This window comes from Salinisphaera sp. Q1T1-3 (genome assembly GCF_003602005.1).
Taxonomy (GTDB): domain Bacteria; phylum Pseudomonadota; class Gammaproteobacteria; order Nevskiales; family Salinisphaeraceae; genus Salinisphaera.
In genome coordinates this window covers 57,202-114,148 of the sequence record NZ_QZWD01000009.1, presented here as the reverse complement: position 1 = coordinate 114,148, position 56,947 = coordinate 57,202, and the positions used below count along the sequence as shown (strand labels likewise).

Here is a 56,947-nt window from a genome sequence, read left to right as displayed (position 1 = left end):
GCCGCCGGCATCCGGTAGCCGCCACCTTCGACGTAGTCGGCGAACACCGGCACGATATAGAAACGCCCGCCCACCTCGACGACCGAACGATCTTCACTGTCCGCCAGGATCTCGTCGACGGCGGACTCGAGCCAGAGCGTACTGAAGTGCAGCTCACGGAAATCCTTGTGAGCAATGATCTTTTCGATGGCCGGGATGGTCGTCGGCACACCTTCGATCTTCAGCCGGCCCAGGCCGTCGAGCAACCGATCGATCGCCGTGTCCCGATCGGGCCCGTAGGCGATGAGCTTGCCGATGAGGCTGTCGTAGAACGGCTGGATGGTGTCACCGGCAACATAGCCCGTGTCATAACGCAGCCCTTCGCCCTCCGGCGCCTCGAGCGAGTCGACGGGCCCGGGCGCCGGGATGAACTGGCCGTCCGAGACGTCTTCGGCATTGATGCGTGCCTCGATCGCCGCGCCTTTGGGCGCGAGGTTGTCACCGATGGACAAGGGCTCGCCGGCCGCCACCCGGATCTGTTCCGCGACGAGATCAACCCCGTGCACCAGCTCCGTGACGGGATGCTCGACCTGGATACGGGTATTCATTTCCAGGAAATAGAACGCATCGCCTTCCTGCAGGAATTCGACAGTCCCGGCCCCGACATAGCCGACTTCTTCGGCCAGCCGCACGGCCGCCTCGCCCATCGCCCGGCGCAAATCATCGGACAGTCCCGGCGCGGGTGATTCCTCGACGAGCTTCTGATGGCGACGTTGTACCGAACAGTCGCGATCGCCGATGTAGACAGTGCGGCCGTGGGTATCGGCGAACACCTGCACTTCCACGTGGCGCGCGTGTGTCAGGTATCGCTCGAGATAGACTTCACCGTTGCTGAACGCCGATTTCGCTTCCTGAACCGCCGACCGGAACGCCTCCGCGGCCTCTGCGGCATCGTTGACCCGTCGCATGCCGCGGCCGCCGCCGCCGGCCGATGCCTTGATCAGCAAGGGATAGCCGTGTGCCGCGCCAAAGGCCTCGACTTCTTCGGCGCCGGCGACCGCGCCGTCGGAGCCCGGGGCGAGTGGCACATCGGCGGCGATTGCCCGCTCACGCGCGGCGACCTTGCCGCCCATCTGCGTGATCGCATAGGCCGAAGGCCCGATGAACGTCAGCCCGGCCTCGGCAATCGCCGAGGCGAAGTCCGGATTTTCGGACAGAAAACCGTAGCCCGGATGGATCGCTTCGGCGCCGACTTCCTTCGCCGCCGCCACGATCTTTTCGATATTCAGATAGTTTTCGCTCGCCGGCCCGTCACCGAGATCGATGGCGGTATCGGCTTCGCGAACATGGAGCGACGACGCATCGACCGCCGAATGCACCGCCACGGATTCGATCCCCAGCGACCGACAGCTGCGAATGATGCGGACGGCAATCTCACCCCGGTTAGCGACAAGAATCTTGGAAAACATGGGTCCTCTTATCTCTTGTGCGTCGCCGTTTTAGCGCGCGGAACAAAGGTTGTGACAGGCGCCGATGCCGGCGATGCGCGTGGTGACCGTGCGACCCTCGGACAAAAATTCCTGGGGATCGCGCCCGGCGCCGACGCCCCCCGGCGTGCCGGTGAGAATGACGTCCCCCGGGCGCAGCGTGGTGATCGCCGAGATGTAGCGCACGAGCGCGGTGGGCGGAAACACCAGGTCGTTGGTGCGGGCCTGCTGCTTGAGCACGTCATCGACCCGGCATTCCAGAGACAGATCCGGATCCAGCCCGGTCTCATCGACGGTCACAAGGGTCGGCCCGAGCGGCGTGGTCTGGTCAAAGGTCTTGCCCTGCAACCATTGCAGCGTGTACTTCTGGAAATCGCGCGCGGAAATATCGTTGGCCACGGTAAAACCGGCGATCGCCTCGCCGGCCTGTTGTTCAGTGGCACGCGAGACGGTCTCGCCGATGACCAGCGCCAGCTCGGCTTCCCAGTCCACCGCCGATGAGCCGGGGGGCAACACGATGTCGTCGTTGGCGCCGATCAGCGCATCGGCGAATTTCGCGAACAACGTGGGATGCGTGGGCAGCTCGCGATTCATCTCGCGAATATGGGTCCGATAATTGAGCCCGACACAGATGATCTTGCCGGGCGCGGTCACCAGCGGTGCGAAATCGGCCTCGTCGACCGGGATGCCGTCGGCGGCCATCTGTTTTTCGATCTTGGCCGGCCCGGTCCGCAGCAGGGCGCCGACATCGTCGAAGGGCAGGGTTCGGAAAGTCCCGTCCCGCTCGACGGCGGCCGTCGTGCCCTGCCCGGTACGCAACGTCGCGAGTTTCATCCGTTCCACCCCATATCAGTCTTGAGCTGAGACTTGACCAGCTTGCCTGCGGCCGAGCGCGGCAACTGGTCGGCTTCGACGAACACGATCTTTTTCGGAATCTTGTATCCAGCCAGATGCTCGCGCAGGAACGTCGACAGATCCGAGACCTCACAGTGCATGTCGCGGCGCAGCACGACAGCCGCTCGGACTTCCTCGTCCCAGACCGGGTCGGGCGCCCCCACCACGGCGGCTTCGAGCACGGCCGGATGCAGATGCAGGGCCTGTTCGACTTCGACGGAATACACGTTTTCGCCGCCGGTCTTGATCATTTCCTTGAGCCGGTCGCGGAAATAATAGAAACCGCGTTCGTCCACGGTCGCCAGGTCCCCGGTGTGCAGCCAGCCGCCGCGAAACGCCTCGGCCGTCGCCTCCGGGTTCTTGTAATAGCCGTCCATGAGCGACGGCCCGCGAACACAGATCTCGCCGGACTCGCCCGGACCCATCACGTTGCCGTCGGCATCCTGGAGCTGCACCTCGGCCAGCAGATATTCGGACCCGATCGAGCCGTCGGCCTCGGGATCCAGCATGTATTGCGGTTGCAGGCGCGTGACCATCGGCCCGGCCTCGGTCAGGCCATACCGAAAATAAAGCTCGGTCTCGGGCAACAACGCGGTGAAGCGTTCCTTGTCGGGCATGCGCAATAGACCAGCGCCGGTATGCACGGCCTTGAGATGGCGCTGCACCGCGGGATCGGCGAAGACGCCGTTCTGCATGAGCCGGCGCATCATGTTCGGGATCAGGAAGGTATTGGTGATCCGCTCGCGCGCGACCCAGTCCAGCACCGTCTCGTCGTTGAACTTGTCGGCAATGACGCTCGTGGCACCGGCGATGAAATGCGGAACCAACCAGCACAGCAGCGCGGCCGAGTGAAAGAGCGGCGTGAGGATCAGGCCGCGCTCGTCGGGCCGCCGACCGAACCCGCAGTCATACATCTCGTTGAACGCGTTGGCCGCAGCCGCACGATGCGAGATCATCACACCCTTGGGCGTGCCCGTACTGCCGCCGGTATAGATGATGCACAGCGGACTGTCCGGCGTCGCGATATCCTCGAGAACGCCGCTGCCGGTACGCAGTCTGTCCACCACTGTGCCTTCGACGATCAGCGTGGGCTGCTTGTCGCCACTGGCCTCGAGGATCGCCAGCGCCTGCTCGGCGTTGTCGAGCATCCGCTCTTCCAGCAGGATCACATCGACCTCGGCGGTCTTGATCCCGACCGCCAGCTCCTGGGCCGACCAGCGCCAATTGAAGGCGACATAGGTGCCGCCGGCCGCGGCAATCCCGAACAGGCATTCGGCATTGAAGACGGTGTTCCCGGCCAGCACGCCGACATTGTCGTGCGTGGCCACGCCGGCCGTCCGTAGACCGCGGGCGAGCTGCCAGGCGCGCTCGGCCGTTTCGGCGAACGTCAGTCGGCATCGCGCATCGACCAGCGCTTCGCGTGCCGGATACCGACGATGATTCAGACGCAACCATTCGTTGATTGTTCGCAACGTTTTCTCCTCCTTCGCGGCGCCTGACGTGACATCGGCAGAATGCGATTACCGATTAACGAACAAGCGCTAGTTTTAAAGCTAGCACGACGCTATTCGCGTGTCGAGACATGCGCACGACGGTGCGCGAGCCGGCCGATGATGGCGCAAAAAAAACCCGTCCGGGCAAGCCCTGGACGGGTCGATTTAAAGCCGCGGTGTGCGGCGGATCAGGCGGTTTCCTCGAGCCCGGCGTTGTTCTGGTCGAACACGCGATCGGCGCGATACGAACTGCGCACCAGCGGGCCGGAGACGACCTCGAGGAAGCCGCGCGCCAGACCCCACTGGCGGTATTTCTTGAAGTCGTCCGGCGGCACGTAGCGATCGATCGGCAAGTGATTGACGGTCGGGCGCAGGTACTGGCCAAAGGTCACGATATCCACGCCGGCGGCCTTGAGGTCGTCCAAGGTAGCGGCAATCTCGTCTTCGGTCTCGCCCAGCCCCAGCATGACCGAGGTCTTGGTCAGCACCTCAGGATTATGCTTTTTCGAGTGCGCCAGAACGTCCAGCGTCTGCCGGTAACCGGCGCGCGCGTCGCGCACCACATGCGTCAGGCGCTCGACGGTCTCGACGTTCTGGGCGAAGACCTCCAAGCCGGAGTCGACCACGGTCTCGACGTGGCGCATGTCGCCGGAGAAATCCGGCGCCAGCGCTTCCACACGGACCTGTGGCGTGCGGCGCTTGATCGCGGCCACGCAGTCGGCATAGTGCTGCGCTCCGCCGTCGGACAGATCATCCCGGTCGACCGAGGTCAGCACGATGTAGTTCAGCCCCATGATCTCGACGGAGTCCGCGCAATGCTCGGGCTCATCGGCATCCAGCCAGCCGTGCGGATTACCGGTATCGACCGCACAGAAGCGACAGGCCCGCGTGCAGGTATCGCCCATGATCATGATGGTCGCCGTGCCATGGCTCCAGCACTCGCCGATGTTCGGACACATCGACTCCTCGCACACCGTGGCGAGCTTGTGCTCGCGCACATTGGCCTTGACTTCGCCATAGACGCCGCCCGAGGGCAGCTTCGCACGCAGCCAGTCCGGCTTGCGGCCGATCGGTACAGCCGCTGCCTTCTTGGAGGCTTTCATGCCGTTCTTGATAGCCCGCGTGCCGTTGGGCTTTTGCACCTTCGTCCCGGTGATGACCGGAATACCCTTGAATTCGCTCATGGATGGCCTCGATCCGTCGGACGGTGAGAATGACCGAACATGCTAACACCGCCACGTGTTCTATCCTACGTGAGGGCGTCGCAGGCCGGTTGCAAACGCGTTACTGAATCAGGCGGCAGTCAGCCTGGTGATTGCTATGATCGCGCCTCCCCACGCCGGATCGGAGACTGCGTGTCCAGACAAGCCGATATCGATGCGGCCCCGACCCCGGGCGGCCGGACCGAGCGTCTGATCGCTTATTGCACCAACAGCCGCCTCGGCCGGGTCGCGCTGCGTTATCGCCGTCTGCTGCCGGTCTTTTCGTTCGTACTCGGTGTAGGCAGCTATTTCCTCGTCCAGCGCCAGAATGTCCTCGCCCAGTGGCTGACCGTGCTGATGCTCGTCGGCTGGCTGGCACTTCTGTTCGAAGGGCTGCTGCATCGTTGCCTGGCCCGGATCATGGGCCAGCGCCTGCCACAGATCGTGGTGCGCTATGCAGCACAGGCGCTACATCAGGAAACCCTGTTCTTCGTGCTGCCTTTCTTCCTGGCCAGCACCACCTGGGCCTCACCGCAGTGCGTGTTCACGCTGTTACTCATCGGCGCGGCCACGGCCTCGGCGATCGATCCACTCTATTACGACGTGATCGCCGAACGCCGTTGGCTGTTTCTGGGGTATCACGCCTTCACGCTGTTCGCGGCCCTGCTCGCTGCCGGGCCGATCATCGGTTCGATGAACACCGGCACCTCGATCGCCCTGGCGTCCATCGTGATGGCGATCTGTGCCCTACCGAGCTTCAACGATGTGGTGCGCACACGACACTGGTGGCGCTGGTTCGTCCTCGGGGCGTTGTCGCTGGCGCTCGGCGCGAGTGCCTGGGGCGCGCGTTTCTGGATCCCGCCGGCCACGCTCAGCGCCAAGCAGATGGCGATCACCACCCAACTGGATGTGGACAACCGCGTGCCCGGCGCCGATCGCAATCATTTCTCGCTGGCGGAGCTGCAGAACAACGGGCTGTACGCGTTCTCGGCCATCAAGGCGCCGCGCGGACTTCACCAGGGGGTCTTTCATGTCTGGTCCCACGATGGCCGCGTGGTCAGCCGGATCGCTTTGCAGATCAACGGCCAGGACCAGGATCAGGGCTTTCGCACCTGGAGCCACAAACTCACGTTCGGCCCCGAGCCGAGTGGGCACTGGCGTGTCGCCGTGATCACCGATGACGGCCAGCTCATCGGCGCCGAGAGTTTCACGATCGGCCAGCCGAGTTCACGTCTGTGGGATAGTTTCGTCGATCGTATTTCGAGCCTGCTCGACCACTAGGGCGTGTTAACACTTCGCGCGTGACCGCGTTGCCGCCCATAAACCGGCCAGGCAAGGCGCATGGCGCCGACTTTAGCCATTCTAAGGTCAAGCCGTGCAACGCCGCATGGCCGTTTTTTGGACGCACGCGCGAAGTGTTATTAACCCGGCATAAAAATAGATGATTTTTCGGGTTGATGACGCGCATGTGCGACAGCACGCGCGCCACGGCCAACGGCCGTGAAGCCAGTGAAAATAAAAAGACGGACAAGGGCCGGCGTTTCTTTCGATGGCGTTGAAAACAGCTGACGTCGTCAGCTGTTTTGGTGCCGGATTAATAACAGGCCCCGAGACGTCGTCGAAACACGTGCTACCGAACCGGCATACGCCGCAGTGGCCGCATCATCGACGCACCACATCAGCCATGTGAGTGCCGCGATGACGCGCGGGTGCCGGCGTCGTCTGTCTCAGGGTTTATCGATTCCGTGGCGTCGCAGGGCCGCCGAGACAAGCCTTGCATACAGCTGCTCTCGCCAGCCTTTGGGCTCGGCCAGCCCCATGCGTTCGAGATACGGCATCAGCTCGGTGTCGGGCGCTCGCCCGTGGCGCGCCAATGCACCGACGGCTGCCAGACGCGACTCGCCGGCCAGGTTTTTCAGAGCGCCGGCGAGCGTATCCTCGACGGCCGTAAGATCGCTGCCGTAGGGATAGCGCGGGAAGGCCGCCGCGGGCGGCCCGGCAAAAACACGCTTGATGCGGTCCGGCGTATTGTCACGCGCCGCTGCCGGAATCCGGTAGTCGGTCGGCAGCTTGCCGGCGGCGACCGCTGTCGCCCGCAGTTCGTCCTGGAAACGGGCATCGGCGATTTCGATGAGGGCCGCAGCAATCTCGGCATCGGTCGCACCACGCAGATCCGCCACGCCGTATTCAGTGACCACGATATCGCGTAGATGACGCGGGATCGTGTTGTAGCCGTAGGCGGCCACGATATTGGACTCCGGCCCGTCGCTGCCCTGCCGGGTCGCTCGGACACAGATGATCGCGCGGGCATCGGCGAGTTCATGGGCCTGGGCGACGAAGTTGTACTGACCGCCCACACCCGACAGCACGCGCCCGTTTTCCAGGCCGTCAGCAGCCACGGCGCCATCGAGACTGACCTTGATGGCCGTGTTGACGAAGCGCGCCCGGCGCCGCTGGGCACGCTTGGCCGCCTCGTCGCCGTACAGATGATTGATCTGGCCGACGCTGGTCATGTGAAAGAGTTCGCGTTCGGCCGGATCGAGATCGCGCAGGCGCTGATAGAACGCGTTCGGGCCGAGGAAGAAACCGCCGTGTACCAGCGTCGGCCCGGCCAGCGTCTGGCCGAGACATCGCTTGGCCATGGCCCGGGCCGTGGCACTGCGGGTCGGGTCATCGCCCAGCACGGCCCCACCGTCGCCGGGGTCGATGCCGCCGTCGCGATACGTCACTGCCGATCGAAAGACCCCGATACGCTTGAGATACTCGACATCGACGGCCTGCAGCGGTGTACGCACCGCGCCGATACGTATCAGCGCCTGGAGTGTCTCGGGCGTGACCTCGGCCTGGATCGCCGCCTCGTTGATCAGGCGCTGCACGCTGGCATCGTCGTAGACGCGTCGGGTGATCACGCCGTCGCGATAGAGATGGATATAGGCATCCACCAGCATCTCGGTACAGCCGTAGAGCCCCTCGGCGAACGTCGAACGGCCGTCGTAGCGCGCGATCAATGCCCGCTCTGTGTCGCCGGGCTTCAGCGCATCGAGCAACGCACCGAACACGGCGTTGCGTTTCTGGCGCAGACCACAGCACCAGGCGATCGCATCCGACAGGCTGCCGATACCGATCTGCAGCGTGCCGCCGTCGGCGATCAGGCCGGTCACGCGGGCCGCGATCGCGTAATCAACGCGCGAGACCGCCTCGGCCGGTGCGCCGAACGGCTTGAAGTCGGCGGCTTCCCCGGCGAACAGGGCATCGGCCTCGGCCGCCGGTACGAGTGCGCTGCGCGTCATCGTCGGCAGCCGACGATTGAGCTGGCCGACGATCAAGGGCGCCTGGCCACGCTCGCGCATGGCCCGCACGACCGGTATCAGATCGAGCGTGACGTCCGTGTTGCAGGACAGGCTCAGCTCGTCGTCATGCGTGCCCGGTGCGACCATCTGCATGAGCACGTTGACCCCGGCATCGAGCAGATCCCGCGCCGCATGGGTGTAGTTCACCGAGCGATAGTGCTGCTGGGCGTAGTCATTCGACAGCATCGCCCCCGGCTGGAAGAAGAATTCCGAGACCGTGACGTTGGCCGGCAGCTGGCCCTGCCGGACGTCGCGCAGATAATCCAGTCCCGGGTAGTCCTCGAACACCCGCTCGATGATCGGGTTCATCAGCCGGGCCTCGAGATCCGAACGGGCCGCGGGCACGTTGAGCGACAGCGCGGTGATGATCGTCAGCTCGATCGTCGGATCGGCCTTGGCCCGCGCATAGAGTGCGTTCATCAGGGTCGCGGGCTTGCCAAGGCCGAGCGGCGCGCCGACGCGGATCCGTCGTCCCACGCGAGCGATCAGCCAATCGATGCAGGCCTCGGCCGCCTCGAAACGCCTGGGCCGCGGCGCGCCATTCATTCGACGCGGTCCCCGACAGACATCGGCCGGATACGTTCGGACCGGCCATAGGTATCGACATAGGATTGCGGCACCTTGACCGTGAGCGCCCGGGGCAGCACACGGAACGAGGCCGGTGTCTCGGTCAGGATCTCGCCGTCGGTATTGATCGCCATGGGTCGGTCGGTCTCGATATCGAAAGCCTGGCCTTCGAACAGCTGGACACCCTGGACTGACTTGTCCGGCCCGCGTATGAACGCCGGCATCATGCGGATCAGCGAGCCGGCCCGCTGGGGCTTGAGACTGTAGAGATCCAGCGTGCCGTCATCGAGGGCGGCATCGCTGGCCACCGCGAGGCCGCCGCCGAAATAGCGCCCGTTGCCGATGGCGATCTGTATGGAGTGCAGCCGGTGGGTCTGACCATCGAAATGCACCTGCGCCCCGAACGGCTTGGTGTCGCGAAACGCCGAATACACGTTGGCCGCGTAGCCAAGCGAGCCAAGCCAGCGTTTGGCGGCACTCGAGCGATATTCACAGGCACGCACGGCCAGGCCGATGCTGGCCACGTTGACGAAATGGATATCGTTGCACTGCCCGAGATCCACGCCGTAATTCACGCCCTGGACGACGTTGCGACAGGCCGTGGCCAGATCCTGTGGAATCATGAGCGTGCGCGCGAAGTCGTTGGCTGTGCCCAACGGCAGGACCGCCATCGGCACGTCGACCTCGCGCATCGCACCGGCGGCGAGATTGAGCGTCCCGTCGCCGCCGCCCAGAACCACCACATCAAAACCGCGGGCCCGGCGCCGGATCTCGGTGACCAGCCCGTCCGGCTCGTCGAAATCGCCCCGGGTGACTTCCACCCCAAGCGCTTCGAGATGCGCGACGGCGCTGTCCGCGTTGGCCTCGCCCTGACGAGAATGCTGATTGACTAGCAGTAACGCGCGCAGCGTTGTCACCGGAATGCGGATATCAATGATGCAAGCCTAAGTCGCGACGCGCAGCGGCGCAATGCACGAAAACCCGGCGGGGCCCCGGTGGCCGCGAGCGCCCGATTGCGTCATTCTGGGGCCAAAGCATCGACAATATCCGAATCTCATGAATCGTTTCGTCAATCGCATGATCGGGGCTGCTCGTCTCGATGTTTCCGTCTACGAAGAGGTCGAACACGATCGCAGCGCGACCGCCCAGGCGGCCGGTGTGGTGGTACTGGCCTCGCTGGCGGCCGGCATCGGCGTGCTCGGCCATGCCGGCATCGGCGGGCTGTTCGCCGTGACACTGGCCGCACTGGTGAGCTGGGTGATTTCGGCGGCCATCATCTGGTTCGTCGGCACCAAGCTCCTGGCACAGGCCCAGACCGAGGCCGATATCGGCCAGCTGCTGCGCACCATGGGTTTCGCCATGGCCCCGGGGCTGTTGCGCATCTTCGAGATCATTCCGGTGCTCGGCGCCATCGTGGCCTTCGTGGTCTGGATCTGGCTGCTCGTCACGCTCGTGGTGGCCGTGCGTCAGGCCCTGGATTTCAATAACACGCCACGCGCCATCGCGGTCTGTGTGATCGGCTGGATCATCCAGCTGGTGCTGAGCGGCCTGCTCGGCGGCCTGCTGCTCAGCGGCAGCACCCCGGCACCGGCCGGCGGCGCGATCTGATCGGAGGCACGAACCGGGCCGGCCACCAACGGCCGGCCCGGCCTCCTGCCCGCCTATTCCAGCGGCTCGTCCTCGTAGCGGGCATCCAGCATCACGGTGCCAGCCACGGCGATCAGGATGATCATCACCGTGCCGAGCACCCAGGCCAGATACCAGGCGCCCCGTTCGCCCAGCACGATCGCCAGAAACAGCGCGACGAAGGCGACGAAGATCCAGAAGATGAATTGCAGAAATGCTTTCATCGATGACAGCTCCTAGTAGGCGTGATCGTCGTTGGCGATCGATTCCGGCGTGACCTTGCCGCGCATCACATGGAAGGCCCAACTCGTGTAGATCAGGATGATCGGCACGAAGATCACGGCAAAGACCAGCATCCAGCCGAGTGTGCCGGCACTGGACGAGGCATCCCAGACCGTCAGGCTCTGGCTCGGCGCGCTCGACGAGGGCATGAGGAACGGGAACATCGCCGCTCCGACCGTGCCGATGGTCGCCGCCCAGGCGAGCGCTCCCGCCCACCAGGCCACGATGCCCATTCCGCGACGCGCGACGAGCACGCCGCCGATCAACGTCAGATAGACCATCGCCGGTATCGCCCACAGCCACGGCACGGCGCGATAATTGGCCAGCCATGCACCACCTTCGCGGACCACAGTCTTGTTCAGCGGCAACGCCGGCCCGGCCGGATCGAGCCCGCCGGTCACGACATAGCCGTGCATCTGACTCACCCAGATTCCGCCGATCGAGAACAGCACCAGGGCCGCTGCCCCGCTGACCGTGGCCAGACGTATGGCGCGCGCCCGGATCACCCCGGTGCCGCGGCCCATGATCATCGTGGCGCCCTGATACAGCGCGAGCGCCAGCGACATCAGGCCGCAGAGCACGGCAAACGGATTGAACAGTGTGATGAAGCTGCCCGTGTAGTACGAGACCATGTCCCACGAGTAATGGAACGGCACGCCTTCGAGCATGTTGCCCATGGCCGCACCGAACACGATCATCGGGACCGCCCCGGAGACGAACAGCATCCAGTCCCAGGCATTACGCCAGAACGTACCCGGCATCTTGCTGCGATACTCGAAACCGAGCGGGCGCACGATCATGGCCCAGAGCAGCAACAGCATCACCACGTACAGCCCGGAAAACGCCGTGGCATAGATCGTGGGCCAGGCCGCGAAGATCGCCCCGCCCCCGAGAATGAACCAGACCTGGTTGCCGTCCCAGTGCGGCGCGATCATGTTGATCGCGGCGCGTCGCTCGCCATCGTTGCGTCCAAGATAGCGCAGTGCGGCACCGACGCCCATGTCCATGCCCACCATCACGGCCAGGCCGATCAGCAGCACCCCGAGCAGGGCCCACCAGATCAGTTTGAGTCCAACGTAGAGTTCCATCTTATGCCTCGCTCCACTGCGATACGCGATTGCCCTGGCCTGCCGGTGTGCCCTGTCCATGGCCCGGGTGCGGGTCATCCGGACCCAGCCGGATGTACTTCACCATCAAGAACATCTCGATCACGATGAAGATCGTGTAGAGCAGCACGAAGCCGGTCAGCGAAAAGATCATGTAGCCCACTGAATGGGTCGAGGCCGAGACCCAGGTCGGCAGCTGGTCGTAGACCGTCCAGGGCTGGCGGCCCAGTTCAGCCACCACCCAGCCGGCCTCGTTGGCGATGAACGGTACCGGGATCATCCAGGGCGCCACTTTCAAGAACCAGCGCTTGTCGGTGATCGTGCCGCGTAGCGAATAGGTGACCGCCAGGATCAAAAAGGCCAGCATCACGAAGGCCGCCCCGACCATGACCCGGAAGCTCCAGAACACGGGGAAGACCGGCGGAATCGTATCGGCCGCTGCCTTGGCGATCTGCGCATCGGTGGCCTGCGTGACGTCCGGCGCATAGCGCTGAACCAGCCGCGCATAGCCGATATCGGCCTTGTGCGCTTCATATTGCGCCCGGGCGGCGGCATCGTTCGGATGCTCGCGCAGGTGCTGCAGGGCGGCCAGACCGGGAATACCGCTGCGGATGCGTTGTGCCGCCGTCTTTTCCAGATCGTCGACGCCCGGGATCGGCGTGTCGAAGCTATGGGTGACCAGCGGTGTGAGCAGATAGGGAATCTGCAGCTCGAAGTCGTTTTTCTGCTCGTCCTGGTTCGGCCAGGCGATGACGTTGAAGCCGGCCGGCGGTTCGGCAGTTTCCCAGAGCCCTTCCATCGCAGCCAGTTTGGTCGGCTGATCCTCGCCGTTGATGAAACCCAGCGCATCCCCGAGACAGATCACCGCAATGCTCGCGAAGATGCCGAACAGCGCGGCCACGCGAAACGAGCGTTTGGCCAGCTCCACGTGGCGCTGGCGCAGCATGTAGAAGGCACTGATGCCGATCACGAACATCGCGGCCGTCAGATAACCCGCGATGCTGGTATGCACGAACTTGGCCTGGGCTTCGGGGTTGAAGATCAGATCCGTGAAGCTGGTCAGCTCGACGCGCATCGTCTCTGGATTGAAGACCGAGCCCACCGGTGCCTGCATGTAACCGTTGGCGATCAGAATCCACAACGCCGACAGGTTCGAGCCGAGCGCGACCATGTAGGTCACCAGCAGATGCTTGCCCCGCGAGAGCTTGTCCCAGCCGAACAGCATCAGCCCGACCATGGTCGATTCGAGGAAAAAGGCCATCAGGCCCTCGATGGCCAGGGGCGCGCCGAAGATATCCCCGACGAAGTGCGAGTAGGTCGACCAGTTGGTGCCGAACTCGAACTCCATCGTCAGTCCGGTGGCCACGCCGAGCGCGAAGTTGATCGCGAACAGCTTGCCCCAGAACTGGGTCATCTGGCGGTAGATCGCGCGGCCGGTGATGACGTAGATGGTTTCCATCGCCGCCAGCAGCATGGTCAGCCCGAGCGTGAGCGGCACGAACAGAAAATGGTAGAGCGCGGTCGCGGCGAACTGCGCCCGCGAAAGCTCGACGACGGTATCCAGGGCATGCATCGGTACGTTCTCCGATCGAAAAATCTCGGCCAGCCGGGGCGGCCGGTCAGGACAAGGTTAGACAGGCTGCCCGGGCGGGCTTTTGATCTGGATCAAGTCGCCCGCCGGGCCGGGTCAGACGACGATATTCAGCACAGGTCTCGGCCAGCGTTTCCGGCGGGCCGTCGCCGACCACGCGCCCGCGATCGAGCACGATCACGCGCTCGCAGTGGGCTACCCATTCCGGCTGATGCGAGACGACCAGCAACGTACGGCCGGCCAGATACGAGCCGGCCGCCTGCCAGAAGCGCTCGGCCGTTGCCCGGTCAAGCCCTTCGCCCGGCTCGTCCATGACGACGATCGGGGCGCGGCGCAGCAGGGCACGGGCAATGCCGATACGCCGGATCTGGCCGCCGGACAACCGCATGCCCTGCTCGCCGACCAGCGTGTCGTAGCCCTCGGGCAAGGCCATGATGTCGTCGTGGATGGCGGCCGCCCGGGCCGCTGCCACGAGTGCGCCCTCGTCGGCCGCCGGGTCGCCGACTGCGATGTTGTCGGCGACCGAGGCATGGAACAGATGGATATGTTGCGGCACGACGGCGAGGGCAGCGCGCAAATCGTGGCTGTCGTAGGCCGCCACCGGCGCCCCGCCCCAGCGCACCATGCCGCGTTCGGCCAGAGTCATGCGCGTCAGCAGATGCACCAACGTGCTCTTGCCGGCGCCGCTGGCCCCGATGATCGCCACGTGTTCACCGGGCGCGATCGAGAACGTCGCCTCGGCCAGCGCCCAGGGCGCATCGGGCGTATGCCGGGCGCATACCCGATCGAAGACCAGCGTGTGACGACGCGGCGCCGGCAGCGGCGTCTCCGGCTCGATGATCGCCGGGCGCAATGCCTCGAAGGCCCGCAACCGCCGTGTGGCTGCCCGAAACTGGCCCAGCGCCTGCCATGCCGTCGGCATCTGGGCCACCGCCTCGGCGCTGGCCAGCACCAGCAGCGTGACGACGGCGAAGTCCACCGGCGCGATAGCACCGGCACGAATCACCGGCACGATCAGTAGCACCGTAGCCACGAGCGCGGCATTGACCGCGACCAGCACGCCGGCCTGACCGAGCCCGGTCAGGCGCGACAGGCGGGCCTGATGATCCAGATGGGCCTCGGTCAGAGCCGCGACTTCATCTGCCCGGCGCTCGAAGGCACCGAAAATCTGCAGCTCGCCCAGTCCGGCCACCAGATCCACGGTTTCGCTCTTGAGGCGGGCCGCGACGGCCACCGCGGCCTGTCCGGGCGCCTCGCCCGCGCGCGCCACGGCCCAGGGCAGCACGCCACCGGCTACCACCAGGCAGGCCAGATTCACGACAGCGACCGCGCCGCTGTAGCAGGCCCAGACCGCAGTGGCGCCGAGAATACAGAGCCCCCCGGCGATCGCCGGCACCACGAGCTGTAGATAGACGCCGCTCAGGGTATCGATGTCCGAGCGCACCCGCGCCAGCAGATCACCGCCGCGCAGACGTGACCATTGATGCGCCGACAGCGGTTCGATCTGGTTATAGAACCAGACACGCAGGCCGGTCAGCACTTTCAGCGTGGCATCGTGATTGACCAGCCGCTCGAAGTAGCGTCCGACCGTCCGCGTAATCGCCAAGCCCCGGATGGCGGCTGCCGGCGTGAAGTAGTTCATGTCGAGGCCGGCCAGCCCGGCGGCCGCCATTGCGGCGATGAAACCGCCGGACACCGCCAGCAGTGCCATATTCGAGGCCATCGTCACGATCGACAGCACAAGCCCCAGCGCGAAAGCGCCGCGATACGGTCGCGCCCGCTGCCACCACCAGCGCAGATCGCTCATCGGGGGGCCTCGCCGAGCATGGCGGCATAGGGCCCGCCGGCCGCGCGCAGGCGGTTGTGGGTTCCGATCTCGACGATGCGTCCGGCATCGAGCACCACGATCCGGTCGGCCCGTCGGATCGTGGCCAGGCGATGCGCGATGACCACGAGGCTGCGCCCCGCGCCGAGCTCGGCCAGGGCCGCGGTCAGGGCCACCTCGTTCGGCCGATCGAGATGGGCGCTGGCTTCGTCGACGACGACGAAGGGCGCCTGCGAGACGAGCGCCCGGGCTATCGCCAGGCGCTGGATCTCGCCGCCCGACAACGACAGGCCGCGTTCGCCGATCGCGGTGTCCAGACCGTCGGCAAGCGCGGCCACGAAGTCGCGCGCCTGGGCCCGTTCGAGTGCGTGCCAGAGTGTCGCGTCGTCGGCGGCCGGATCGGCCAGCGCCAGATTGTCGCGCACCGTGCCGTGGAACAGCCGCGGCTGCTGCGGCACCCAGGCACAAAACCGGTGCCAGTATCCTGCATCCAGCTGCGACCGATCGATCCCGTCGACCCACACCTGCCCGGTACTCGGCGCCAGCAGCCCGAGCAGCACGCCGGCAAGCGTGCTCTTGCCGGCCCCCGAGGCCCCCACGATAGCCACCGTTTCGCCCGGCGTGATCGCGAGATCGATCGCACGCAGCGCTGGCGTGCCGTCCGGATAGCACAGCCCGACATCGCGCAGCTCGATATAAGGCGCACGACCGGCGGCGAGCCCGATCTGCTCTGTGCCGGGCATCGCCGTCGCCGGCCCGCTTTCGGCCTCGTCGAGCAGGACCACGATGCCCTCGGCCGCGCCGATCGCCTCCATGCGGGCGTGATACACGCTGCCCATGTTGCGCAGCGGCAGATAGAACTCCGGTGCCAGCAGGAGCACGACGAAGCCGGCGGCGAAACCGAGATCTCCCCAGAGCAGTCGGAACCCGATCAGCACTGCGACCATCGCGATGCTCACCGTGGCCAGAAACTCCAGTACCAACGACGAAACGAACGCCAGGCGCAGCACGCGCAGCGTAGCCAGCCGGTATTCCTCGGAAAAGCGCGCGATCAGACGCGCTTCGCGCCGGCCGAGATTGAAGATCCGCAGCGTACTCAGGCCGGACAGCGCATCGAGGAAATGCCCCGACAACTGTCCCATGCGACGCCACTGGCGCTGATTGAGTTTTTCCGCGCCGCGTCCGATGAAGACCATGAACACCGGAATCAGCGGCGCGGTGATCACCAGAATGAGCGCGGAGAGCCAGTCGATCGGCACGACCACGACCAGAATCGACAACGGGATCAGGGCCGCCAGCGCGCTCTGTGGCAGATAGCGCGCGTAATAGGCCTCCAATGCCTCGACGCCATCGGTCAGCGTGTTGACCACATCCCCGGTCGGCGTGGCCCGCTGCCAGACGATGCCGAGCGTGCCGAGGCGGGCGATCAGACGAGCCCGGATCGCCGTCTTGATACGACGGCCGGCAACGAAGGCGCTCTGCTGGGCGGCATAGACCAGCCCCGCCCTGACCAGCACCAGGGCCGCGATACCGATCAGCCAGGGCGCGATACGCGCCAGACCCGCGTTGTCGAAGATCACGGCATTGGCCAGCAACGCGAACAGGCTGGCCTGGACGATCAACAGCAGACCACCGGCCAGCCCCAGACCGATGGTCGTGGCCACCGGCCCGGACACACGGCTTTTTTGTGAAGCGAGCCAGCCGGGGGCATCGGCCGCGGTCGTGGCACTCATGGGGGAGCGTGCGCGGAAAACCAGTGCAGTCAGCCTAGTGCGAGGCACGCGCGGACTTCTTGATCCAGATCAAATCATGCCCACAAGCAAGCGTTGCGCGATTTCATCGTGCCCGACTCATGAATTTTCAAACCAGCGTAAGCTACGGTGTACCCGTCATTTTTCGACCGGACGCACAAGAACCGGTCGCCGATGTCTCGGATTCAACGATAAGCGCTGTGTCATGCCCGCCACGTCTCGTCGTCTCGAACAAGTCAATCAGGCCTGCGGTCAGTGCTCGCTGGCCCATCTGTGCCTGCCGTACGGCCTGGATACCGATGATGTCGCCCAGCTGGAAACGGAAGTCGAAGTGGCCGTCCCGCTGCCGCGCGGCAAGACACTGTTTCGGCAGGGCGAACCGCTGGCCGCGATCTATGCCGTCAGTGCCGGCGCCCTGAAAACCGCCATGCTCGATGCCGACGGGCTGGAACAGATCATGGGTTTCTATTATCCCGGTGATCTGCTCGGCCTCGACGGCTTCGGCGCCCAGACGCATCAGTGCACTGCCACTGCGCTTGAGGACAGTCGGATCTGTCGAATCGAATTCGAGCGTCTGGACGATCTGATCGACGACATACCGAGCCTGCGACGCCAGATGATGCGTCTGATGGGCCAGGCACTATCCGACGACGAATCGCTGTTGCTGACGCTGGGACGCAAGAACAGCGAAGGGCGTATCGCCACCCTGCTGCTCTGTCTGTCGCGCCGGCGCCAGCAGCGCGGCCTCCCTGCCTCGCCGATCCGGCTGTCCATGAAGCGCGCCGAGCTGGCCAATTTCCTCGGCATGCGCATCGAGACCGTCAGCCGCGTGCTCAGCCGCATGCAGCACAACGGCATCATCACACTCGCCCGCGCCGAAGTCGCGATATGCGATTTCGACGCGCTCGAGACCTGGGCCGGGCACGGTGCCTGGGCCGCGGACCAGTGACCGGCCGACCACCGCATCAGAAACGATAGCCGATGGCGGCGGTATAGACCCACGGGTCGATGTCCAGATCGACATCGGTACGGCCGCCGCCGGCCGTCGCGACCCGCGCATTGGTATCGATCTGCAGATAACGCACGTTGGCATTGACCAACCAGTGATCACCCAGCATGTAGTCGACACCGACCTGGGCCGCCGGCCCGAACGAATTCGACAGATCGAGACCCGTCACGCCAGCGGCGGCCGCGGCATCGTCGACCTGCTCGTCAAAGAACATCGTGTAGTTCACGCCGACGCCGACATAAGGCGTGACCGGCGTCCCGGTATCGAAGTGATAATCCACGCTGAGCGTCGGCGGCAGATGCTTGATCGACCCCAGGCGCGTCCCCGCCAGCGCCCCGCCGCGTAGTGTGGCCTCGTGCTTGAACGGCCAGGCGCCGAGCAGTTCGACGTCGATATGGTCGGTCAGCATGTAGGCGAGCGTGATGCCCGGCTTGACGTCGTTATCGACGGCGACATGCGTGCCGGCCAGCGCCGGCGCAAGCGCGCCGCCAACCTGATGCGTGTCCTCGTCCGGCAGCACGCCGGTCGCCCCGGCGCGCAGAATGACCTGGCCTGCGCTCAACGGGCCGGCCGCGGCGGCCGCGCCCCCGGTGAATAACAGGCCGAGACCGATCACGCCGGCGACCGCTCGTCGAATGTTCATGCCGTTGTCTCCCTTGCGGTGTATCGAGCCGCGGCGTCTTTCCGGCACGCCGCTGGAAGACACTCTGACGCCATCACGCCATTGGGTTATTGATCCAGATCAACCACATGAGAGACGTCGCCCGTCGAGCCAGGCGTAATTGGCCAGGCCCGCTCGTCGACACAGGTTTTCGAACAGACGCCGGGCGAAGTCGGCCGCGACATCGCAGTCGCGACAACAGGCCGGCGGTGCATCGTCTTGGTGGCGACGCCCCGGCTCGTAGCGTCCGATCAGCCGCGCTCCGTGGCGCGCTGCGGCCTCGCTCAGGGCCATGAGCATGATCCGGTCACGACCGATATGGCCGATCGCCACGCTGATTCGGGGGGTGGATACAGACATCGCGGACTCCGCCGTTGCTGACAAAGCCCCGAGCCTGGGCCGGAATACGACCCGGCTCGATGATCCAGATCAAATATCGGCCGCCTGTCTGTCGACGACATTCCCGAGCGCATCGAACAGACGCGCCAGCCGATGACACTGACGTGGCCCACTATCGGCCTGCATCAGATCGAGATACCAGGTCGGATGCAGCGGGTGGCGGTCGGCCAGCCAGCCGATGTGCTTGCGTGCCACACGCACGCCCTGAGCCTCGCCATAGAAATCGTGGATCTGCTCGATCAGCCCGAGCATCAGCTCCCGCTCGTCGGCCAGACTCGGCGCCATCGGTGTCGCGCCTCCGGCCAGACGCTGCCCGATCAGGCCGAACAACCACGGCCGTCGACAGGCCGCCCGCCCGATCATCAGACCATCGGCACCCGTGGCCGCCAGCACCTCGACAGCCTTGTCCGTCGAGTCGACATCGCCATTGGCCCAGACCGGGATCGAGACGGCCGCTTTGACGGCAGCGATCGTCGCGTACTCCGCGATTCCGTTGTAGTGCTGGTCGCGCGTGCGGCCGTGCACGGCCACGGCCGCGATGCCCGCGGCCTCGGCCAGACGCGCGATCGCCACCGCATTGATGCGATCGGCCGAGACACCGGTCCGCATCTTGAGCGTCACCGGCACCGGACTGGCCGCGACCACGGCATCCAGAATGCGCTCCACCTGATCGATATCGGCCATCAGCGCCGAACCTGCCGCCTTGCGATAGACCTTTTTGGCCGGACACCCCATGTTGATATCGATGATGTCGGCACCGGCCTCGGCGTTACAGCGTGCCGCCGCGGCAAGATCGGCGGCATCCCCGCCGGCGATCTGGACGATATGAGGTCGCGGCTCGCCGCTGAAATCCAGACGTTGGCGCGATTTGCGTGTCGTGCGCAGCTCGGCCCGCGCCGACACCATCTCGCCGGTTGTCACCGTCGCGCCCTGGCTGCGACACAGGCTGCGAAAGACACGATCGGTCACGCCCGCCATTGGCGCGAGCGCGAGATTGCCAGCCAACTGGAAGTCGCCGATCCACATGGCGCGCGATTGTACGCCAGCCGTCATCGGGCAGCTCGGGCGTCCCGAGCCTGCCGGATGCAAGAGGATTCGTCGCGGCTCGTCCGGCGTTCATCCTGGATCTGGTAATTTCCTACGCCTGACGCGTGTAACAAGGACAAAAACCATGCATTGCCGTTTCCGAACGACGTTCGCCGCCGGCCTGTTCGCTGCGACGCTCGCGACCGGCTGTTCCCAGTCGCCGCAGGACCAGTACGACGATGCCGTGAATTCGCTCAACGATTCCAAGCAGGAGCTCAACGACGCTCAGAAACGCGTCGAGAACGCGCGTCAGCAGATGCGACAGGCTCAGCAGAGCTTCCAGCAGGCACAACAGGACCTGGACTCGACGCGCCAGGATATGGAGCAGGCTCGCCAGAAGGTTCAGAAGAGTGCGACCGATCAGATCCTGTTCCGTGTACTGCAAAAGGACGTGCTCAACAAGAGTCGCTTCTCGGATGCCGCCATATCGGTCGGCGTCGAGCAGAGCGTGGTGACCCTGACCGGCGCCGTTCCCGACAAGAAGACACGTGACAAGGCCGTCGAACTGGTCAAGAACCAGCCCGGCGTCGCCCATGTCGTCGACAGACTCCAGATCAGCAAATCCGGGGACAGCGCCCCCGACTCGGCCGGCCAGAACAACAAGGGAACGAACCAGAATCAGTAACGTTCGAGACGGCCGGACGGTGTCGGAGGGCATCGTCTGGCCGCCACCTGGATTTTAAGCACGTATTCAGCGCGGGCAGCCTAGTGTCGAATCCAACGAGGTGTTCGATATGTCGTTGTCACACAATACGTCTTGGTGTCCGCTCGACAACGGCCCGGAAACCGACACCGGACGGTTGTCCATGGCATGCGTTCCCCGAGCGGCGCGCCCGATGCAAGCCGCATCCGCCCCGGCACGCAGCCCCAGTCCGGGCGACGCCGATCGGTCCGAGCAAGACGATTCATCCGGAATCGCGCATTCCCTCGTTTCGACTTTCCTGTCGCCGCCGGCGGCACGACCATTCATCGTTGCACCGACGTGCCCGATCCCCCATTGGCGCATCGCGGCTGTCCCGTTTCGGACTGAATCTTCCCATGCGCGCCCCTAGAACAGCGGATCTTGCCAGTCTTCATTCATGGGACGGTCGTCACGCCGCCCAGCTTGCCGTCGGTGGGCTGCTGTTCCTGTTGTCTTCGGCGATCGCCGAAGCCAGTCCGGGTTTCGTGGGGCTCGATCCACGCACCATGCAACAGGTCCAGCACGCCGAACACGACCGGAGCCGCGCGTCGGCCCAGCCGCTGTCTCTTTCGGACACTAAACAGCATGATCAAAACCAGCAGAAGCCGGAGGCGAAAGCGAACACCGGAGCGGCTGTCGGCATCTCCTCGGCCGATGCGGCGCGCATCGCCCGTCAGCGTGCCGGCGGGCGCGTCCTCAACGTCGTACTGGAAGACGGGCCCGGCGGCCCTTACTATCTGGTCAAGATACTCGAACAGGGTCGGGTTCGCGTGGTGCATGTCGATGCGCGGCCCTAGGCAGCCCGGTCCAAAGGAACGAGCGCGATGCGTGCATTGGTCATTGAAGACGACGTCGAACTTCGCGAGCAGGTCTGCGAACGCCTGAGAAGCGAAGGCTATGCCGTGGATGCGACCGGCGAAGGCGATGAGGGATTGTTCTATGCCAAGGAGTATCCGGTCGATGTCGCCATCATCGATCTGGGACTGCCCGGCCCGACCGGTCTGGACATCATCTCGGAGGTGCGTGATGCCGGGCTCGACTATCCGATCCTGATTCTCACCGCCCGCAGCCGCTGGCAGGACAAGGTCGAAGGACTCGAGGCCGGCGCCGACGACTATGTCGTCAAACCCTTCCAACCCGAGGAACTGTCCGCCCGCATCCAGGCGCTGGTGCGCCGCTCGCGTGGCTGGGCCCAGCCACGCCTGGAATCCGGCGATATCGTGCTCGACACATCACGCCAGGAAGTCTTCGTGGGTGAGGAATCGATCGATCTCACCGCGTATGAATACCGTGTCCTGGAATACCTCATGCTCCACGCTGGCGAGGTCATCTCCAAGACCGCACTGACCGAGCACATCTACGAGGAGAACGCCGAGCGCGACTCCAACGTGATCGAGGTCTTCGTGCGCCGTCTGCGGGCCAAGCTCGATCCCGACGGCACCCGCAAGCCGATCGAGACCCTGCGCGGCCGGGGTTATCGGCTGGCCCGCGACGACCGGCCCCGCAGCGCGGCCGCCACCGACTCGTGATCAACTCGCTGCGGGCGCGGCTGCTGGCCGCGACCGCGGTACTCCTGCTGGCCTTCATCGTGCTGACCGGCCTCGCCCTGCAGACCGCAGTGCGCGAGCGCGCCGAACAGGCCGAGCACGACCGCCTTCAGGGCCTGTCCTATGCACTGCTGGGCAGCGCCGACATCACCGACGACGGCAGCTTCAAGCTCGCCCCGCGCGTGCTGCCGGAGTCCGATCTGTCGCGCCCCGATTCCGGGCTCTATGCGATGGTGATCGACGACGATGGAAAGGTGATATGGCATTCGCCGTCCCTGCTCGGCACGATCCAGATGCCCTCGGTGCCGGCCGTCGGACAATGGCAGGAATTGCGCGTGGCCGGGCCCAACGACGCTGACCTGCTGACGCTGTCGTTCGGTTTCCGATGGGTGACGGACAACGGCAACGATTTCCGCTACACGCTGATTGTCGCCGAGAACGCCACGACCTTCGTCAAGCAGATGACGCGTTTTCGCGGCGTACTCTGGACGTTGCTGTCCGCTTCCGCCCTCATATTGCTGGTCGTCGAACTACTGATTCTGCGCTGGGGCCTGGCGCCCCTGCGCCGACTGGCACGCAATCTGGCCAGCCTCGAGTCCGACGGCGACCGCCGACTCGAGGGGGATTATCCCGACGAGATCCAGCCGCTGGTCTCGAATCTGAATACCATGCTGGCCAACGATCAGGCCCGGCTGACCCGCTATCGCAATGCGCTGGGTGATCTCGCGCACAGTCTCAAGACCCCGATGGCCATTCTGCGCGGCCTGGCCGAGGACGATACGCTGCCCGGCAAGCAACGCGGCCCGTTGCGCGCCCAGCTGGCCCGCATGAACGACATCCTGGACTATCAGCTGCAAAAGGCCGCCGCCGCGGGCAAGCGAACGCTGGCCCGCCCGCTGCCCATCGCCCCACCGGCCGAACGGCTGGCCAGAGCGTTGACCAAGGTCTATGCCGGCAACGGGACGCGTTTCGATATCCGAATCGACGACCATCTGCGAGCGCCGATCGATGCCGGCGATCTCACCGAAATGCTCGGCACGCTGATGGACAACGCGGCCAAGTACGGCAAGAACCTCGTGATCGTGGATGCGCGCCGCGAGGACGGCGACCTCGTACTCTGGGTCGACGACAACGGCCCGGGCTTTGCCGACAGCGCGCCACAGCGCCTGCTCGAGCGCGGCGTCCGAGCCGACAGCACTCGCGAGGGTCAGGGTCTTGGTCTGGCCGTCGCGGCCGAGATCGTGCGTTCCTACAACGGCAAGATCGAACTGAGCGCCACCCCGGACGGCGGCGCGCGCGTCATCGTTCGTATTCCCGAAAGCTAGCGCCTGTTAACACTTCCCGCGTGCGCCGCGCCGGTGATCATTCTTTGCAAGACAAGGCATCGTGAGCCTGGCGTGGCCCAGCCGCGTGCGCGCGATAACGCCGGATGGTCGTCGCTTGGCCGCTAGCTCTTCGCGTGGCCCCTGCCGACCGCGCCACGCCGCGTTGCGTGTCCTGCTTGCAGCGCGCCACAATGCCGCCATGCGCGCCTTGGCTGGCCCGATTCGCGCTCGCCAATGTTGGCACGCGTGCCGATTCTCAACAGGCCCTGGCCCACCATCATGACCCAAGGTTCCGATACCCGCCCCGAGGGCGAAACGATCGACCCCAACGCCCTGCCGCCACATGCCTATCACCGGACGGTCGGGCCCGCGTTGCAGGTAGCCGCCGATGTGGCGGCCCGGCGCGGCCACAAGCATCTTTTCGACGACATGCCGGCCATGCTCGGATTGGTCGATCTCGTCACGCGGCTGGCTGACCTGTACATCGCGTACTATCCGGACACCCCGGCCGACCATCGGCTGCTGCTCGATAATGCCGCCACGGCGGCCTGTGTCATGGTCTTCCAGGAAGCACGACTCGATGCCGACACGATCGACCACCTGCTGCGCGCTCTCGAAGCCGCCTATGCCCAGGCACAGACCCAGGCCGTGCTTGAGGGCAGCGAACGCTATGTCGCAATGGCCTTCTCCCATCTCGACGAGATGGATCGCGACCCCGGGCGTCACTGTCTCAAGCAGGCCTGCGAACACGTGGTGGCCGCGATCGAAGTCTGGCGCGGCGAGACCCAATGATGCACTGGCGCACGGCCATGACGGGCGGCCGCTGGCTACTGGCCCTGACGCTCGCGCTGTCGCTAGCCGGCTGTATCACCGTCAACACGCCGCTGTCCGGCGGTGGCGACGATAGCCTGCATGAATCCGTGATTCGCGGCACCGGCGCCGCCAAAATCGTCTGGCTGCCGATCGACGGGTTCATCTCTTCGCATCCGTCATCCCAGGCCTTGGGCCTGGTACAGCGCGAGTCCACGCTCACGCGCATCGAGCGGGCCCTGAACAAGGCCGGCGACGACCCCGACGTCAAGGCCGTCGTGCTGGCCATCGACAGCCCGGGCGGCACTGTGGCCGCCAGCGATGCAATCTATCATCGCATCAAGACCTTCGAGGCCGAGACCGGAATCCCCGTCATCGCCCATCTGGACGGGGTCGCCGCCTCTGGCGGCTATTACGTGGCAATGAGCGCGAATCGCCTGATCGCCGCACCGACCACGATCACCGGCTCCATCGGCGTCATCATCGCCAACGTCAATGCGGCCGGCCTGATGGACAAGATCGGCCTGACCGACACCAGCGTTACCTCCGGAGCCCACAAGGCCATTCTCTCGCCGCTTCGACCACCCGCGCCCGATGACAGGGCCATCGTCCAGCAGGTCGTCGACGGCCTGTACCAGCGCTTCGTTGCCGTCGTGCAGGCCAATCGCCCCAACCTGGATCAAGACCGGCTCGCCACGATCACCGACGGGCGAATATTCACGGCCCGTGCCGCCCAACAGCTCGGCCTCGTCGATACCATCGGCTATCGCGACGATGCAATCGATGCCGCCCGCGCTGCCGCGCAGCTGCCCTCGGCCCGGGTGGTGCGTTATTACCAGGGCGCTACCCCACCGCGCACGCTGTCGGCCCATGCCGGGGCGGCCGGCCTCGGCGGGGCTTCGGCGAGCAGCACGCCTGGCGTCGATGCGCTGAGCGCGCTCCTGGCTGCTCGATCCGGCATGGACGGCACGACGCCGCTCTATCTCTGGCGCGGCGCCGCCCGCTATTGATCGACTCGATCCGCGCGGGCGCCGCAGCGGATCGCCGCCTTAGGGCCTGTCAACATGTCCCGCGTGCGCCGCGCCGGCGCTCATTTTTCTACAAGACAAGGCATCGGGCGCGTACGGCCGTCATTCTGGCGTCGCGAACGACAACGCCGGATTGCGCAAAAAATGACCGGCTTCCCGTCGGATTGCGTCCAAAAACCGGCCATGCGGTGTTGCACGGCTTGACCTTGGACATGACCTAGGCCCACCGGTTTTTGGGCGGCAACGCGGCCACGTGCGAAGTGTTAACAGGCCCTAGCTGCGTCGAACGCGACGTGCGCTCAGCACGGCCGTGGTGATGGCCGAGACGAAGACCACGATCGCCCCGATGAAGGTCAACGCGTGCGAGGCATTCAGATCGACAAGAAAACCGATCGCCATGAGTGTGAACCCGACACCGGTGGCCAGACGCGGCCATTTGAGGGCGTCACCGCGTCGATGGCAGATAAGAGCCGCGCCGAAGTAGAAAACGGCAGCGGCGACAAACAGCAGCGTGAAGATCAGATGCGACACGGCGTGACAGCCCTCGTACAGATATGGGGCCAAACCATGTCACAGCCGGCGCCGGGCGTCGATCTCGTCGTACCGCGCCCGTCTTCGCTCAACCCAAGGTCTCGCCTGGCTCGGCATCGTCCAGACGCGGCATGGAGGTCAGATGCGCGATGGTCTGGCGGATATCCGAACCCAGCAGGCGCAGTGCGTGATCGGCCAGGTGTCGTAGCCCGTCGTCGATGTGGAGCTTGTTGCCTTCCCGTCGGAGCAGCCCGACCCGTACCAGGGTTTCCACGTGATTGCGGAACAGGCGCGCATCGAAGAATTCCGGGCTGTTGCGCCCGGTCAACAGGGCCATCCGCTCGGCCATGAGCTGACACTGGCGTTCGAAGCGACCTCGCTCGACCACTCCACTCTCCCGATTGTGCGACAGGAGCGTAGCGGTCATCGCATAGCGTTCCAGCGATTCGCGCATGATGCGCGCCAGGCTCATCAGGGCCGCGAACTCCTGACTGCCGGCCTGCGGCCGCCGCAGCGCGCCCTTGTCCGTGCGCGACAACAGGCCGCATTCGATCAGGCCGTTGACCGAATCGACGAGTGCCTCGCGACAGTCCTCGATGGACCAGCGCAGGAACAGCTCCGAGGCCAGCAGCGGGTACAACTCGACGGCATCGCCCAACAGGGCCTTTTCGTTGCGCTGCTCGAAGTGCGCAAAGAAATTGGCGATCAGCGACGGCAACGCGAACAGATGCATCACGTTGTTGCGGGTGTAGGTCAGCAGCACCGCCTGACGCGAATCCACCGTCAGGATATCGCCCCAGGCATGCGGCGCCCGGATCAATCGCATGGTCGGCTCGGCTTCGGCCAGCAACGCAGTGCCGTCGGGCTCCGGCGCACTGGCATCCGGCGAATACGGACAGGCATGGGCCACTCGGGCCAGCGTGGCCAGGGTGTGGACCATTTCGTCTTCGGCCACCGATTTCTGCGGCGCGCCCAGCAGGACCAGCGAGGCCAGCCCGGTCGCATTCAGGGTCGCGGTCGCGTTGATGCCGCGCATGACCGACGTGGCCAGATCGTCGGTGAACGTCTGCAGCCATTTCGGTCGGGCATCGAGCGAGAGCTCGCTCATGCGGTCACGCCAGTCCGGCAGATGCGTATCGGCAAACGTCTGCAGCTCGATCGGCTCGCCGAAGGACACGAACACCCGGCCGTACTTGCGTGAGAGCACCTTGGTCGAGCCACGCACGAGATCACCCATCGTCTCGCCTTTCTTGACGCGCGTGCCACGCAGCTCGTCGAAGTAGCCCTTGACCTCCATCACGCGGTCGTAGCCGATATAGACCGGCACGATCGAGACGGGCGCATCCTGGCTCGTGGCCAGCGCACTGGCGATGGTCATCTGCAACATCCCGGTCTTGGGGGCGAGCAGCCGGCCGGTCCGGCTCCGCCCGCCCTCCGGGTAGAATTTCATCGGCTGTCCGCGGGCGACCAGCGTTTCCACGTAGGCACGAAACACCGCCGTATAGAGTCGATCGCCCTTGAAACTGCGGCGCAGATAGAAGGCGCCGCACCGGCGCAGCAGCCCACCGACCGGCCAGAAGTTGAGATTTACGCCCGCGGCGATCTGCGGCAGCGCCAGGCCCTCCTCGTAAAGGATGTAGGACAGCAGCAGATAATCCATATGCGAGCGATGGCTCGGCAGATAGATGATCTCGCGGTTGTCGTGCGCGGCCTCGCGCAGGCGTGGCAGGTGCCGCACATCGATGCCGTCGTAGATGCGGTTCCACAGCCAGGTCAGCACGCGCAGCATGAAACCGATAGCGATATTGGAGTGATCGGCCGCGATTTCGTCGGCATATTCACGAGCACGCGTGCGCAGGACGGCCACGTTCTTGTTCTCGCGCCGGGCGCCCTCGGAAATCGCCCGGATGACTTCCGGGTCGGAAACGAGCGTGTCGATGAGCTGGCTGCGCCGCGACACGCCGGGGCCGAGCGTGGCGGCCCGCTGGCGACGGAAATGCACCCGCAGCACGCGTACGAGCTTGCGTACGAGCACACCGGGCGTCGCGTTCTGCGCGACCACACCGCGATAATCGACCGGGCGGCCGAAATGCACGAGCGTGTTCCGGCCGTTGACCAGCACGATCAGAACCTTGCGTAGCCGACTCGATCGTTCGGAGTCGGCGAACAGGATCCGCGTGATCGAGGTCTCCTGCACCGGGTTTCGGCCCCAGAAGACCGAGACCGGCACCATCTGCACGTCAAAGGTGTGGTCGTGCAGCGTACGGGTGACGATACGCTGCAGCTCGGAACGATGACGCGACCGGCCGATCGGCACGGCGAGCACCACGGCCCGCTTGACCGTCGGTGGCCGATTGCCTGCCAGATGCGGACGCGGCAGACCGCGGGCCGCACACACCGCTTCCAGTGCCAGCCAGTCGAATATGCTGGCCACCGGCAACACGTAGCAGACGGGCTTGTCGAGATCGAGACCGAGTTCATCCAGATCGGTCGGCGTGACCCGCGTCCGGATCCAGGCCCGGAGCGGCCAGCGCACCAGCGGCATGAACACGAGCAGCAGTCGCAGCAGCACACGAATCATCGGCGGGCCTGGTCAGTCGCGCGAGGCGAATTGTCGAGTGAGGCGACGAACGGTCTCCCCGATCGTTCGCGCCAGACGTTCAAGCGGGCCACGTCGGGCCAGACGGGCCCGGTCGGCGGCCGTGGCCAGATGCGGGGCATGCTTGACGCGCAGTTTGGCCAGCGCGCTGTCGTCAGCACCGACGAACTGCGCGAACAACCAGTTCCAGCCGATGTTCCAGGTCCGCCCACGGCGTACCCGAGCAACGAAATCGACAACGTACGGCTGGCCCGAATCGTCGACGAGGAAATTGCCACCGCCGCGCAGATCGCCGTGGGCGATGCCGCGTGCGTGAATCTCGGCGACGAGCGCGCTCAGCCGCGCATAGGCGGCATCGGCCGGTCGCGCCTGGCCCCATGGCACGGCCGGACAGTACTCGATGAGCACACCCCGGGCGTCTACGCGTCGGATCAGGCGCGGCACGCCGGGCAACGAGGCGAGCGCTTCGAGCGCGCTCGCCTCGCGCCAGATCAGCACCGGTGCGACGAGCCGGGCGAACCAGCCCTGCCCGCGCCCGTAATCCTTGAACACGACCCGATGACCGTCGCGCTCGACGAGCGCGACTTCCGGCTCCGTCGGCCCGGCGGTCTTGAAGTACCGGATCGCGGTCGCGTGGAGCTGATCACGCGTCATCGTCATCAGCACCGATGCGGTGCCATCGTCGGGCATGGCGACGCCGACCTAGTTGGCGCCGTCATCCGCCGCCGCTGCGGATGGAAAGTCCGGATCCGCGCTATCGTCCGACGAGTTCAGATCGGCCGGGACGTTCCCGTCGTAGACCTTTTTCTGGCGGTCCTCGAGATAATAGCTGCGCACGAAGGCATAAGGATCGAACTGTTGCTGCAGCGTCTGGTCGAACCCGAGCAGGCTGGCGCGCAGATTGATGCCCTCGATCGCCCGCAGCGCATACGGCACCCACGGATAATCGTCATCGATCACGTCGAACTGATCGACGTAGTTGATCGGGTTGGCGAACTGATCACCCAGACCACCGAGGAAATCACGACCATCGGAGGGCCCCAGCAGCGGCAGATAGAGATAGAAGCCCGGTCCAACCCCCCAGAAGCCGAGCGTCTGCCCCAGATCTTCGTCGGGATGCGGCACGTCCAGGCGCGTGGCGATATCGAAGATACCGCCGACACCGGCCGTCGTGTTGATCATGAAACGGCCGAGCGACTGGTTGAACTTGCCCCATTTGAGCTGGAGCAGGCTGTTGGCCATGGTCACCGGCTGGCTCGCGTTATCGAAGAAATTCGCGATGCCTGCCTGCACCCGATCCGGCACGACCTTGTCATAGCCCTTCGACGCCGGCCGCACCACGTACTTGTCAGCCTTGTCGTTGACCTTGTAATTGAAGCGGTTGACCGGCTCCAGCGGATCCCACGGATCCGAGGGCGGGCTGTGCGCACAGCCCGCCAGCATGAGAAGTGCCAGCAGATTGAGCAGGCCGATTTGAAGACGTGAGGGGCTAGACATGAAAACGAACCTCGGGGACAAGGCGACGATGCGTTATTTTTTGGCGCGGTAATGCGCGAACAATTCGCTCAATGAATGTTCGGGCGCGAAATCGAAGGTACGAGCGAACAGGCTGCCATCGATAATGACCGAATACTTGAAGAAATCGATCAGGTAGGCCGGCGGCGCAAGCCGTCCGAGCGCGCGCACGGCCCGACGCGCCAGCCGCGGCGGCACCGATGGCAGAAACAGCCGTCGACAGCCTGCCATCTGGAGCGCGTCCTGATAGGTCACATAATCATTCGGTGCAACATTATATACGCCCGGATGGTTTTGCTCGAATGCCATCAGCACCGCGCGCGACATGTCGGCCACGTGGATGAACTGCATCAACGGCGAAAAACCGACCAGACACGGCGCCACGGACTGGCCGAGCATACGGCTGATCTCGTTATTGATGCCGGGGCCGGCGATATTGCACGGCCGCAGAATGACGATGTTCAGCTCCGGATCCTTGTACAGATGGATGTTGAACAGATTCTCCAGTTCCACGGCGTCGACGATCTCCGGCATGAGATTCGCCGCGCGCATGGGATGCTCTTCGTCGATCAGGCTCGGATTGCGGGCATCCGCGCCGTAAACGTGATACGTCGACAGCGCGAGCACCTTCGTCACGCCGTATTTCTTTGCCAATCCCAGCAGGCGAGATGTCCCCACGACATTCGCCGAATAGCGCCGGCCGCGCGTGGATTGCGTGAACCGGATCCGGCCCAGATGCACCACGCCGACGAAATCGTGCTCGCGAAAGACATCCTCGAACGGCCGCTGATTGAAGTCGACGACATAATCGACGGTGTCCGGATATTCGTGCTGGACGCCGCGGAATTCCACGCCCACGACGTCATAGTCATGCTCGATCAGCTCGGCGATGACGTGCTGGGCCAACGCGCCGGCCGCCCCGGTCACCATCACCTTGCCGCGATGGCCATGACCAATGCCCTGCACGTCATCAGTCGCCGTCGCGGCCTTGCGGCCGTCGGCGCGATCACGACGGGCCGGCGTCTTGCGCCGCGCCGCGGTCTGGCGTCGGGTCTCTTGTCGGGTGCGCTCGGCCATTGTCAGAACAGATGCTGTCGCTGGGCGACGCCGGCATCGATCAGATCACGAATGGCATCCTTGACCTGCTCCACCCGACGCGCGACGTCCGCCTCCCCCCGGACATCGTTGGCGAAATGCATGGGCTTACCGAAGTTCAGCACCACCCGCGCCGGCAAGGGCACCAGCGGCGACAACGGGAAGTAAGGCATGCCCAGCATGCGGGCGACCGGTTTGATGTTGGCAAGCGATGGCATGGTTTCCTCGCAGCCCACGACGCCGACCGGCACGATCGGCGCGTCGTGCTCCATGGCCAGATGCATGAAGCCGTGGCCGAATCGCTGGAGCTGATAGCGCAGATGATACGGCTTGCCCGAGCCGCGAATGCCTTCGGGAAAGACCACGATGGCCTCATCGCGCTCGAGCATCTTGGCGCAGTTCTTCGGATCGCCGATAACGCCGCCGACCGAATTCATCCAGTTGCCGAGAAACGGCACCGAAGGGAACCAGCGTTCGATCATCGAGCGCGGCAGACGCGCCCCGTCGTTGCGACTCGCCACGGCATAAGACACGAGAACACCGTCGACCGGCAGCTGGCCGCCGTGATTGCCGACGAGCAGCAGCCGACCTTCCGGGGCCACGTTCTCCAGGCCGTTGGCGACCACACGGAAATAATGGTCGTAGAGCCAGCGCACCAGCGTGAAGGTGATCTTGGCCGTGTCCGGGTTGAGCCCCCACGGGTCATAGCCGGCGCTGCCGATGTTGCCCATCGGCAGATTATCGACGATGGCCTCCACGTCGCGCGGGACCAGTCGCGGTTTGAGGAACTGACGCGTGCGCATGACAACTTATCCCTGACTAAGTCGGTCGCACGGGCCGATTTACCTTTACACTCGTGCAGCCTGCACCGAGCTTAGCACGCGAATACCCGATGTCCCGGTCCGATCATGCGCCCGCGAAATCCGATACTGCCGGCAGCGGCGCGGCCTCGTCCGTGGTCCACCTGCCGATCGAGATCATCCAGCGCGATCGAGCGCAGGCCCGCACGCACTTTGACGAGGCCGGGCTCGACGAGCTGGCCGAGTCGATCACCCAATCCGGCGTCATCCAGCCGATCGTGGTGCACGGCGATGCCGAGCACGGCTATCGCCTGATCGCCGGCGAACGACGCTGGCGCGCGGCCCAGCGCGCCGGCCTGGCCGAGATGCCCGCCATCGTGCGCAACGATCTGTCGGCCGATGAAGCCGCGGTTCTGGGCCTGATCGAGAACCTGCAGCGCGAGTCGCTCGGCGTCATGGACACCGCGCACGGCCTCGCCCGGCTGGGCGACACGCACGGCCTGACGCACGAGGCGATTGCCCATCGAATCGGGAAATCACGTGTTTACGTCACCAATTTCCTGCGGCTGCGCCAGCTCGCACCAACCGTCCAGACTCTGCTCGACGAGGGCCGGTTGAGCCTCGGCCACGGCAAGGTGCTGGCCGGCCTGCCGGCCAGCACCCAGGCCGAACTGGCCCGGCGCGCGATCGCGCGTCATGCCTCGGTACGCCAGCTTGAGCGCTGGGCGCGAGAAGCCGGCCCGGAAAATCAGGGGCCGCCGCCACCGGACGCTGATTCCGGCGCCGACCTCGGGGCCATGGAACGCGGCCTGTCCGAGCACCTGGGCAATACCGTGGCCATTCGCTACGAGCCGAACCGTCGACGCGGCGAGCTGCGCATCGCGTTCCACGATCTCGACGAATTCGAAGGCCTCCTCGCCCGGCTCGGCTACCGGACGAACTGACGCGGCCGTCCGATCGAGGCTAGGCGCTGTATTGCCGCAAAACAGCGCTTGTCCCGAAGGGTTGGGCCGCCCATGAAAAATCGACGATGGGCGCCCGGCGGCGTTGCGAGTCTGGATCGTGGCACGCCACGATCGGCGACTCGCGCCTTGCCGGACACACTGCGGCCTCTCGACGAAAAGGCGCTCGCACGAAACATCGACAGACCCTAGCGCTGGTTGTCCGGGCCCCTGGCATTGTTCGGGTTGTCGCGCCCGATGCCGGCTTTCTTGGCTGCGCCCATCAATCCGAAGCCGAGTAGCACAGCGACCCCGATGCCGATCCATAACGGCGCCACCCCCAGCGCATAGGCGCCGTAGCCGAGTGCGGCGACGACGATGAGCACGCCGATCATGTAAATCGCGAAGTTCGTCATCGTATTCCTCCCTGTTGAAATGTTCTTGCTCTTGTTGAACCGGTGCCGGTCTAGGGCCGCTGGCGGCGCAGTGGCCCACGCTGGCGATGATAATACGCGGCGAGCGCCGCGATTTCGGCATCGCTCAATCCGCGGACCTGACCGGCCATGATGGCATTGTCTCGCCCGCCGTCACGATAAGCTCTGAGCGTGTGCACGAGATAACTCTCCGGCTGCCCGGCGATGGTCGGAAACGTGGGCGTGGTGGCGACGCCGTGCTTGCCGTGGCAGGCCGCACAGGCGTCCGTTCGCTGTGCCAGCCAGTCCGATGTGACGTGCCCGTCGTCGGCCCGGGCAACGGTCATGGCCCACAGCGCGATCAACCCGCCCCACGCCAGCGCCTTGAAGCCGGGCACAAGACGACCCCGTCTCACTGGCGCCCCCGACCGGCGAGATAGGCTGCGATATCCTGGATATCCTGATCGCTCAGACTCGCTGCCTGGGCCTGCATGGTCGGATGATCGCGCCGGCCGGCACGATAGGCCTTCAACGCCGCAACCAGATAATCGGGCTGCTGGCCGAACAGCCGCGGTACGCCGTAGTCCGGATATGCATTGCGATAGCCGGCGATGGCATGACAGCCACGACAGCTTTCGAACTTGAGACGCCCCGCGGCCGCGTCTCCTGCGGCCGCGGCCGTCGTGCTCACCGGGCCAATCAGAATCAGACACAGCGCCCCGAGTACGGCGCGATTCAAGAGGCGTCGTCGTCGCTGTCGGCGGTCGCCGGCTCGATCAGCTCGCCGATGGTCAGGTTCAGACTGAAACGCTCGCCCGGCGCGCGGCGCGCCGTGGGATCGAGATCCCCGTCGTCGAACTGCACCATGGCCAGGCGCGCCATACCGCCGAGCGGCCCGCCGGCCGGCCCGGCCCAGACGCCGACACGCGGGGCGCCGACCACGCTCTGCGGCAATTCATCGCCGTAGCGGGCGCGCAATGCGGCCGGCATTAACGCCGCAGCGCCCGCATCCAGCGGTGCCGTACTGATCTGCATGTCCAGCCAGCCCCGTCGTCGCTGCTCGGACAGGCGCTGCAGCAGCCCCGCCGGCACGTATTCGACAACCCGCCGGGTCGCGCCGGCCGCCAGCTCGCGTCCGTAACGTGTCAGCCCGGCTCGCAACCCGGAATCGGCCGCTTCATGGCCCAGCGCGGCTCGATCGCCGGGCGTGGCAGGCGCATGAAAACAGCTGTCCACATGGGCCCGGATCCGGACTGTTTCGCCGCGCGCCGCCGGCGCGCTCGACAGCGCCAGCGTGGCCGTCACCCAGGGTTTGCCGCCGTAGGGGTTGGGAAGTCGAAGCTCAAGACTCGCGCGACGCGGGCGCCGGGAGGACAGGCCCGAATCCGGGTCATCGCCGATGAGACGTCGCTTGACTGTCTGCCACATGCCGCACCTTTCGAGCATGTACAATTGCGAGTCAAGCAGTATACGCGGTGCGCCAGGCCATGTCCGAGACCCGTTATTTTCGCGTCAGCGGTACCGTCCAGGGCGTCGGCTTTCGCGTCGCCACGCAGCAGACGGCCCGTCGACTGTCGCTGGCCGGCTGGGTACGCAATCGTGCCGACGGCGATGTGGAATTGGTCGCGGCCGGCAAACCCCGCGCGCTGGACGAACTGACGGACTGGTTGCACGCGGGCCCGGCGGCTGCCCGGGTCACACACGTGGCCGTCGAGACCGGCGCACCGGCGTCATCACCGGACTTGGCTGACCCGTTCGCGGTTATCTGAACGCATCGATCCGGCCACCGGGAACGCGATTTCGATAGGCAGATAAAAAGAGGCCCGGATCGGGAGGGCATCCGATCCGGGCCAGCTTATCCGTACCGTCAGGGGGCGGACGGTACAGTTGAAACACAGCCACTCGACTCGGGTAGGTGTGGCTGTGTCGGCAGAGTCGGTGAAGGGGGAGACACCGGTTCTGCGAAGCAGCGGGATTGCCCCGTTGCCATCGAGTGAGACTATAGTCGGATACCTGACTTCCGACCAATTGTTTTTCTTTCGACGAAATATAGCGTTGCACTATACAACTATTATTTCGAGTCGACTCAGATACATACGATCGCGCGGTCGTAAAACGGAGCTTTGAGATGAATCAGACCGCGGCAATTGCCGACGAGGCGACCGCGCAGGAAGCCGATCTGCGACGCACGTTCGCCATCATTTCGCACCCCGATGCGGGCAAGACGACACTGACCGAAAAACTGCTGCTGTTCGGCGGCGCGATTCAGCTCGCCGGCACGGTCAAGGGCCGCAAGGCCTCGCGTCATGCGACTTCCGACTGGATGGCCATGGAGCAGTCACGCGGGATTTCGGTGACCACCTCGGTGATGCAGTTCCCCTACAACGATCGCATCGTCAATCTGCTGGATACGCCGGGCCATGAGGATTTCTCCGAGGACACCTATCGCACGCTGACGGCGGTGGATTCAGCCCTGATGGTGATCGACATCGCCCGCGGCGTGGAGCCGCGCACGATCAAGCTGATGGAGGTCTGTCGGCTGCGCACCACGCCGATCTTCACGTTCATCAACAAGATGGACCGCGACGGCCGGCCGCCGCTCGAAGTGCTCGACGAGATCGAAGACATTCTGAAGATCGAATGCGCGCCCATTACCTGGCCGATCGGCATGGGCCGGGCCTTCAAGGGCGTCTATCATCTGCTCGAGGACAAGGTGCATCTGTACGAGGGCAGCGACAATGAGGCCGGCGGCCGCACGATCACGCTCGACGGGCTGGAGGACGATCGCCTGAAGGAAATCGCCGGCGACTACTACGACGACCTGCTCGAGGAGATCGAACTGGTCCGCGAAGCCGGGGCCGGTTTCGATCTCGAGCGCTATCGTCGCGGCGAGGTCACCCCGGTTTTCTTCGGCTCCGCGGTCAATAACTTCGGCATCCGCCCGCTGCTCGATGCCTTCGTCGAATGGGCACCGGCGCCGCAGCCACGCGAGACGACGTCGCGCTCGGTCACCCCCACCGAGAAACCCCTGTCCGGCTTCGTGTTCAAGATTCAGGCGAACATGGACCCACAGCATCGAGACCGCATCGCCTTCATGCGCATCTGTTCCGGCCATTACCAGAAAGGCATGAAGATGCGGCACCTGCGGGCAGGCAAGGACATCCGCGTCGGCGATGCGATCACCTTCATGGCCAATCGCCGAGAGGCGGCCGAGACAGCGTGGCCCGGCGACATCATCGGCATCCACAACCACGGCACGATCGCCATCGGCGATTGCTTCTCTCAAGGTGAGGAGCTGGCCTTCACCGGCATCCCGAACTTCGCGCCCGAGCTGTTCCAGCGCGTGGTCCTGCGGGATCCACTCAAGGCCAAGGCCCTGCACAAGGGGCTGGATCAGCTGTGCGAGGAAGGCGCGACCCAGGTCTTTCGCCCGCTGCACAACAACGACGTGATCCTTGGCGCGGTCGGCACGCTGCAGTTCGATGTCGTCGCCGAGCGCCTGCGTACCGAGTACAACGTCAACGCCGGCTTCGAGAGCATCGAAGTCCATACGGCGCGCTGGATCTACGGAGAGCCACGCGAGCTGGAGCGGTTCCGCGATCGCATGGACACCGGGGTGGCCGAGGATCATTCCGGCGCACTCGTCTACCTGGCCCCGTCACGCGTCAAACTGCAATTGACCGAGGAACGCTGGCCGGATATCACCTTCGCATCCGTGCGCGAGTTCAATACAGGCGGCTGAGGCCGCCCTCACCGGCTCGGCTTCAGGGATCGATCGGCAGCGCGTCACCGGCCTCGACAACCAGGGTGTAACCGGCCTTGGCCAGGCGGCCGGCCTCGACATCGAGGTCGGCCCGCGTCAACGGCCGCTCGGCCAGCCAGTCCGCATCCAGTGTCAGGATGACGTGTTTCTTGTCGATCGACAGGCGCGCCGGCGGGCGCGCGGCCGGGTTACGCGCGCGATGCAGCAGAACGGCCAGCCGCAGCGTCACCGATGCCCGCAGGATCCAGGGCTGCCAGGCAGCGGGCAACGCGTCCACGATCTCGGCACGCAACCGACCGCGGTGAAGCCGAACGAGCGTAGCCAGCCGATGCTGATCGGCCTGGGAGAAGCCGCGCAGATCGGCGTTTTCGAGCAGATACTGGCCGTGCTTGTGATAGGCCCGATGCGCGATCGCCAGGCCGATCTCATGCAATATGGCGGCCCAGCGCAGGGTCTGGCGCGTATCGGATTCGATACGCGACGGCTCGTCGGCTGCGGCGGCCGCCGCGACCGCATGCGAACGCCATAACGAAACGGCCGTCGCCGCGACCCGCCGCCCGTGCCCGTCGTCCACGCCGAACCGGGCCACGGCTTCGGCCACGCCATCATCGCGTGCATCGTGTGCGGCCAGTCGATCCAGCAGATCGGTGATCACGCCTTCACGCAGGGCCTTGTCCGATACGGCCATACGCTGCACCGACAGGCTCTCGAATATACCGGTCAATACCGCCAGACCGCCGGCGAAGATCGCCTGTCGCTCGGCCGACAGCCCCGGTAGCGACAGCTTGTCCAGGTTGCCGGTGCGGCGGACCTGGCGGCCCAGCTTGTCGAGCGCGTCCGGCGTGATCACGCCCGCCGGATCCTCGATGCCGCTGGCCCGCAGGATGGATTTGACGCTGCCAGAGGCACCGATGGCTCGGCTCCAGCCGGTCTGGCGATAGGTATAGGCCAGCCGCTCCAGCGCGACACGCGCAGCCGTGACCGCAGCCCGCCAGCGTGTCTTGTCGACCTTGCCGTCGGGGAAGAATTCCCGTGTGAAACTCACCGCCCCCAGCGACACGCTCTCGGCGTGCAGGACACGCGGGCCGCAGCCGATCACCAGTTCCGTGGAGCCACCGCCGATGTCCACGACGAGTCGCTGCTCGTCCTCGGCAGCCAGATCCTCGCAGACCCCGGCATAGATCAGCCGTGCCTCTTCGACGCCGTAGATGATCTCGATGGGATGCCCGAGCACCGCCTCGGCCTCGGCCAGGAAACCCTCGGCATGACGCGCCTGGCGCAGCGTATTCGTGCCCACGACCCGGACCTGGGCACTGGGCAGCTGGGACAGCCGCTGGCCGAAACGCGACAGGCAGGCCAGCGCGGCTTCTCGGGTGGGCGCATCCAGCGTACCGTCGGCATCGAGACCGCCGGCCAGCCGCACCGACTCCTTGAGCCGATCCACGACACGCCGCTGCGAGCCCTCGATCTGCACCACGATCATGTGGAAACTGTTCGAGCCGAGATCGACGGCGGCTACCGTCAGCGGCCCCTGCGATAACTCAGGGCTTTTCAAAGGCATGGACATGGCACTATCTTAAGCGGGCAACCGGGTAGTTGCGAGGGGTGCATTTTGACGACGACAACCGTCGATCGGCGTATCGTGCCGATCCGTCGACTCTTTTCCCATTTCCGGCCAGCGCTCGCGCGGCGTCGGCTTTACGAGCATCGCATGCTCCTGCTTGCCGGCCTGGTCGTCTTGGCAACCAGCGGCTGTGCCAGCAACGGCATGACCCGCTCCGGCGCGGCCGGGCCCGGCAACGGTCCCCATCGCCAGACCGCGACCGCGGCCGACGACGATGACGGCTGGCTTCAGGCCGGCGCCGACGGGCTGGCCCTGGCCCAGCGCAAGCTGCGCAACGCGTTGCACAGCGTGTATCAGACCTGGGCCGGCACACCGTATCGCTACGGCGGCCAGAGCAAGCACGGCGTGGACTGCTCGAGTTTCGTGCAGCAGACCATGGATCGTGTCGAATCCTACGAGCTGCCACGCACGACCGTGCAGCAGGCCCGCGTCGGGATGTCGATTCCCCGCTCGGCGCTCCAGACGGGCGATCTCGTCTTCTTCAAGACCGGCTCGTTGTCGCATCATGTCGGAATCTATCTGGGCGATGGGCGTTTCATGCACGCCTCGACCAGCGAAGGCGTGACCATCTCGCGACTCGACAACGTGTACTGGCGCAATCATTACTGGCAATCGCGCCGCCTGGTCGCCGACAACGGCGACACCCTGCAGGCCTCGCGCATGTAACACGCCCCGTTCATCACTTGCTCGCCTCGACAGACACGAACCACGCGGGCCGGCCTGTTAAGCTGCGCGGCACATGAGCGAGCTCGACGACCATCACACGACGCTGCGCGAGCGGCTGCGCACGATCATCTTCGGCACGAGCACGCGCGCAGGCTGGCTTTTCGACGTCGTGCTCCTCCTGGTCATCGTGGCGAGCGTGGCCAATCTGATGCTGATCTCGGTGGCCGGCATCCGGGCCCGGATCGGCGATTGGCTGGACACGGCCGAATGGGTCTTCACGGTCGTGTTCACCATCGAGTACCTGACCCGGATCGCGGTCGCGCGTCGCCCGATGGCCTATATCCGCAGCTTTTACGGGCTGGTGGATCTGGTCTCGATCCTGCCGATGTACGTGGCGATCTTCATCCCGGCATCGCATTTCTTCATCGCCATACGCGTGCTGCGCGTGGCGCGCATGTTCCGGGTGCTCAAGCTCGGCCACTACGACTCTGATCTGCAGATGCTGCGGCGATCGCTCATGGAGGCCCAGCGCAAGCTGCAGATCTTCATGGGCATGCTCGCCCTGTTCGTGACCGTGCTCGGCGCCATCATGTACGTCGTCGAGGGGCCGGAACACGGGTTTACCAGCATCCCGCGGGCGATCTACTGGGGTGTGGTCACGATCACCACCGTCGGTTACGGCGACATATCGCCGGCCACGCCGCTCGGCCAGGCCATCGCTGGCGTGGCCATTCTCATCGGCTATGCCGTCTTGGCAGTGACGACCGGCATCATCACCGCCACCCTCACCAATGAGCTGCGCAACGATCGCCAGGGCATCTTCTGCCCGCACTGCGAACGCAGCGGACATGAGAAGGACGCCAGCTACTGTCGCTTCTGTGGCGGCGATCTGGACGAGGATCCCGAGGACGAAGAGGTCGAGAACGAGGAACAGGCCGAAGCGCGCGAGAAGCTGGACTGAGGCGCCTCAACGCTGTCGCCATGGCACGTGCGTCATGCCAACGAGGGCTGGCGCTGCTGCTGTCGAACACGCCCAGCGCAGAGATCGCCGGCACAGCGCCTCGCCGGTGCCACCGTCTTCCATGGCATCGGTACAGCATGATTCATGCGCAATACACTGCCAGCGTTATCGACAACCCGACGCCCGAGTAGCCATAACCTGTTATGCCATATGCTCACTGTCGCGACCGCGCCGTTCGCCTGACGACGGGGCTGCGAGATCGCCTCGATCGGCTGGCTTGCCGGGCTGATCGGTCGCGACAAAGTGCTGTTCAGTACGGCGAGATGAACAGGTGAACAGGTGAACAGGCACGACATGCCCGCATAAAAAGACCCGCGATCCGAAGATCGCGGGTCTTGGCCGTTTCAAACGGTCGGTCGGGCTTTAAGCGTGTTGCTGACGCTCTTCCCGAGCCTGCTCGATCAGACGGTGCGAGACCGAACGCCGCAGCATGTCGTGTGCGCGCTCGATCGCGCGATCCAGTCCTTCATGCTGGATCTTGAACTGCTTCTGGGCGCGCGCCTTGAGCTCGTCTGCGCTTGGCAGATCGGGCAGTTCGATCTCGGCCAGATAGGCCTCGGCGGCGCTCCACTTGGTCCGCGCATGGCCGCGCAGATCTTCCATGATGTGGCTGCCTTCCCAGCGGGCCCGCAGATTGGCCGTGATGCGATCAGCCGAGAAACCATCGGCGATGTAGGTCGCGCACTTGTCGATGATCTTCTGCGTTGGCGGCTTTTCGTTGGCCAGAATCGACTTCGGCGGCTGCCGGAGGTTCCAGACCAGACCGATCTTCTCGAGCCCCAAGAGCATGTAGTACGTCGGGTCGAACTCCCACCAGAAAAAGCCGTTGCGCGCGGTGGCCGGATAATAGTGGTGGTTGTTGTGCCAGCCCTCACCCATCGAAAGGATAGCCATGAGCCAGTTGTTACGCGAGTCGTCACCGGTCAGGTAGCGCTGGCGACCGAACATGTGGTCCAGCGAGTTGATGGTGAACGTGGCGTGATAGACCAGGATGGTCGACAAAAGCCAGCCGACCAGCAGGCCGGACCAGCCGCCGATCAGGAAACACAGTACGGCCACGGAAAGACCCGGCAAGTACTGATGCCGCTCGATCCAGCGAATCTCGGGATACTTCGAGAAGTCCTTGACCAGATCCATGTCCGGGCTGGAACGGGCTTCACGATAGACCCAACCGACGTGCGCATCCAGGAAACCGTAGTGGCGCGGCGAATGCGCGTCTTCCGGTTCGTCCGTATCGCGATGATGCTCACGGTGCTTGGCAGCCCACCACAGCGGGCCCTTCTGCAAGGCGGTCGCGCCCAGGAAAGCGAGAACGAACTGGAAGGTGCGGCTGGTCTTGTAGCCGCGGTGCGAGAAATAACGGTGATAGCCGGCCGTGATCCCGAATACGCGGGCGACATACAGGAAGACGCACATGGCCACGGCTGTCCAGGTGAAACCGGTCCACCAGATGCCGATCAGTGCGACATGCATGAGCCCCATCGGCATGAAGTTCCACCAGTTGAAGTGGTCATCCATGTGCTGATTCTGGGGGAAACGGAACCGCTTGGTCTTTTCGCTCATTGCTTGGCGAACCTCGTCGGACACAAAATCATTGTAGTGCACAACCGTGCACAGACAGCCAGAGTATGCGTCGGATGAGAATCGTTTTCAAGAAATCCGCGCTGCATCATCCGTTTAATTCCGGATGATGCTCGGCTGCCCGACCGCGGTATCGCGCTCCGGGCCGTCGATCGTGCCGGACTCATCAGCCTCGACATCCAGCCCCTGGAAGTCGAACAGCGTCCGGTCGGCCATCTGCGACGGCGCGATCCGGGTCATCGACCGGAAGATGCGCTCACTGCGCCCCGGATCGGCGGCCTCCCATTCGGCCAGCATGGCCTTGACGTTCTGGCGCGCCAGATTCTCCTGCGAACCGCAGAGATTGCAGGGGATGATCGGGTGCTGCGACAGCCGCGAGAATTTCTCGATGTCCTTTTCCGGACAATAGGCCAGCGGCCGGATGACCACGTTATCGCCATCGTCGGACAAAAGCTTCGGCGGCATCGCCGACATGCGCCCACCATGAAACATGTTCAAAAACAGGGTCTCGACGATATCGTCGCGATGATGACCGAGGGCGATGCGATTGAACCCCTGCTCGCGCGCATAGCGATACAGGATGCCGCGACGCAGGCGTGAACACAGACCGCACATCGTCGCCCCCGGCTCGATCTTCTCGGTCACCACGGAATAGGTGTCGCGTTCGATGATTTCGTAGTCGACCCCGAGCTCATGCAGATAGCCGGGCAGAACGTGCTCGGGGAAACCCGGCTGCTTCTGATCGAGATTGACCGCACGGATCGTGAAATCGATCGGTGCGACCCGCTGCAGGTAGAGCAACGTATCGAGCAGCGTATAGCTGTCCTTGCCACCCGACAGACAGACCATCACGCGATCCCCGTCATCGATCATGCCGTAGTCGACGATCGCCTGGCCTGCCAGCCGTCGAATGCGCTTGGTCAGTTTCTTGGCGGCGACCGAGCCGGGCTGCAACCCGGCCGGCGGGCGCGTATCCAGTACGGGAATCTCGCTCATGACAACACCTGGCCTGGGACAATGACGGGCGCGGCGCATTGTGACAGCCGCGACACCGGCCCGACATTGTAGGGGCAGATATCAATGTCTGCCGCGACGCCCCCGGCAAGTCGGGCGACCAGCCGGTGGCGGGCAAGGGGCCTGCTGGGCGTCCGGTCGCTGCCTGGCACCGATTCAGACGCGCGCGAGCAACTCCCGCACGACACGCTGGGCCTGGCCAGCATAGCCACCCCCGAACAGACGCGCGTGATTGAGCAGATGATGAAGCTGGTAGAGCGGACGCCGTATCTCACGATAGCCGGGACGCATCGGCCAGGCGCCCCAATAGGCTTCATAGAATTCGGGCGTGAAACCGCCGAACAGTTCGGTCATGGCCAGATCGGTTTCGCGATCACCGTAATAGACCGCCGGGTCGAAGATCACGGGTCGGCCCTGGTCGTCCATACCGGCATTGCCGCCCCACAGGTCGCCGTGCAGCAACGAGGCCTCCGGCGTATGGCCGGCCAGCAGATCCGGCAGCGCCGCCAGCAGCCGGTCACCGTCGCGCGCCAGACCGGGGTGCGCCGGCGCGAGCGCGTCGAGCATCACGGCCAGCCGGTTCTCGCGCCAGAACTCCACCCAATCGGCGTGCGACGTGTTGTGCTGGGCCGTCTCGCCGAGCGTGTTATCCCGATCCCAGCCGTGGCGTGTCGCCACGATGCCGTGCAGCTCGGCCAGTCCCTCGCCCAGCTGCGTCATCGCCAGACGCGTGGGCCGCGACAGCGTGACGTGCTCGAGCACGATGAATGCCGTGTCGTCGCATGTCGTCACGGCGATCGGACGCGGCACGCGCAGCAGCGTGGCCTGAGCGAGTTCTTCGAGACCGGCAGCCTCGGCCTCGAACATGGCAAGGCGTGCCGCAGCGTTGCATTTGACGAAATACTGGCGCCCGTCTGCGCCAGTCAGGGCATAGGCCGCATTGATATCGCCACCGGAAAGTCGCTGGACGGTCGCGTGGCCAAACGCACGACCGGTCTCGCGACCGATGGCTGCCGCCACGGCATCGACAAGCGCGCGCGAGGCGTCACTCATGTCTGGCCCCCCTGCCCGCGTCGCGCAGGCGGGCTCTCAGGTTACGACCGACGCCGAGCCGCGTGCACAGCGCCTCGATCGCCTCGGAATCGACTTCACGCCGCCTGATGTCGCGTTGCGCAGGCGACAGGTCGATATCGCACACGATGGTCGCCAGCCGTCTGGACAGCCGCGCCTGATCAGCGCCGGCTGCCAGCTTATCGGCCAGCCCCGCGGCACCGCGCAGGTCGGACGCGCCGACGCTTGCCGTATCGTCCAGCATGGCTTCCAGTGTATCGAAACGAGACAACAGACGGGCCGCTGTCTTGGCCCCGATGCCGGCCACGCCGGGGATGTTGTCGACCGTGTCGCCGACCAGGGCCAGATAATCCGGAATCTGATCCGGCGCCACGCCGAAACGCGTCGTGATGCCCTGGCGGTCGTACCGTGTCTCGCGGGCATAGTCCCAGAGCACGTCGTGATCTCGCAGCACCTGCGCCAGATCCTTGTCCGATGTCACGATCGTGGCCGGCTCATCGCTCGCCTGTACCAGGGTGCCGATGAGATCGTCGGCTTCGTAGGTCGGACTCGACAGCGTCGCGATGCCCAGCGCCTCGGTCAGCTCGCGACAGCCGGCGATCTGATCGGTCAGCTCGACGGGCGGCAGTTCGCGATTGGCCTTGTAATCGGCATAGAACGTGTTGCGGAACGAGCTGGTCAGCGATTCGTCGAAAGCCGCAGCCACACGCGACTCGTCGGTCGCGTCCAGCAGGCCGAGCAGAAAACCGGCATAGCCATGGAAGGCGTTCAGCGGCCGACCGTCGGCTCCGGCGATACTCGCGGGCAGCGCGTGAAACGCCCGGAAGATATAGACACTGGCATCGATGAGCAGCATGCCGATAGTGTACTGACCGCCCCCAGGCCGGCGCGAGTCGTCGGCGCCCATTTCGGAGAAAACAGTTATGTTGTCCCAGCTGCTGCGCCGCGGCGCACCGTTCGTTCTGATGATCATGACCGGCACCGGCCTGGCCGGCGTCGCTCAAGCCGACACCACGCTGACGTATGCCGGCCAATCCGGCCAGTACGTCGTCTCGATTTCGCCGAAGGCCGTACGCATCGACGGCGATGGCGCGGAATGGCAACTCTATCGACAGGACGATCCGGCGATTCTGTCCGTCGAACCCGGCGAACAGACCTTCACGCGCCTGGATCAGGATACGGCCGGCCGCATCCGCAACCAGATGAACGACCTCCGGGCACGCATCAACCAACGCTTGTCCCAGTTGCCCGAGGGCAAGCGGGTCGCGGCACGCATGGCCATGGCCGAAAAGATTCCGGGGCTGAACGCCGGCGGCAAGATCGGTCTCGACAAGACCGGTGCCGATGATCGCGTGGCCAACGTGCCGTGTGTGGTCTACCAGATCATCCGCGACGGTCAGCCGGCCGACACGATGTGCGTGGCCTCGGCCGATGCACTCGGCATTTCCAAGGATGGCTTCGGCACGGTCCGTTCGATGTTCAGTCTTCTTCAGAACATGCTCAAGGGGACTGGCCTGGAAGGCATCGGCCTGCCTTATCAGAGTCTTTCCGGCATGCCGGTACGTTTTGTCGACGGTATATCCGGGGAACAGCGCGCTCTGGTATCGGTTTCACATCAAGATATCCCCAACAGCCGCTTCCAAGTCCCGCAATCGTATGTCGAGCAACAGCCGCAGGCCCCGCGCGCCGGTGGCTGAGCCACGGTGATTTGACTCCGGCGCGCGGGCCCGCCCGGGAGGCGGACCGCTCGCCAATTGCCACAGGTTTTGGTTAGACTCGGCCGAGCTGCCCGTCACGGCATGGTCATCGCGCGGATCCTTACCGGGCGCGCCGATCACCCTGCCGGTTGGCGCTCTTTTGTGATTCATGAGCCGAGACAATCCATGACCGTAACGATCTCCGTGGTTCGGGAGACCGCGCCCGACGAGAAGCGCGTGGCGATGGTGCCCAAGGTGGCGGCCAAGCTCATCAAGCGCGACGTCACTCTGCGTATTGCCCGGGGCGCCGGCGAGGCCAGTCGGATTCCCGACGACGCGTTCGACGAGGCGATCGAGCTGACCGAGGACGCCGATGCGGTGTTCGGCGCCGACATCGTACTGGCCGTCAACGCCCCGGAGGCCGAACAGATCGGCCGGATGCGTCGGGGGGCGGTGCTGGTGAGCTTCGTCCAGGCCCACAATCATCCCGACATCGTCGACGCCTTGCAGCGCCAGGGCGTGACCTGTTTTGCCATGGAACGGATCCCGCGGATCACCCGGGCCCAGTCCATGGACGCGCTCTCCTCGCAGGCCAACGCGGCCGGCTACAAGGCTGCACTGATTGCCGCCAACGCCCTCGAACGTTTCCTCCCCATGCTCACCACGGCCGCCGGCACCATCCGGCCGGCCAAGGTCGTGGTCATCGGCGCTGGCGTGGCCGGCCTGCAGGCCATCGCCACGGCCGGCCGGCTGGGCGCCAAGGTCTATGCCTACGACGTGCGCACCGACACCAAGGAACAGGTCGAATCGCTGGGCGCGGAATTTCTCGTTGCCGAGGGCGTCAAGGCCGAAGCCGAGGGCGGCTACGCCCGCGAGCTGACCGACGAGGAGAAACAGAAACAACAGGCCATGCTCGCCGAGCGCATTGCCGATGCCGATGCCGTGATCACCACCGCCGCCGTGCCCGGCAAGCCCGCGCCGAAGATCGTGACACAGGCGATGGTCGACGGCATGAAGCCGGGCTCGGTGATCGTCGATCTCGGCGCGGCCGGCGGTGGCAACTGTGTGCTGACCGAACCGGGCGAGACCGTCACCCACGGCGCGGTGACCATCCACGGCCCGACCAACGTCCCGGCGCTGCTGGCCGAACACGCCAGCGAGATGTACGCCCAGAACCTGTTCAACTTCCTCCAGCTGTTCGTGGTGGCCGAACCCGGCCAGGACGACGTCAAGCCGGCCGAGCAGACCGATCACATTGCCTTCGACTGGGATGACGACATCCTGGCGCAATCGGTGCTGACCCGCGACGGCACGCTCATCGACGACGACGCACGCGCGGCGCTCGGCAGCGCCGACGAGACGGCCGACGACGCGCACACCACCGCCAGCTGAATCGGCCACAGGTCGCCGCCAGCCAGGGAGAACCCCATGATCACCGGCTTTGTCGCCCTCTACATCTTCATGCTCGCGGCCTTCACCGGCTACGAGATCATCGGTCGCGTGCCGACCATCCTGCATACGCCGCTGATGTCCGGCTCGAACTTCGTGCACGGCATCGTGCTCGTTGGCGCGATGGTCGCGCTGGGCAACGCCGAGGGGTTCTGGGAAACCCTGATCGGCTTCGTCGGCACCGTACTGGCCGCCGGCAATGCGGTCGGCGGCTACGTCGTGACCAAGCGCATGCTCGAAATGTTCAAGTCCTCCCGGGACTGAGCGCCGCCACCATCATCCGAGGGTTTCCCGCATGAGTTTCTGGGACTTCATCGTCAACGCGAGCTACTTCATCGCGGCCGTCCTGTTCATCTACGGCCTCAAGCAGATGGGCTCGCCCCGTACCGCCAGCAAGGGCATCCGGCTCGCGGGTATCGGCATGCTCGTGGCTGTCGTGTTCACACTCTGCCACCCGGCCATCCACGGCGGTTTCGGCCACTACCTGCTGATGCTGATCGCGATCGCCATCGGCGGTGGCGCGGCCTGGAAATCCGGCCAGACCGTCCAGATGACGGCCATGCCGCAGATGGTCGCGCTCTACAACGGCATGGGCGGCGGCGCGGCCGCGGCCATCGCGCTGATCGAGATGTACTCGCATGCCGCCTTTCAGCACGGCTTCGCGCTCATTCTGATGGCCGTGATCGGCGCGCTGATCGGCGGCGTCTCGTTTGCCGGCTCGCTGATCGCCTGGGCCAAGCTGGAAGGCAAGCTCGACAAGACCCTGCGTGTGCCGGGCCAGCAACTCATCAACGGCGCCCTGGCGGTTGTCATCGTCATTCTCGGCTGGGCGATCGTGGTCGCCGACGACGGCGCTTCGGTCCTGGTCACGCTGTTCTTCCTGGCCAGCCTGGCCTTTGGCGTCCTGTTGACGATCCCGATCGGCGGTGCCGACATGCCGGTCGTCATCTCCATGTACAACGCCTTCACCGGCCTGGCCGTGGCCTTCGAAGGCTACGTCATCGACAACCCGGCCATGATCATCGCCGGCATGGTGGTCGGGGCTGCCGGCTCGCTTTTGACCTGGCTGATGGCGGTCGGGATGAACCGCTCGCTGACCAACGTCTTGTTCGCCGGCTTCGGCGCGGACGACGACAGCCAGGCCGAGGGCCCCGAAGGCGAAATGAAGTCGGTCGAAGGCTTCGACGCCGCGGCCTCGATGGCCTATGCCGACAGCCTGATCATCGTGCCCGGCTACGGCCTGGCCGTGGCCCAGGCCCAGCACAAGCTCTGGGAGTTCGTGCAGGCCCTACAGACCGAGCACGGGGTGGACGTGAAGTTCGCCATCCACCCGGTGGCCGGGCGCATGCCGGGGCACATGAACGTGCTGCTGGCCGAGGCCGGCGTGCCCTACGACCTGATCTACGATCTCGAAGAGATCAATCCGGAGTTCCCGAACGCGGATGCCGCACTGGTCATCGGCGCCAATGATGTGGTCAACCCGGCAGCCAAGGCCGACGAGGGCAGCCCGATCTACGGCATGCCGATTCTCAATGTCGATGCCGCCCACGAGGTCTATGTCGTCAAACGCGGCAAGGGCACCGGCTTTTCCGGCGTCCAGAACCATCTGTTCTTCGGCGACAACACCCGCATGGTCTTCGGCGATGCCAAGCAGGTCTGTGCCGACCTCACCGCCGGGCTCAAGCAGATCTAGACGGAGACACCATCCGGTACGGGGCGGGCCGCCTGCGGGCGGCCCGCCCGTACCGGAAAGACGTACCGATACCGCAAGGCCGGCCGCCGGCAATGCTGCCGCAGCGGCCCATCACACGACAGTATCGACCCACCGACAGCGGCACACCGGCCATGGCCACCGATACCGCCCGTGCCACGGGGTAAACTGGGCCGATGCACGAACTCGAGCCCATCGCCGCGGCCCTGGCCGATCACCGGCCGCATCGCATGCCCCTGCGCCGTCGACTCAAACGCGCCGCCATTGCAGCCATCCTGCGCGAATCGCGCCAGGGCACGGAACTCCTGGTCATCGAGCGTGCGCGCCGTCATGGTGACCCCTGGTCAGGCCATCTCGGCCTGCCCGGCGGACGGCTGGCAGCCGGGGACGACCGAAGCGGCTCGCTGGCCGCCATACGCGAAACACGAGAGGAGATCGGCGTTCAGCTCGACCCGAGTCTGGGCATGGGGCGGCTGTCGGACATCGTGACACTCGATCACGCACGCCGGGCACCACTGGCGCTGTCGCCTTTCGTCTATCGCTGGCCGACAGACAATCCCCGTATCGTCTGCAATCATGAAATCGCCGACTGGCGCTGGCTGCCGCTGGCCTGGCTGGACGAACCGATCAACCGGGGCACCGTGATCTGGCGCCGGTTCGGATTCGGACTGCGATTGCCGAGCTATGATTGTGGCGACGACCGCCAACTGTGGGGGCTCACGCTGCGAGTGGTCGATGAATTGCTGGCTATCGCGAGACGGGCCACGTCGCGTTGATGACGGTGGGCGCGCCGGGAACTTTTCGCCGCGTATCAACATGATGCGACAGAACTTTCCACATCATTCAAGCCGGCCGATACCGGACCCGAGCCTATTTTTCTTGCAAGCCGAAAGACTTCAAGCGATTGAATTATTTGATTATTTTTACAACCAAACCGATATGGGGCAACGCCGGGCGGATTCCGTGAGGCGCTCGTCCATAAATACTCCACCGACTTGTCCACAGGCCATGGCTTAATGGCGGCGGAGACGACACGAGTCATTCGCGTGGCCGTTCCGGTCCCGCTGCACGGCATGTTCGACTATCTCGTGCCGTCGAACGTGGCGATCGCGGTCGGCATGCGCGTGCTGCTGCGCTTCGGACGACGCCATCTCGTGGGCATCGTCATGGCCTGCGATGTGACGCCTTCGGTCGCGCTCGACAAGCTGCGCCCAGTCGAACGCTGTCTGGATGAATCGCCGCTGCTCGATACGGCGCTGCTCAAGCTGCTGCGCTGGACGGCGCGCTATTACCATCATCCGCTCGGCGAAACCGTGGCGACCGCACTGCCCGCCGCGCTGCGCCGCGTCGATGCCGCAGCCGATGCCAGCCGCAACCGCGGCTGGCAGGCCGTATCGGAGCCGGCCGTCGATGCCGAGACCGCGCTGACCCGGGCGCCGCGCCAGCGCGAAATTCTGGCCACATTGCGAACGGCCGGCCAGGCCATCGCCCAGGCAACCCTGGTTGCCCGGTTTCCGACCGCCGCCCGGCCGCTGGCCCAGCTGGCGGCGCGCGGGCTGGTCGAGGCGGTCACACTCCCCGGCGGGCTGGAGCGTGGCCATGAAGGCCCGGCCCCGGCCCTGACGGCCGATCAGAGCGACGCCCTGACCCGCCTGCGCGATGTCGAGGGTTTCGCCCCGGCGCTCATCGACGGCGTGACGGGCTCCGGGAAGACCGAGCTGTATTTCCGGCGCATGGCCGATGTCTTGGCCAGCGGTGGCCAGTGTCTGTTCCTGGCGCCGGAGATCGGGCTCACGCCGCAGCTCATCGAGCGTGTCCGGGCCCGCTTTGACGCCGCGATCGGCGTGCTCCACTCGGCCCGCTCGGACGGCGAACGCGCCGATGTATGGCGGGCCGCGGCCGTGGGGGATGCCGATATCGTGATCGGTACCCGCTCGGCGGTCTTCACCCCCATGCCGCGGCTCGGGCTGATCGTGGTCGACGAGGAACACGACGGCTCCTACAAGCAGGGCGACGGGCTGCGATATCATGCGCGCGATGTAGCGGCCAAGCGTGCCCAGGATGCGGGCATTCCTTTATTACTCGGCAGCGCGACCCCGGCACTGGAAACCCTGCACAACGCCCAGTCGCATCGTTTCGCGCACCTGCGCCTGACGCGCCGCGCCACCGGCGCGGCGATGCCGGCCATCCGTGTGATCGATATCCGCTCGCGACCGCTCGACGGCGGCCTGTCGGATCCGCTGATCGCCGCGCTGACACCACACATCGAGGCCGGCAATCAGGTGATGATCTTCATCAACCGGCGCGGCTTCGCACCGGCCCTGGCCTGCCATGACTGTGGCTGGATCGCACCGTGCGAGCGCTGCGATGCCCCGATGACCGCCCACGCCGGCGGCCGGCGTCTGATCTGTCACCACTGCGGCGAACAGGCCGCCGCGCCGCAGGCCTGTACCGCCTGCGGCAGCACCCAACTGCTGGCACTCGGGGCCGGCACACAGCGCGTGGCCGGGGCCCTGCGCAGCCGGTTCCCGCACGTGACCATCGCGCGTTTCGATCGGGACGCCACGGCCCGCAAGGGCCGCCTAGAAGCCCAGCTGGCCGATGTCGCCAACGGCACCACACAGCTGATGGTCGGCACCCAGATGCTGGCCAAGGGACACGATTTCGCGCGTCTGACGTGCGTTGGCGTGCTGGATGTCGACGGCGGCCTGTTCTCGGCCGATTTCCGAGCCACCGAACATATGTCCCAGGTGGTCACCCAGGTCGCCGGGCGCGCCGGCCGGGCCGACCGGCCGGGTGAAGTCTGGTTGCAGACACGTAATCCCGATCATCCGCTGCTGCATCGCCTGCTCGCCGGCGGCTATGCCGGGTTTGCCCGCGCCGCGCTCGCCGAGCGAGAGGCCACCGCCCTCCCGCCCTTCGGTTATCTGGCCCTGTTGCGCGCCGAAGCCCACGACAGCCAGCAACCCCACGATTTTCTCGCCGAAGCGGCCGCGCATGTCCCGGCCGGCGGCGAGCTGGCCTGCTGGGGGCCGGTGCCGGCGCCGATGGCACGCCGGGCCGGTCGCTATCGCGCGCAGCTGCTGCTGCACGCTGGCACACGCGCCCAGCTCCATCCGATCCTCGATGCCTGGCAGGCCGTCTTGCCGAAGCTGCCGCTGGCACGCCGGGTGCGCTGGTCCATCGATGTCGATCCACAGGATCTGCTGTAGACAGCGCGATCGGACACGACCCATACCGGCCCGCCGAATGACCTCGGAGCAACGCGACCCCGGCCTGACAACACCGACATATAGCCGGGCCGCGACGTGAGCGTTAGACTTTGGGCGCTCAACCCCGATGCGATCGCGATCTGCCTTGAAAGCCCTCGTTCAAGACCTGCTGGCCGATGCCGCCACCCGTGCCTGGCCGGACCTGGATATTCCCCATCCGCCGCACGTCGAGCGCACGCGCGATGCCGCGCACGGCGATTTCGCATCCAACATCGCGATGCAGCTGACCAAGGCCGCGCGGCGCAACCCGCGCGAGATCGCCCAGGCGATCGTCGATGCGATGGGCGACGACGCGCGCATCGACCGGGTCGAGATCGCCGGGCCGGGTTTTCTGAATTTCTTTCTGGCGCCGGGCGCGTTCCGCGCAACCATAGATCAGGCGATCGACGCCGGCGCGGCCTATGGGCGCAGCGATACCGGCGCTGGCGAGAAAGTCCTCGTCGAATTCGTTTCCGCCAATCCGACCGGGCCACTGCACGTCGGCCACGGACGGGGGGCCGCGGTCGGCGATACGCTCGCCCGGCTGTACGAGGCCGCGGGCTGGGATGTCACCCGAGAGTTCTATTACAACGATGCCGGCAACCAGATCGAGATGCTGGCCCGCTCGGTCTCGGCCCGCTGCAACGGCCTGACACCGGACGATGCCGACTGGCCGGAGGGCGGCTATCGCGGCGACTACCTGGCCGATCTGGCCGCTGCCTATCTGCGCGGCGATACCGTGACCGCGGACGACCGGGAAGTCACCGGTGCGGCGGATCCGGATGACAAGGCCGCGATACGCGAATTCGCGGTCGCCTATCTGCGTCGCGAGCAGGACGCCGATCTGCGAGCCTTCGGCGTCGTGTTCGACAACTACGCGCTGGAATCGGCGTTGTATGCCGAGGGTCGTGTCGAGGCCACGGTCGAGGCCCTGATCGCTGCCGGACACACCTACGAGAACGACGGCGCGCTGTGGCTTGCGACCACCGACTACGGCGACGACAAGGACCGCGTGATGCGCAAGGCCGAGGGCGGCTACACGTATTTCGTGCCCGATGTCGCCTATCATCGGGCCAAGTGGGAACGCGGCTTCACTCGCGCGATCAACGAGCAGGGCGCCGATCACCACGGCACGATCGCGCGCGTTCGGGCCGGTCTCCAAGCGCTGGACATCGGTATCCCAGAAGGCTGGCCGGATTACATCCTCCACCAGATGGTCACGGTCATGCGCGGCGGCGAAGAGGTCAAACTCTCCAAGCGCGCCGGCTCGTACGTGACCCTGCGCGACCTCATCGACGAAGTCGGCCGAGATGCCACGCGTTACTTCCTGGTCGCCCGCAAGCCGGATTCCCAACAGACCTTCGATATCGATCTGGCCCGCAGCCAGTCCGAAGACAATCCGGTCTACTACATCCAGTACGCGCATGCCCGGATCCATGCCGTGTTCCGCCAGCTCGACGAACAGGGTATGGCCTGGGATCGCGAGGCCGCCGATCTGTCTCAGCTGACCTCCGAATACGAACAGCGCGTGATCACGCTGATCTCGCGTTTTCCCGAAGTAGTGGCCGGCGCGGCTGCGGATTCGTCAGTCCAGGCCATTCCGCATTATCTTCGGGACATGGCCGACGCATTCCACAGCTACTACAACGCGCAGAAATTCCTCGACGCCGACCCGGGGCTACGCAACGCCCGGCTGTCGCTGATCGCGACCGCGCGCCAGGTGATCGCCAACGGACTCGAACTGCTCGGCGTTTCGGCCCCGGAGCGCATGTAGTGTCCATCACGCACGGGCGCCGCTAAGACCATGGCACGCGATTACTCCTCGCGCCACGACCGCGACAGCCGCAACGGCAATCGCAACCAGCGGCCGGCCAAGCGCAACAAGCCGGCCGCCACGCCGAATCGGCCGAAGAAACCCGCGCCCAAGCCCCGCGCGAAAAAAACCAGCACACCGTCCCGCGGCACTCCGGCCGCCGGGACACCGGCCTGGGTGTGGGGGCTGTGCGGTTTCTTCCTGGCGATCGTGCTCGCCTCCGGTTATTACATCTTCGCCCGACCGGCCGCGACACCGAGCCATACCGAGCAACGCGATATCGCCCTGCCGGCCGAGGCGTCGGATACGAACGAATCGGGCGACGACAAGCCGTCGGCCGACACGCCGGCATCCGGCGACGACGACGGCGCCACAGCCCAGAGCAAGAACGCGCCCGAGGAAAAGCCCCGTTTTTCCTTCTACAAGATGCTCCCCAATTATCATGTGGATGTATCGGGCAGCGATGACCGGGCCAGTGCGCGTGAAGCCGCCTCCGCCGAGCACACCCCGCACGAGGCGGACACGCCCGACAATGCGCCACAGGCCGAGCCGGATGCCGCGTCCGCGCCCAGCCCGACGCCGCCGAAACGCAGCAATAGTCAGAGCGCCAGCGGCGTACGCTACGTCATCCAGGCCGGTGCGTTCTCGACCGAAGCCGATGCCGATCGGCGCAAGGCACAGCTGGCGCTGCTCGGCGTGAGCGCGGAAATCGTCGACATCAACACCGCGTCCGGCAAGACCGTCTATCGTGTCCAGTCGGATCCGGTCGGTTCACCGGGCCAGGCCCAGTCACTGGCACAACGACTGAAGTCTCACGGTATCGAAACCATGGTTCGACAGGCCAACTGAGCGGCCCGGAGGAAAGCCGGGCACCGAGCCACACGAGCGAACGATAACGCCAGATTGGCGCCGCCCGCCCGCTGGCCCCTTCGGGGTTATCCCGCCGGCGGCGCCATGCGGCGTCGCGAGCCTTGTGCGGGACACGCCACGCTCGCCACGATCAAGGCTCGCAACGCCGCCGGGCGCCCATCGTCGATTTTTCTTTCATGGGCGGCCCAACCCGAAGGGACAAGCGCCCCAAAATCAAGAACACGACGGCAATCCAGCGTTGTCGCCTGCGGGTGCAGCATGCCTGCACGGCGCGCACGACGCCTCCTCTTGCCGCCCATCGTCAATTTCAGGGCGCGCTTGGCGCGGACTCGCACGAAACCTCAACACGCGCTAAGGCCTGCCCAGAAAACGCAGCGTCAGCCGGTTCCAGTCGCTGCTGTCCAGCTCGGCCAGAATCGCGCGGTTGATCGGTTCGCGCAGCGGGCTGCCCTGCGCCAGCGCGAAGGCGTAGTCCTGTCGATCGAACGTGCCATCGACCATCATCAGATCGCGCGCGTTGTCTTCGCTGACGCGATAGCGCAACAACGGTGCATCGTAGACCGCGGCATCGGCATCCCCTTCGGCCACGGCATCCAGTGCTTCGGCCAGACTGGCCCGCGTGCTGGACCGGATGCCGCGATTGCGAAGCGCTTCGACCGCGGCCGAATCGGCGACCGTGACGACGCGGACATGCGCCAGATCGCTGACCCCGTGAATGCCGCTGGCAAGCGAGCCGACCGTCAGCGAAGTCGCGATGGCGGCGGTGAAGCTGGAAATGATGATGATCGCGGCGAACATCCAGACCAGACCGATCAATCGCCCGAGCGGCGTGCGCGGCGATTTGTCGCCGTAGCCGACGGTCGTCATCGTGACGGCTGCCCACCAGAACCCGGACCCGAGGCCTTCGAGCGCCCGGCCGCCGAATTCTTCCGCGTTGCGGCCCCGTTCGGCCAGCCAGATCAACACCCCCACGATCAGAAGCACCGCCGTCAGGGCCGCGAGTGCCGTGAAGAACGGCCACGAGAAGAACCGTTTGACCGTCAGCCAGATCGGGCTGCCGCCATGACGCGGTACGGCGATGGCCAGACCGGTGGTATAGAAGGGAAAACTGAAATCGATCCGTGCCTCGCGCGATTCCGTCACGGTCAGTGCGGCAACGGAGACATCCAGCGAGCCGTCCGCCAGTCCGCTCACCAGCGCCGGCAGCGGCCGCTCGACGTAGTGCGTGCCGAGATCGAGCCTCTCGGCGACCCGTTGCCACAGGGCGATCGAAAGCCCCGTGAGCGCACCGTCAGGCCCGCGCTCGACGAACGGCGGCGCGACCTTGGTGCCGACTTCGAGCGTGCGGCCGGCCATGCCGGCCGGCAGTGCCGCTGTCGCACTCTCGGTTTCGGTCTCGGGCGCTGCCGCAGCCGGTGACGCGACTGCAAGCAGCGAGCACAACAACATCAAGCCCGGCAGACCGAGCGCTTGCCAACGAATCCCCATGGCTCCCCCTTTCGACGCGATGGACGCCTCGGGCGAGCATAGCAGCGCGGGGCTGGCTGTCAGATCGGATCGAGCTTGGCGTAGCCGGCGATCAGCCACTTCGAGCCGACATCGTCGAAGTTGACCTGGATCCGTGCCCGGGCCCCGTCGCCTTCGAAGGCCAGCACCGTGCCTTCGCCGAATTTCTTGTGGACCACCCGCATGCCAAGTGCCAGGCCACCTGATTTCTCCTCGTTCTTGCCGATTGGACCGGGCCGGAAGACTGGCTGGCTGATGCCCGCCTGCGGCCGGGTTTCACGCAGGAACTCGCCCGGCACCTCGCGCAGGAAACGCG

At 65.4% G+C, this 56,947-nt stretch carries 53 protein-coding genes (2 of these 53 running past the window's edge); 22 read left to right on the top strand and 31 right to left on the bottom strand.

Going from position 1 to position 56,947, the window contains the following annotated elements:
* The 4 genes from D3260_RS10235 to lipA all read right to left on the bottom strand — a co-directional run.
* On the bottom strand, nt 1–1,448 hold the 5' portion of the coding sequence (locus D3260_RS10235) for an acetyl-CoA carboxylase biotin carboxylase subunit (protein ID WP_120098498.1). The gene continues 307 nt to the left of window position 1, outside the view; 1,448 of the gene's 1,755 nt are visible here — the first part of the coding sequence; it begins with the start codon at nt 1,446–1,448; the stop codon falls past the left edge of the window.
* Between the two features lie 30 nt (nt 1,449–1,478).
* The gene (locus D3260_RS10230) at nt 1,479–2,300 is read right to left on the bottom strand and encodes a fumarylacetoacetate hydrolase family protein (protein WP_120098497.1); all 822 of its coding nucleotides are present in this window, start codon (nt 2,298–2,300) and stop codon (nt 1,479–1,481) included.
* Nucleotides 2,297–3,832: a class I adenylate-forming enzyme family protein gene (locus D3260_RS10225; protein WP_120098496.1), complete on the bottom strand. Its 1,536-nt coding sequence runs from the start codon at nt 3,830–3,832 to the stop codon at nt 2,297–2,299. The genes D3260_RS10230 and D3260_RS10225 overlap by 4 nt, the downstream gene beginning before the upstream one ends.
* Nucleotides 3,833–4,041: 209 nt before the next feature.
* Nucleotides 4,042–5,037: a lipoyl synthase gene (gene lipA, locus D3260_RS10220; RefSeq protein WP_120098495.1), complete on the bottom strand. Its 996-nt coding sequence runs from the start codon at nt 5,035–5,037 to the stop codon at nt 4,042–4,044.
* Nucleotides 5,038–5,208: 171 nt separating this feature from the next.
* On the opposite strand from lipA, the gene D3260_RS10215 reads away from it, so the two are divergent.
* Nucleotides 5,209–6,336: a DUF5924 family protein gene (locus D3260_RS10215; RefSeq protein WP_158583491.1), complete on the top strand. Its 1,128-nt coding sequence runs from the start codon at nt 5,209–5,211 to the stop codon at nt 6,334–6,336.
* Between the two features lie 446 nt (nt 6,337–6,782).
* On the opposite strand, the gene D3260_RS10210 is transcribed toward D3260_RS10215, so the two are convergent.
* Nucleotides 6,783–8,951 (bottom strand): acetyl-CoA hydrolase/transferase C-terminal domain-containing protein, encoded by a 2,169-nt coding sequence (locus D3260_RS10210; protein WP_120098493.1) that lies wholly within the window; start codon nt 8,949–8,951, stop codon nt 6,783–6,785.
* Nucleotides 8,948–9,889, bottom strand: coding sequence for a lipid kinase (locus D3260_RS10205; RefSeq protein WP_158583490.1), 942 nt, complete (start codon nt 9,887–9,889; stop codon nt 8,948–8,950). The genes D3260_RS10210 and D3260_RS10205 overlap by 4 nt, the downstream gene beginning before the upstream one ends.
* Nucleotides 9,890–10,028: 139 nt before the next feature.
* Here D3260_RS10205 and D3260_RS10200 point away from each other — a divergent pair, with 139 nt between their 5' ends.
* Nucleotides 10,029–10,580, top strand: a complete 552-nt coding sequence (locus tag D3260_RS10200) for a YIP1 family protein (protein ID WP_120098491.1) — start codon at nt 10,029–10,031, stop codon at nt 10,578–10,580.
* Nucleotides 10,581–10,633: 53 nt separating this feature from the next.
* On the opposite strand, the gene D3260_RS10195 is transcribed toward D3260_RS10200, so the two are convergent.
* The 5 genes from D3260_RS10195 to cydD are packed head-to-tail and all read right to left on the bottom strand — an operon-like array spanning nt 10,634 to nt 17,135.
* Nucleotides 10,634–10,822, bottom strand: coding sequence for a hypothetical protein (locus tag D3260_RS10195; protein ID WP_120098490.1), 189 nt, complete (start codon nt 10,820–10,822; stop codon nt 10,634–10,636).
* 12 nt (nt 10,823–10,834) lie between these two features.
* Nucleotides 10,835–11,968, bottom strand: a complete 1,134-nt coding sequence (gene cydB / locus D3260_RS10190; RefSeq protein ID WP_120098489.1) for a cytochrome d ubiquinol oxidase subunit II — start codon at nt 11,966–11,968, stop codon at nt 10,835–10,837.
* Nucleotide 11,969: 1 nt separating this feature from the next.
* Entirely contained in the window at nt 11,970–13,559 is a 1,590-nt protein-coding gene (locus D3260_RS10185) for a cytochrome ubiquinol oxidase subunit I (protein ID WP_120098488.1), read from the bottom strand.
* Between the two features lie 46 nt (nt 13,560–13,605).
* A complete protein-coding gene (cydC, locus tag D3260_RS10180) occupies nt 13,606–15,384 on the bottom strand; it encodes a thiol reductant ABC exporter subunit CydC (protein ID WP_120098487.1) in 1,779 nt (592 codons plus the stop codon).
* Nucleotides 15,381–17,135: a thiol reductant ABC exporter subunit CydD gene (cydD, locus tag D3260_RS10175; RefSeq protein ID WP_120098540.1), complete on the bottom strand. Its 1,755-nt coding sequence runs from the start codon at nt 17,133–17,135 to the stop codon at nt 15,381–15,383. The genes cydC and cydD overlap by 4 nt, the downstream gene beginning before the upstream one ends.
* 223 nt (nt 17,136–17,358) lie before the next feature.
* Here cydD and D3260_RS10170 point away from each other — a divergent pair, with 223 nt between their 5' ends.
* The gene (locus D3260_RS10170; RefSeq protein WP_158583489.1) at nt 17,359–18,102 is read left to right on the top strand and encodes a helix-turn-helix domain-containing protein; all 744 of its coding nucleotides are present in this window, start codon (nt 17,359–17,361) and stop codon (nt 18,100–18,102) included.
* Nucleotides 18,103–18,118: 16 nt separating this feature from the next.
* Here the strand turns inward: D3260_RS10170 and D3260_RS10165 are convergent, their stop codons facing one another.
* The 3 genes from D3260_RS10165 to dusB all read right to left on the bottom strand — a co-directional run bounded on the left by D3260_RS10165 (nt 18,119) and on the right by dusB (nt 20,248).
* Complete coding sequence (locus D3260_RS10165) at nt 18,119–18,805, bottom strand: OmpW family protein (protein ID WP_120098485.1); 687 nt, start codon at nt 18,803–18,805, stop codon at nt 18,119–18,121.
* A 99-nt stretch (nt 18,806–18,904) separates the two neighbouring features.
* Complete coding sequence (locus tag D3260_RS10160; protein ID WP_147418168.1) at nt 18,905–19,183, bottom strand: hypothetical protein; 279 nt, start codon at nt 19,181–19,183, stop codon at nt 18,905–18,907.
* Nucleotides 19,184–19,252: 69 nt separating this feature from the next.
* The gene (gene dusB / locus D3260_RS10155) at nt 19,253–20,248 is read right to left on the bottom strand and encodes a tRNA dihydrouridine synthase DusB (protein ID WP_120098483.1); all 996 of its coding nucleotides are present in this window, start codon (nt 20,246–20,248) and stop codon (nt 19,253–19,255) included.
* Between the two features lie 145 nt (nt 20,249–20,393).
* Here dusB and D3260_RS10150 point away from each other — a divergent pair, with 145 nt between their 5' ends.
* The 6 genes from D3260_RS10150 (at nt 20,394) to sppA (ending at nt 25,682) form a co-directional block, all read left to right on the top strand.
* Complete coding sequence (locus D3260_RS10150) at nt 20,394–20,933, top strand: BON domain-containing protein (protein ID WP_158583488.1); 540 nt, start codon at nt 20,394–20,396, stop codon at nt 20,931–20,933.
* Nucleotides 20,934–21,346: 413 nt separating this feature from the next.
* Entirely contained in the window at nt 21,347–21,787 is a 441-nt protein-coding gene (locus D3260_RS17285; protein WP_147418167.1) for a PepSY domain-containing protein, read from the top strand.
* Between the two features lie 27 nt (nt 21,788–21,814).
* A complete protein-coding gene (locus tag D3260_RS10140) occupies nt 21,815–22,519 on the top strand; it encodes a response regulator transcription factor (protein WP_120098480.1) in 705 nt (234 codons plus the stop codon).
* Nucleotides 22,516–23,862 carry an ATP-binding protein gene (locus D3260_RS10135; RefSeq protein WP_120098479.1) on the top strand — a complete coding sequence of 449 codons (1,347 nt, stop codon included), beginning with the start codon at nt 22,516–22,518 and terminating at the stop codon, nt 23,860–23,862. The genes D3260_RS10140 and D3260_RS10135 overlap by 4 nt, the downstream gene beginning before the upstream one ends.
* A gap of 279 nt (nt 23,863–24,141) precedes the next feature.
* Nucleotides 24,142–24,654 (top strand): hypothetical protein, encoded by a 513-nt coding sequence (locus tag D3260_RS10130; RefSeq protein ID WP_147418166.1) that lies wholly within the window; start codon nt 24,142–24,144, stop codon nt 24,652–24,654.
* Nucleotides 24,651–25,682: a signal peptide peptidase SppA gene (sppA, locus tag D3260_RS10125; RefSeq protein WP_120098477.1), complete on the top strand. Its 1,032-nt coding sequence runs from the start codon at nt 24,651–24,653 to the stop codon at nt 25,680–25,682. The genes D3260_RS10130 and sppA overlap by 4 nt, the downstream gene beginning before the upstream one ends.
* Before the next feature lie 291 nt (nt 25,683–25,973).
* Here the strand turns inward: sppA and D3260_RS10120 are convergent, their stop codons facing one another.
* From D3260_RS10120 to D3260_RS10095, 6 genes are all read right to left on the bottom strand, one after another.
* Complete coding sequence (locus tag D3260_RS10120; RefSeq protein ID WP_147418165.1) at nt 25,974–26,231, bottom strand: hypothetical protein; 258 nt, start codon at nt 26,229–26,231, stop codon at nt 25,974–25,976.
* 88 nt (nt 26,232–26,319) lie between these two features.
* Nucleotides 26,320–28,812, bottom strand: coding sequence for a glycerol-3-phosphate 1-O-acyltransferase PlsB (gene plsB, locus D3260_RS10115; protein WP_120098475.1), 2,493 nt, complete (start codon nt 28,810–28,812; stop codon nt 26,320–26,322).
* Between the two features lie 12 nt (nt 28,813–28,824).
* Nucleotides 28,825–29,520: a hypothetical protein gene (locus D3260_RS10110; protein ID WP_120098474.1), complete on the bottom strand. Its 696-nt coding sequence runs from the start codon at nt 29,518–29,520 to the stop codon at nt 28,825–28,827.
* A 12-nt stretch (nt 29,521–29,532) separates the two neighbouring features.
* Nucleotides 29,533–30,327: a VacJ family lipoprotein gene (locus tag D3260_RS10105; protein WP_120098473.1), complete on the bottom strand. Its 795-nt coding sequence runs from the start codon at nt 30,325–30,327 to the stop codon at nt 29,533–29,535.
* 33 nt (nt 30,328–30,360) lie between these two features.
* On the bottom strand, nt 30,361–31,422 hold the full coding sequence (locus tag D3260_RS10100; protein ID WP_120098472.1) for an NAD-dependent epimerase/dehydratase family protein: 1,062 nt from the start codon (nt 31,420–31,422) through the stop codon (nt 30,361–30,363).
* Between the two features lie 2 nt (nt 31,423–31,424).
* Nucleotides 31,425–32,243: a lysophospholipid acyltransferase family protein gene (locus D3260_RS10095; RefSeq protein WP_120098471.1), complete on the bottom strand. Its 819-nt coding sequence runs from the start codon at nt 32,241–32,243 to the stop codon at nt 31,425–31,427.
* An 89-nt stretch (nt 32,244–32,332) separates the two neighbouring features.
* On the opposite strand from D3260_RS10095, the gene D3260_RS10090 reads away from it, so the two are divergent.
* Nucleotides 32,333–33,184 (top strand): ParB/RepB/Spo0J family partition protein, encoded by an 852-nt coding sequence (locus D3260_RS10090; protein ID WP_120098470.1) that lies wholly within the window; start codon nt 32,333–32,335, stop codon nt 33,182–33,184.
* 206 nt (nt 33,185–33,390) lie between these two features.
* Here D3260_RS10090 and D3260_RS10085 read toward each other — a convergent pair whose 3' ends face one another.
* From D3260_RS10085 to D3260_RS10070, 4 genes are read right to left on the bottom strand one after another with little or no spacing between them, the layout of a single operon-like run.
* Nucleotides 33,391–33,597, bottom strand: coding sequence for a hypothetical protein (locus D3260_RS10085; protein ID WP_120098469.1), 207 nt, complete (start codon nt 33,595–33,597; stop codon nt 33,391–33,393).
* A 50-nt stretch (nt 33,598–33,647) separates the two neighbouring features.
* Entirely contained in the window at nt 33,648–33,992 is a 345-nt protein-coding gene (locus D3260_RS10080; RefSeq protein ID WP_199671453.1) for a cytochrome c, read from the bottom strand.
* A 14-nt stretch (nt 33,993–34,006) separates the two neighbouring features.
* Nucleotides 34,007–34,333, bottom strand: a complete 327-nt coding sequence (locus D3260_RS10075) for a cytochrome c (RefSeq protein ID WP_120098468.1) — start codon at nt 34,331–34,333, stop codon at nt 34,007–34,009.
* On the bottom strand, nt 34,330–35,022 hold the full coding sequence (locus D3260_RS10070; protein ID WP_120098467.1) for a hypothetical protein: 693 nt from the start codon (nt 35,020–35,022) through the stop codon (nt 34,330–34,332). The genes D3260_RS10075 and D3260_RS10070 overlap by 4 nt, the downstream gene beginning before the upstream one ends.
* A 59-nt stretch (nt 35,023–35,081) precedes the next feature.
* Here D3260_RS10070 and D3260_RS10065 point away from each other — a divergent pair, with 59 nt between their 5' ends.
* Complete coding sequence (locus tag D3260_RS10065; protein WP_120098538.1) at nt 35,082–35,363, top strand: acylphosphatase; 282 nt, start codon at nt 35,082–35,084, stop codon at nt 35,361–35,363.
* A gap of 359 nt (nt 35,364–35,722) precedes the next feature.
* Entirely contained in the window at nt 35,723–37,336 is a 1,614-nt protein-coding gene (locus D3260_RS10060; protein WP_120098466.1) for a peptide chain release factor 3, read from the top strand.
* Between the two features lie 22 nt (nt 37,337–37,358).
* Here D3260_RS10060 and D3260_RS10055 read toward each other — a convergent pair whose 3' ends face one another.
* Complete coding sequence (locus tag D3260_RS10055; RefSeq protein ID WP_199671452.1) at nt 37,359–38,924, bottom strand: Ppx/GppA phosphatase family protein; 1,566 nt, start codon at nt 38,922–38,924, stop codon at nt 37,359–37,361.
* A gap of 45 nt (nt 38,925–38,969) precedes the next feature.
* Between D3260_RS10055 and D3260_RS10050 the strand changes: the two genes are divergently transcribed.
* Together D3260_RS10050 and D3260_RS10045 are read left to right on the top strand one after the other, a co-directional pair.
* Complete coding sequence (locus D3260_RS10050; RefSeq protein ID WP_199671451.1) at nt 38,970–39,647, top strand: C40 family peptidase; 678 nt, start codon at nt 38,970–38,972, stop codon at nt 39,645–39,647.
* Nucleotides 39,648–39,720: 73 nt separating this feature from the next.
* Entirely contained in the window at nt 39,721–40,608 is an 888-nt protein-coding gene (locus D3260_RS10045) for an ion transporter (RefSeq protein ID WP_120098465.1), read from the top strand.
* A gap of 423 nt (nt 40,609–41,031) precedes the next feature.
* On the opposite strand, the gene D3260_RS10040 is transcribed toward D3260_RS10045, so the two are convergent.
* The 4 genes from D3260_RS10040 to D3260_RS10025 all read right to left on the bottom strand — a co-directional run bounded on the left by D3260_RS10040 (nt 41,032) and on the right by D3260_RS10025 (nt 45,190).
* On the bottom strand, nt 41,032–42,231 hold the full coding sequence (locus D3260_RS10040) for an acyl-CoA desaturase (protein WP_233544026.1): 1,200 nt from the start codon (nt 42,229–42,231) through the stop codon (nt 41,032–41,034).
* 114 nt (nt 42,232–42,345) lie between these two features.
* Nucleotides 42,346–43,245, bottom strand: coding sequence for a tRNA 2-thiocytidine(32) synthetase TtcA (gene ttcA, locus D3260_RS10035; protein ID WP_120098464.1), 900 nt, complete (start codon nt 43,243–43,245; stop codon nt 42,346–42,348).
* A 174-nt stretch (nt 43,246–43,419) separates the two neighbouring features.
* Entirely contained in the window at nt 43,420–44,316 is an 897-nt protein-coding gene (locus D3260_RS10030) for a fructosamine kinase family protein (RefSeq protein ID WP_120098463.1), read from the bottom strand.
* The gene (locus D3260_RS10025; protein ID WP_120098462.1) at nt 44,309–45,190 is read right to left on the bottom strand and encodes a 5'-3' exonuclease H3TH domain-containing protein; all 882 of its coding nucleotides are present in this window, start codon (nt 45,188–45,190) and stop codon (nt 44,309–44,311) included. The genes D3260_RS10030 and D3260_RS10025 overlap by 8 nt, the downstream gene beginning before the upstream one ends.
* A gap of 67 nt (nt 45,191–45,257) precedes the next feature.
* On the opposite strand from D3260_RS10025, the gene D3260_RS10020 reads away from it, so the two are divergent.
* The 8 genes from D3260_RS10020 to D3260_RS09985 all read left to right on the top strand — a co-directional run bounded on the left by D3260_RS10020 (nt 45,258) and on the right by D3260_RS09985 (nt 55,104).
* The gene (locus tag D3260_RS10020) at nt 45,258–46,031 is read left to right on the top strand and encodes a hypothetical protein (RefSeq protein WP_120098461.1); all 774 of its coding nucleotides are present in this window, start codon (nt 45,258–45,260) and stop codon (nt 46,029–46,031) included.
* 186 nt (nt 46,032–46,217) lie between these two features.
* Entirely contained in the window at nt 46,218–47,423 is a 1,206-nt protein-coding gene (locus tag D3260_RS10015; RefSeq protein WP_120098460.1) for an NAD(P) transhydrogenase subunit alpha, read from the top strand.
* A 36-nt stretch (nt 47,424–47,459) separates the two neighbouring features.
* Nucleotides 47,460–47,744, top strand: a complete 285-nt coding sequence (locus D3260_RS10010; protein ID WP_120098459.1) for an NAD(P) transhydrogenase subunit alpha — start codon at nt 47,460–47,462, stop codon at nt 47,742–47,744.
* A gap of 31 nt (nt 47,745–47,775) precedes the next feature.
* The gene (locus D3260_RS10005) at nt 47,776–49,173 is read left to right on the top strand and encodes an NAD(P)(+) transhydrogenase (Re/Si-specific) subunit beta (protein ID WP_120098458.1); all 1,398 of its coding nucleotides are present in this window, start codon (nt 47,776–47,778) and stop codon (nt 49,171–49,173) included.
* 194 nt (nt 49,174–49,367) lie between these two features.
* Nucleotides 49,368–49,967 carry a CoA pyrophosphatase gene (locus D3260_RS10000; protein ID WP_120098457.1) on the top strand — a complete coding sequence of 200 codons (600 nt, stop codon included), beginning with the start codon at nt 49,368–49,370 and terminating at the stop codon, nt 49,965–49,967.
* A 240-nt stretch (nt 49,968–50,207) separates the two neighbouring features.
* Nucleotides 50,208–52,403 carry a primosomal protein N' gene (locus D3260_RS09995; RefSeq protein ID WP_120098456.1) on the top strand — a complete coding sequence of 732 codons (2,196 nt, stop codon included), beginning with the start codon at nt 50,208–50,210 and terminating at the stop codon, nt 52,401–52,403.
* Between the two features lie 127 nt (nt 52,404–52,530).
* Nucleotides 52,531–54,216, top strand: a complete 1,686-nt coding sequence (argS, locus tag D3260_RS09990; RefSeq protein ID WP_120098455.1) for an arginine--tRNA ligase — start codon at nt 52,531–52,533, stop codon at nt 54,214–54,216.
* Between the two features lie 30 nt (nt 54,217–54,246).
* Nucleotides 54,247–55,104 (top strand): SPOR domain-containing protein, encoded by an 858-nt coding sequence (locus D3260_RS09985; protein WP_120098454.1) that lies wholly within the window; start codon nt 54,247–54,249, stop codon nt 55,102–55,104.
* A 372-nt stretch (nt 55,105–55,476) separates the two neighbouring features.
* On the opposite strand, the gene D3260_RS09980 is transcribed toward D3260_RS09985, so the two are convergent.
* Nucleotides 55,477–56,613: a transporter substrate-binding domain-containing protein gene (locus D3260_RS09980; RefSeq protein WP_120098453.1), complete on the bottom strand. Its 1,137-nt coding sequence runs from the start codon at nt 56,611–56,613 to the stop codon at nt 55,477–55,479.
* A gap of 59 nt (nt 56,614–56,672) precedes the next feature.
* Nucleotides 56,673–56,947: the end of a DNA helicase II gene (gene uvrD / locus D3260_RS09975; protein ID WP_120098534.1), read on the bottom strand. It continues 1,885 nt past the right edge of the window; 275 of the gene's 2,160 nt are visible here — the last part of the coding sequence; the start codon falls outside the window, past its right edge; the stop codon is at nt 56,673–56,675.

What these genes read in the sequence shown, in the direction of transcription:
- D3260_RS10230 (WP_120098497.1), bottom strand. Translation starts at nt 2,300, where the DNA reads ATGAAACTCGCGACGTTGCGTACCGGGCAGGGCACGACGGCCGCCGTC.
- lipA (WP_120098495.1), bottom strand. Translation starts at nt 5,037, where the DNA reads ATGAGCGAATTCAAGGGTATTCCGGTCATCACCGGGACGAAGGTGCAA.
- D3260_RS10210 (WP_120098493.1), bottom strand. Translation starts at nt 8,951, where the DNA reads ATGAATGGCGCGCCGCGGCCCAGGCGTTTCGAGGCGGCCGAGGCCTGC.
- D3260_RS10200 (WP_120098491.1), top strand. Translation starts at nt 10,029, where the DNA reads ATGAATCGTTTCGTCAATCGCATGATCGGGGCTGCTCGTCTCGATGTT.
- D3260_RS10195 (WP_120098490.1), bottom strand. Translation starts at nt 10,822, where the DNA reads ATGAAAGCATTTCTGCAATTCATCTTCTGGATCTTCGTCGCCTTCGTC.
- cydB (WP_120098489.1), bottom strand. Translation starts at nt 11,968, where the DNA reads ATGGAACTCTACGTTGGACTCAAACTGATCTGGTGGGCCCTGCTCGGG.
- D3260_RS10185 (WP_120098488.1), bottom strand. Translation starts at nt 13,559, where the DNA reads ATGCATGCCCTGGATACCGTCGTCGAGCTTTCGCGGGCGCAGTTCGCC.
- cydC (WP_120098487.1), bottom strand. Translation starts at nt 15,384, where the DNA reads ATGAGCGATCTGCGCTGGTGGTGGCAGCGGGCGCGACCGTATCGCGGC.
- cydD (WP_120098540.1), bottom strand. Translation starts at nt 17,135, where the DNA reads ATGAGTGCCACGACCGCGGCCGATGCCCCCGGCTGGCTCGCTTCACAA.
- D3260_RS10170 (WP_158583489.1), top strand. Translation starts at nt 17,359, where the DNA reads ATGCCCGCCACGTCTCGTCGTCTCGAACAAGTCAATCAGGCCTGCGGT.
- D3260_RS10165 (WP_120098485.1), bottom strand. Translation starts at nt 18,805, where the DNA reads ATGAACATTCGACGAGCGGTCGCCGGCGTGATCGGTCTCGGCCTGTTA.
- D3260_RS10160 (WP_147418168.1), bottom strand. Translation starts at nt 19,183, where the DNA reads ATGTCTGTATCCACCCCCCGAATCAGCGTGGCGATCGGCCATATCGGT.
- dusB (WP_120098483.1), bottom strand. Translation starts at nt 20,248, where the DNA reads ATGTGGATCGGCGACTTCCAGTTGGCTGGCAATCTCGCGCTCGCGCCA.
- D3260_RS10150 (WP_158583488.1), top strand. Translation starts at nt 20,394, where the DNA reads ATGCATTGCCGTTTCCGAACGACGTTCGCCGCCGGCCTGTTCGCTGCG.
- D3260_RS17285 (WP_147418167.1), top strand. Translation starts at nt 21,347, where the DNA reads ATGCGCGCCCCTAGAACAGCGGATCTTGCCAGTCTTCATTCATGGGAC.
- D3260_RS10140 (WP_120098480.1), top strand. Translation starts at nt 21,815, where the DNA reads ATGCGTGCATTGGTCATTGAAGACGACGTCGAACTTCGCGAGCAGGTC.
- D3260_RS10130 (WP_147418166.1), top strand. Translation starts at nt 24,142, where the DNA reads ATGACCCAAGGTTCCGATACCCGCCCCGAGGGCGAAACGATCGACCCC.
- sppA (WP_120098477.1), top strand. Translation starts at nt 24,651, where the DNA reads ATGATGCACTGGCGCACGGCCATGACGGGCGGCCGCTGGCTACTGGCC.
- plsB (WP_120098475.1), bottom strand. Translation starts at nt 28,812, where the DNA reads ATGATTCGTGTGCTGCTGCGACTGCTGCTCGTGTTCATGCCGCTGGTG.
- D3260_RS10110 (WP_120098474.1), bottom strand. Translation starts at nt 29,520, where the DNA reads ATGCCCGACGATGGCACCGCATCGGTGCTGATGACGATGACGCGTGAT.
- D3260_RS10105 (WP_120098473.1), bottom strand. Translation starts at nt 30,327, where the DNA reads ATGTCTAGCCCCTCACGTCTTCAAATCGGCCTGCTCAATCTGCTGGCA.
- D3260_RS10100 (WP_120098472.1), bottom strand. Translation starts at nt 31,422, where the DNA reads ATGGCCGAGCGCACCCGACAAGAGACCCGACGCCAGACCGCGGCGCGG.
- D3260_RS10095 (WP_120098471.1), bottom strand. Translation starts at nt 32,243, where the DNA reads ATGCGCACGCGTCAGTTCCTCAAACCGCGACTGGTCCCGCGCGACGTG.
- D3260_RS10090 (WP_120098470.1), top strand. Translation starts at nt 32,333, where the DNA reads ATGTCCCGGTCCGATCATGCGCCCGCGAAATCCGATACTGCCGGCAGC.
- D3260_RS10085 (WP_120098469.1), bottom strand. Translation starts at nt 33,597, where the DNA reads ATGACGAACTTCGCGATTTACATGATCGGCGTGCTCATCGTCGTCGCC.
- D3260_RS10070 (WP_120098467.1), bottom strand. Translation starts at nt 35,022, where the DNA reads ATGTGGCAGACAGTCAAGCGACGTCTCATCGGCGATGACCCGGATTCG.
- D3260_RS10065 (WP_120098538.1), top strand. Translation starts at nt 35,082, where the DNA reads ATGTCCGAGACCCGTTATTTTCGCGTCAGCGGTACCGTCCAGGGCGTC.
- D3260_RS10060 (WP_120098466.1), top strand. Translation starts at nt 35,723, where the DNA reads ATGAATCAGACCGCGGCAATTGCCGACGAGGCGACCGCGCAGGAAGCC.
- D3260_RS10055 (WP_199671452.1), bottom strand. Translation starts at nt 38,924, where the DNA reads ATGTCCATGCCTTTGAAAAGCCCTGAGTTATCGCAGGGGCCGCTGACG.
- D3260_RS10045 (WP_120098465.1), top strand. Translation starts at nt 39,721, where the DNA reads ATGAGCGAGCTCGACGACCATCACACGACGCTGCGCGAGCGGCTGCGC.
- D3260_RS10040 (WP_233544026.1), bottom strand. Translation starts at nt 42,231, where the DNA reads ATGAGCGAAAAGACCAAGCGGTTCCGTTTCCCCCAGAATCAGCACATG.
- ttcA (WP_120098464.1), bottom strand. Translation starts at nt 43,245, where the DNA reads ATGAGCGAGATTCCCGTACTGGATACGCGCCCGCCGGCCGGGTTGCAG.
- D3260_RS10030 (WP_120098463.1), bottom strand. Translation starts at nt 44,316, where the DNA reads ATGAGTGACGCCTCGCGCGCGCTTGTCGATGCCGTGGCGGCAGCCATC.
- D3260_RS10025 (WP_120098462.1), bottom strand. Translation starts at nt 45,190, where the DNA reads ATGCTGCTCATCGATGCCAGTGTCTATATCTTCCGGGCGTTTCACGCG.
- D3260_RS10020 (WP_120098461.1), top strand. Translation starts at nt 45,258, where the DNA reads ATGTTGTCCCAGCTGCTGCGCCGCGGCGCACCGTTCGTTCTGATGATC.
- D3260_RS10015 (WP_120098460.1), top strand. Translation starts at nt 46,218, where the DNA reads ATGACCGTAACGATCTCCGTGGTTCGGGAGACCGCGCCCGACGAGAAG.
- D3260_RS10010 (WP_120098459.1), top strand. Translation starts at nt 47,460, where the DNA reads ATGATCACCGGCTTTGTCGCCCTCTACATCTTCATGCTCGCGGCCTTC.
- D3260_RS10005 (WP_120098458.1), top strand. Translation starts at nt 47,776, where the DNA reads ATGAGTTTCTGGGACTTCATCGTCAACGCGAGCTACTTCATCGCGGCC.
- D3260_RS10000 (WP_120098457.1), top strand. Translation starts at nt 49,368, where the DNA reads ATGCACGAACTCGAGCCCATCGCCGCGGCCCTGGCCGATCACCGGCCG.
- D3260_RS09995 (WP_120098456.1), top strand. Translation starts at nt 50,208, where the DNA reads ATGGCGGCGGAGACGACACGAGTCATTCGCGTGGCCGTTCCGGTCCCG.
- argS (WP_120098455.1), top strand. Translation starts at nt 52,531, where the DNA reads ATGCGATCGCGATCTGCCTTGAAAGCCCTCGTTCAAGACCTGCTGGCC.
- D3260_RS09985 (WP_120098454.1), top strand. Translation starts at nt 54,247, where the DNA reads ATGGCACGCGATTACTCCTCGCGCCACGACCGCGACAGCCGCAACGGC.
- D3260_RS09980 (WP_120098453.1), bottom strand. Translation starts at nt 56,613, where the DNA reads ATGGGGATTCGTTGGCAAGCGCTCGGTCTGCCGGGCTTGATGTTGTTG.